Annotated in this window: 59 protein-coding genes (2 of these 59 running past the window's edge); 33 read left to right on the top strand and 26 right to left on the bottom strand. The window is 67.0% G+C overall.

The window, feature by feature from the left end; genetic code table 11:
• A protein-coding gene (locus ACE3TH_RS10450) for a S1/P1 Nuclease (protein ID WP_374599691.1) crosses the window boundary here: on the bottom strand, positions 1-865 show its 5' portion. The gene continues 164 nt to the left of window position 1, outside the view; the window shows 865 of its 1,029 coding nt (coding positions 1-865); the start codon lies at positions 863-865; its stop codon lies off the left edge, out of view.
• Positions 866-1,273: 408 nt separating this feature from the next.
• Between ACE3TH_RS10450 and ACE3TH_RS10445 the strand changes: the two genes are divergently transcribed.
• Positions 1,274-1,903: a 3D domain-containing protein gene (locus ACE3TH_RS10445; protein ID WP_374599690.1), complete on the top strand. Its 630-nt coding sequence runs from the start codon at positions 1,274-1,276 to the stop codon at positions 1,901-1,903.
• Here ACE3TH_RS10445 and ACE3TH_RS10440 read toward each other — a convergent pair.
• On the bottom strand, positions 1,900-2,223 hold the full coding sequence (locus tag ACE3TH_RS10440) for an Mpo1-like protein (protein WP_374599689.1): 324 nt from the start codon (positions 2,221-2,223) through the stop codon (positions 1,900-1,902). The two genes, ACE3TH_RS10445 and ACE3TH_RS10440, sit on opposite strands and share 4 nt — an antisense overlap.
• A gap of 118 nt (positions 2,224-2,341) precedes the next feature.
• On the opposite strand from ACE3TH_RS10440, the gene ACE3TH_RS10435 reads away from it, so the two are divergent.
• Positions 2,342-2,551: a flagellar hook protein FlgE gene (locus tag ACE3TH_RS10435; protein WP_374599688.1), complete on the top strand. Its 210-nt coding sequence runs from the start codon at positions 2,342-2,344 to the stop codon at positions 2,549-2,551.
• A gap of 23 nt (positions 2,552-2,574) precedes the next feature.
• On the opposite strand, the gene ACE3TH_RS10430 is transcribed toward ACE3TH_RS10435, so the two are convergent.
• Positions 2,575-3,561 carry an SDR family oxidoreductase gene (locus tag ACE3TH_RS10430; protein ID WP_374599687.1) on the bottom strand — a complete coding sequence of 329 codons (987 nt, stop codon included), beginning with the start codon at positions 3,559-3,561 and terminating at the stop codon, positions 2,575-2,577.
• Positions 3,562-3,678: 117 nt separating this feature from the next.
• Here ACE3TH_RS10430 and ACE3TH_RS10425 point away from each other — a divergent pair, with 117 nt between their 5' ends.
• Positions 3,679-4,305 carry a DUF4126 domain-containing protein gene (locus ACE3TH_RS10425; protein ID WP_374599686.1) on the top strand — a complete coding sequence of 209 codons (627 nt, stop codon included), beginning with the start codon at positions 3,679-3,681 and terminating at the stop codon, positions 4,303-4,305.
• Here the strand turns inward: ACE3TH_RS10425 and ACE3TH_RS10420 are convergent.
• The 3 genes from ACE3TH_RS10420 to ACE3TH_RS10410 form a co-directional block, all read right to left on the bottom strand.
• Entirely contained in the window at positions 4,302-4,616 is a 315-nt protein-coding gene (locus ACE3TH_RS10420; RefSeq protein WP_374599685.1) for a hypothetical protein, read from the bottom strand. The genes ACE3TH_RS10425 and ACE3TH_RS10420 overlap by 4 nt on opposite strands.
• Before the next feature lie 121 nt (positions 4,617-4,737).
• Positions 4,738-5,739: a tRNA dihydrouridine(20/20a) synthase DusA gene (gene dusA / locus ACE3TH_RS10415; RefSeq protein WP_374599684.1), complete on the bottom strand. Its 1,002-nt coding sequence runs from the start codon at positions 5,737-5,739 to the stop codon at positions 4,738-4,740.
• Positions 5,740-5,791: 52 nt separating this feature from the next.
• Entirely contained in the window at positions 5,792-7,654 is a 1,863-nt protein-coding gene (locus ACE3TH_RS10410) for a monovalent cation:proton antiporter-2 (CPA2) family protein (RefSeq protein ID WP_374599683.1), read from the bottom strand.
• A 149-nt stretch (positions 7,655-7,803) separates the two neighbouring features.
• Between ACE3TH_RS10410 and ACE3TH_RS10405 the strand changes: the two genes are divergently transcribed.
• The 7 genes from ACE3TH_RS10405 to ACE3TH_RS10375 all read left to right on the top strand — a co-directional run bounded on the left by ACE3TH_RS10405 (position 7,804) and on the right by ACE3TH_RS10375 (position 16,770).
• On the top strand, positions 7,804-9,648 hold the full coding sequence (locus tag ACE3TH_RS10405) for a von Willebrand factor type A domain-containing protein (RefSeq protein WP_374599682.1): 1,845 nt from the start codon (positions 7,804-7,806) through the stop codon (positions 9,646-9,648).
• Between the two features lie 72 nt (positions 9,649-9,720).
• Complete coding sequence (locus ACE3TH_RS10400) at positions 9,721-10,272, top strand: TetR/AcrR family transcriptional regulator (protein ID WP_374599681.1); 552 nt, start codon at positions 9,721-9,723, stop codon at positions 10,270-10,272.
• Positions 10,269-11,960: an MFS transporter gene (locus ACE3TH_RS10395; RefSeq protein WP_374599680.1), complete on the top strand. Its 1,692-nt coding sequence runs from the start codon at positions 10,269-10,271 to the stop codon at positions 11,958-11,960. The genes ACE3TH_RS10400 and ACE3TH_RS10395 overlap by 4 nt, the downstream gene beginning before the upstream one ends.
• Positions 11,961-11,973: 13 nt before the next feature.
• Entirely contained in the window at positions 11,974-13,134 is a 1,161-nt protein-coding gene (locus ACE3TH_RS10390; RefSeq protein ID WP_374599679.1) for an HlyD family secretion protein, read from the top strand.
• Positions 13,135-13,180: 46 nt separating this feature from the next.
• A complete protein-coding gene (locus tag ACE3TH_RS10385; protein ID WP_374599678.1) occupies positions 13,181-13,588 on the top strand; it encodes a CBS domain-containing protein in 408 nt (135 codons plus the stop codon).
• 79 nt (positions 13,589-13,667) lie between these two features.
• On the top strand, positions 13,668-14,246 hold the full coding sequence (locus ACE3TH_RS10380) for a hypothetical protein (RefSeq protein WP_374599677.1): 579 nt from the start codon (positions 13,668-13,670) through the stop codon (positions 14,244-14,246).
• Positions 14,247-14,337: 91 nt separating this feature from the next.
• A complete protein-coding gene (locus tag ACE3TH_RS10375) occupies positions 14,338-16,770 on the top strand; it encodes an ATP-binding protein (protein ID WP_374599676.1) in 2,433 nt (810 codons plus the stop codon).
• Between the two features lie 4 nt (positions 16,771-16,774).
• On the opposite strand, the gene ACE3TH_RS10370 is transcribed toward ACE3TH_RS10375, so the two are convergent.
• The 17 genes from ACE3TH_RS10370 to ACE3TH_RS10290 form a co-directional block, all read right to left on the bottom strand.
• On the bottom strand, positions 16,775-17,281 hold the full coding sequence (locus ACE3TH_RS10370) for a periplasmic heavy metal sensor (protein ID WP_374599675.1): 507 nt from the start codon (positions 17,279-17,281) through the stop codon (positions 16,775-16,777).
• Complete coding sequence (locus ACE3TH_RS10365; protein ID WP_374599674.1) at positions 17,278-17,700, bottom strand: hypothetical protein; 423 nt, start codon at positions 17,698-17,700, stop codon at positions 17,278-17,280. Before ACE3TH_RS10365 ends, ACE3TH_RS10370 begins: the two co-directional genes overlap by 4 nt.
• Positions 17,697-18,260: an RNA polymerase sigma factor gene (locus tag ACE3TH_RS10360; protein ID WP_374599673.1), complete on the bottom strand. Its 564-nt coding sequence runs from the start codon at positions 18,258-18,260 to the stop codon at positions 17,697-17,699. Before ACE3TH_RS10360 ends, ACE3TH_RS10365 begins: the two co-directional genes overlap by 4 nt.
• Before the next feature lie 126 nt (positions 18,261-18,386).
• Positions 18,387-18,983, bottom strand: coding sequence for an EF-hand domain-containing protein (locus ACE3TH_RS10355; RefSeq protein WP_374599672.1), 597 nt, complete (start codon positions 18,981-18,983; stop codon positions 18,387-18,389).
• A gap of 69 nt (positions 18,984-19,052) precedes the next feature.
• A complete protein-coding gene (locus ACE3TH_RS10350; RefSeq protein ID WP_374599671.1) occupies positions 19,053-21,947 on the bottom strand; it encodes a bifunctional [glutamine synthetase] adenylyltransferase/[glutamine synthetase]-adenylyl-L-tyrosine phosphorylase in 2,895 nt (964 codons plus the stop codon).
• Positions 21,944-23,374, bottom strand: a complete 1,431-nt coding sequence (locus ACE3TH_RS10345; protein ID WP_374599670.1) for an ATP-binding protein — start codon at positions 23,372-23,374, stop codon at positions 21,944-21,946. The genes ACE3TH_RS10350 and ACE3TH_RS10345 overlap by 4 nt, the downstream gene beginning before the upstream one ends.
• Before the next feature lie 15 nt (positions 23,375-23,389).
• The gene (locus tag ACE3TH_RS10340; RefSeq protein WP_296165403.1) at positions 23,390-24,061 is read right to left on the bottom strand and encodes a response regulator transcription factor; all 672 of its coding nucleotides are present in this window, start codon (positions 24,059-24,061) and stop codon (positions 23,390-23,392) included.
• Positions 24,062-24,149: 88 nt separating this feature from the next.
• Positions 24,150-25,709 carry a trypsin-like peptidase domain-containing protein gene (locus ACE3TH_RS10335; protein WP_374599669.1) on the bottom strand — a complete coding sequence of 520 codons (1,560 nt, stop codon included), beginning with the start codon at positions 25,707-25,709 and terminating at the stop codon, positions 24,150-24,152.
• 110 nt (positions 25,710-25,819) lie between these two features.
• Positions 25,820-26,323, bottom strand: a complete 504-nt coding sequence (locus ACE3TH_RS10330) for a cytochrome c-type biogenesis protein CcmH (protein ID WP_374599668.1) — start codon at positions 26,321-26,323, stop codon at positions 25,820-25,822.
• Positions 26,320-28,320, bottom strand: coding sequence for a heme lyase CcmF/NrfE family subunit (locus ACE3TH_RS10325; protein WP_374599667.1), 2,001 nt, complete (start codon positions 28,318-28,320; stop codon positions 26,320-26,322). The genes ACE3TH_RS10330 and ACE3TH_RS10325 overlap by 4 nt, the downstream gene beginning before the upstream one ends.
• Positions 28,317-28,784, bottom strand: coding sequence for a cytochrome c maturation protein CcmE (gene ccmE, locus ACE3TH_RS10320; RefSeq protein ID WP_374599666.1), 468 nt, complete (start codon positions 28,782-28,784; stop codon positions 28,317-28,319). Before ccmE ends, ACE3TH_RS10325 begins: the two co-directional genes overlap by 4 nt.
• Positions 28,781-29,605 carry a c-type cytochrome biogenesis protein CcmI gene (gene ccmI, locus ACE3TH_RS10315; protein WP_374599665.1) on the bottom strand — a complete coding sequence of 275 codons (825 nt, stop codon included), beginning with the start codon at positions 29,603-29,605 and terminating at the stop codon, positions 28,781-28,783. The genes ccmE and ccmI overlap by 4 nt, the downstream gene beginning before the upstream one ends.
• A gap of 18 nt (positions 29,606-29,623) precedes the next feature.
• Positions 29,624-30,967, bottom strand: a complete 1,344-nt coding sequence (locus tag ACE3TH_RS10310) for a hypothetical protein (RefSeq protein WP_374599664.1) — start codon at positions 30,965-30,967, stop codon at positions 29,624-29,626.
• A 79-nt stretch (positions 30,968-31,046) separates the two neighbouring features.
• On the bottom strand, positions 31,047-32,498 hold the full coding sequence (locus tag ACE3TH_RS10305) for a sensor histidine kinase (protein WP_374599663.1): 1,452 nt from the start codon (positions 32,496-32,498) through the stop codon (positions 31,047-31,049).
• Positions 32,495-33,175 (bottom strand): response regulator transcription factor, encoded by a 681-nt coding sequence (locus ACE3TH_RS10300; RefSeq protein ID WP_374599662.1) that lies wholly within the window; start codon positions 33,173-33,175, stop codon positions 32,495-32,497. Before ACE3TH_RS10300 ends, ACE3TH_RS10305 begins: the two co-directional genes overlap by 4 nt.
• Entirely contained in the window at positions 33,176-33,484 is a 309-nt protein-coding gene (locus ACE3TH_RS10295; protein ID WP_374599661.1) for a PepSY domain-containing protein, read from the bottom strand. It lies immediately after the preceding gene.
• Between the two features lie 172 nt (positions 33,485-33,656).
• On the bottom strand, positions 33,657-33,917 hold the full coding sequence (locus ACE3TH_RS10290) for a hypothetical protein (protein WP_374599660.1): 261 nt from the start codon (positions 33,915-33,917) through the stop codon (positions 33,657-33,659).
• Positions 33,918-34,131: 214 nt separating this feature from the next.
• Here ACE3TH_RS10290 and ACE3TH_RS10285 point away from each other — a divergent pair, with 214 nt between their 5' ends.
• Positions 34,132-34,926: a TonB family protein gene (locus ACE3TH_RS10285; RefSeq protein WP_374599659.1), complete on the top strand. Its 795-nt coding sequence runs from the start codon at positions 34,132-34,134 to the stop codon at positions 34,924-34,926.
• A 99-nt stretch (positions 34,927-35,025) separates the two neighbouring features.
• Here the strand turns inward: ACE3TH_RS10285 and ACE3TH_RS10280 are convergent, their stop codons facing one another.
• Positions 35,026-35,211 (bottom strand): hypothetical protein, encoded by a 186-nt coding sequence (locus ACE3TH_RS10280; RefSeq protein WP_374599658.1) that lies wholly within the window; start codon positions 35,209-35,211, stop codon positions 35,026-35,028.
• A gap of 224 nt (positions 35,212-35,435) precedes the next feature.
• On the opposite strand from ACE3TH_RS10280, the gene ACE3TH_RS10275 reads away from it, so the two are divergent.
• Positions 35,436-35,819 (top strand): hypothetical protein, encoded by a 384-nt coding sequence (locus tag ACE3TH_RS10275; protein ID WP_374599657.1) that lies wholly within the window; start codon positions 35,436-35,438, stop codon positions 35,817-35,819.
• A 62-nt stretch (positions 35,820-35,881) separates the two neighbouring features.
• Here the strand turns inward: ACE3TH_RS10275 and ACE3TH_RS10270 are convergent, their stop codons facing one another.
• Complete coding sequence (locus tag ACE3TH_RS10270) at positions 35,882-37,018, bottom strand: zinc-dependent alcohol dehydrogenase family protein (RefSeq protein ID WP_374599656.1); 1,137 nt, start codon at positions 37,016-37,018, stop codon at positions 35,882-35,884.
• A 138-nt stretch (positions 37,019-37,156) separates the two neighbouring features.
• Here ACE3TH_RS10270 and ACE3TH_RS10265 point away from each other — a divergent pair, with 138 nt between their 5' ends.
• A complete protein-coding gene (locus ACE3TH_RS10265) occupies positions 37,157-37,591 on the top strand; it encodes a thioesterase family protein (protein ID WP_296168436.1) in 435 nt (144 codons plus the stop codon).
• Positions 37,592-37,607: 16 nt separating this feature from the next.
• On the opposite strand, the gene ACE3TH_RS10260 is transcribed toward ACE3TH_RS10265, so the two are convergent.
• Entirely contained in the window at positions 37,608-37,814 is a 207-nt protein-coding gene (locus ACE3TH_RS10260; protein ID WP_292173067.1) for a hypothetical protein, read from the bottom strand.
• Positions 37,815-38,092: 278 nt separating this feature from the next.
• On the opposite strand from ACE3TH_RS10260, the gene ACE3TH_RS10255 reads away from it, so the two are divergent.
• The 20 genes from ACE3TH_RS10255 to ACE3TH_RS10160 all read left to right on the top strand — a co-directional run.
• Positions 38,093-38,866, top strand: a complete 774-nt coding sequence (locus ACE3TH_RS10255) for a YebC/PmpR family DNA-binding transcriptional regulator (protein ID WP_374599655.1) — start codon at positions 38,093-38,095, stop codon at positions 38,864-38,866.
• 77 nt (positions 38,867-38,943) lie between these two features.
• Complete coding sequence (locus ACE3TH_RS10250) at positions 38,944-39,462, top strand: hemerythrin domain-containing protein (protein ID WP_374599654.1); 519 nt, start codon at positions 38,944-38,946, stop codon at positions 39,460-39,462.
• An 81-nt stretch (positions 39,463-39,543) separates the two neighbouring features.
• Positions 39,544-40,317, top strand: coding sequence for a hypothetical protein (locus ACE3TH_RS10245; protein WP_374599653.1), 774 nt, complete (start codon positions 39,544-39,546; stop codon positions 40,315-40,317).
• A 104-nt stretch (positions 40,318-40,421) separates the two neighbouring features.
• On the top strand, positions 40,422-41,090 hold the full coding sequence (locus ACE3TH_RS10240) for an MgtC/SapB family protein (RefSeq protein WP_374599652.1): 669 nt from the start codon (positions 40,422-40,424) through the stop codon (positions 41,088-41,090).
• A gap of 53 nt (positions 41,091-41,143) precedes the next feature.
• Entirely contained in the window at positions 41,144-41,662 is a 519-nt protein-coding gene (gene ruvC, locus ACE3TH_RS10235; protein WP_374599651.1) for a crossover junction endodeoxyribonuclease RuvC, read from the top strand.
• Complete coding sequence (gene ruvA, locus ACE3TH_RS10230; RefSeq protein WP_374599650.1) at positions 41,659-42,276, top strand: Holliday junction branch migration protein RuvA; 618 nt, start codon at positions 41,659-41,661, stop codon at positions 42,274-42,276. The genes ruvC and ruvA overlap by 4 nt, the downstream gene beginning before the upstream one ends.
• On the top strand, positions 42,273-43,307 hold the full coding sequence (ruvB, locus tag ACE3TH_RS10225; RefSeq protein ID WP_374599649.1) for a Holliday junction branch migration DNA helicase RuvB: 1,035 nt from the start codon (positions 42,273-42,275) through the stop codon (positions 43,305-43,307). Before ruvA ends, ruvB begins: the two co-directional genes overlap by 4 nt.
• A gap of 39 nt (positions 43,308-43,346) precedes the next feature.
• A complete protein-coding gene (locus ACE3TH_RS10220) occupies positions 43,347-43,739 on the top strand; it encodes a hypothetical protein (RefSeq protein WP_374599648.1) in 393 nt (130 codons plus the stop codon).
• Positions 43,736-44,206, top strand: coding sequence for a tol-pal system-associated acyl-CoA thioesterase (gene ybgC, locus ACE3TH_RS10215; RefSeq protein ID WP_374599647.1), 471 nt, complete (start codon positions 43,736-43,738; stop codon positions 44,204-44,206). Before ACE3TH_RS10220 ends, ybgC begins: the two co-directional genes overlap by 4 nt.
• Position 44,207: 1 nt before the next feature.
• A complete protein-coding gene (locus ACE3TH_RS10210) occupies positions 44,208-44,657 on the top strand; it encodes a hypothetical protein (protein WP_374599646.1) in 450 nt (149 codons plus the stop codon).
• Between the two features lie 144 nt (positions 44,658-44,801).
• Complete coding sequence (gene tolQ, locus ACE3TH_RS10205) at positions 44,802-45,554, top strand: protein TolQ (RefSeq protein ID WP_374599645.1); 753 nt, start codon at positions 44,802-44,804, stop codon at positions 45,552-45,554.
• A gap of 3 nt (positions 45,555-45,557) precedes the next feature.
• Positions 45,558-46,019, top strand: a complete 462-nt coding sequence (locus ACE3TH_RS10200) for an ExbD/TolR family protein (protein ID WP_292175381.1) — start codon at positions 45,558-45,560, stop codon at positions 46,017-46,019.
• Between the two features lie 6 nt (positions 46,020-46,025).
• Positions 46,026-46,817 (top strand): hypothetical protein, encoded by a 792-nt coding sequence (locus tag ACE3TH_RS10195; protein WP_374599644.1) that lies wholly within the window; start codon positions 46,026-46,028, stop codon positions 46,815-46,817.
• Positions 46,818-46,958: 141 nt separating this feature from the next.
• Positions 46,959-48,329, top strand: a complete 1,371-nt coding sequence (gene tolB, locus ACE3TH_RS10190; RefSeq protein WP_374599643.1) for a Tol-Pal system beta propeller repeat protein TolB — start codon at positions 46,959-46,961, stop codon at positions 48,327-48,329.
• 138 nt (positions 48,330-48,467) lie between these two features.
• Positions 48,468-49,022 (top strand): peptidoglycan-associated lipoprotein Pal, encoded by a 555-nt coding sequence (gene pal / locus ACE3TH_RS10185; protein WP_296168087.1) that lies wholly within the window; start codon positions 48,468-48,470, stop codon positions 49,020-49,022.
• 118 nt (positions 49,023-49,140) lie between these two features.
• On the top strand, positions 49,141-50,004 hold the full coding sequence (locus ACE3TH_RS10180; protein ID WP_374599642.1) for a tol-pal system protein: 864 nt from the start codon (positions 49,141-49,143) through the stop codon (positions 50,002-50,004).
• The gene (gene tilS, locus ACE3TH_RS10175; RefSeq protein WP_374599641.1) at positions 49,995-51,344 is read left to right on the top strand and encodes a tRNA lysidine(34) synthetase TilS; all 1,350 of its coding nucleotides are present in this window, start codon (positions 49,995-49,997) and stop codon (positions 51,342-51,344) included. Before ACE3TH_RS10180 ends, tilS begins: the two co-directional genes overlap by 10 nt.
• 95 nt (positions 51,345-51,439) lie before the next feature.
• Positions 51,440-53,371, top strand: a complete 1,932-nt coding sequence (ftsH, locus tag ACE3TH_RS10170) for an ATP-dependent zinc metalloprotease FtsH (protein WP_374599640.1) — start codon at positions 51,440-51,442, stop codon at positions 53,369-53,371.
• A gap of 107 nt (positions 53,372-53,478) precedes the next feature.
• Entirely contained in the window at positions 53,479-54,141 is a 663-nt protein-coding gene (locus ACE3TH_RS10165) for a DUF1345 domain-containing protein (RefSeq protein ID WP_374599639.1), read from the top strand.
• 281 nt (positions 54,142-54,422) lie between these two features.
• On the top strand, positions 54,423-54,996 hold the 5' end (the start) of the coding sequence (locus ACE3TH_RS10160; RefSeq protein ID WP_374599638.1) for a DEAD/DEAH box helicase. Its footprint extends 941 nt past the window's final position; only the first 574 of its 1,515 coding nucleotides appear in the window; its start codon is at positions 54,423-54,425; the stop codon falls past the right edge of the window.

The following is a 54,996-nucleotide window of genomic DNA, read 5'->3' as shown; positions in this document are numbered from 1 at the left end:
AGGTCGCGCCGCGCGGATCGCCGTCACGGAATCCGCCGTCCTTCTCCAGCCGGTAGAAGGGCGTGACCTCGGCCAGGGTGGTCTTCAGATAGGCCGGGACCCGCGCCTTCATGTCGAACCCGTCGACGCGCGGCGCGGCCATGCCCGCCTCGACCAGATCGAGGCGCGCGACCCGGGCGGTGAAGGCCCCTTCGAACAGGCCGTGGGTCTGGCGCGAGGTGGTGAAGCCCTCGGGGTTGGGCGTGTTCCTGTCCCAGCCGTTGTAGTGGATGGTCGTATGGTGCGGCTGCGAGCCGTCGCCGATGTAGTGGCCCAGCACGCCCATGTCGCGCAGGATCAGGGCCTCGCGCCGGATGCGGTCCTCGCGGTACCAGGCCCGCTTGCCGGGATCGGTCTCGCGCGCCTCTATGGCATTCAGCACGCGCCAGTAGGCGAAGTCGCGGACCAGCTGCTGATAGCCGTCCATGATGGCATAGGGCAGATAGCCGGCCTCATTCACCGAGCTTCCGGCGGCGATCAGGGCGGCGTCATACTGATGCTTCAGCTCCGGCAGGGCGTCGATGGACGGGCCGTCGGCGACCATGATGTGTCCGTCGTCCAGCATGTCGACGAAATGGGCCGTGTCACGCTCGCGGTCGTGCGGCTGGCCTGCGCCTTTCCATCGGTCCGGCTCGCGGGCCAGTTCGCCGACTTCGGCGGCGGCGGCCGGGGTACGCAGGAAGGCCGGCAGATCGTCGGGCAGGGCGCGCACCGCGGCCACCCCGATCAACCGATGGCCGGTGTTGCCCCAGGCGGACACCACGGCGGGCGCGGCCGCGACGGACAGGGCAAAGACCGCGGCGGCGGCGACGACGAAACGCTTCATGGACAGGCTCCGGATATCAGTGCCCTGCCCTTAGCCCATTTTTGGTGCGGGTCGAACCAGGCCTTGATCAGCCATCGCACAGGGCATGGTTATCCACAGCCGAGCGGCGCGTGCAGTTGATCGACCGACACCAAAGCGGCTGTCAGCGATTACAAAACTCAGTCGCGTGAATGTAGAACAAGTGTCTCGATCTTTTGAGCATATCGGTACAGCAAAGTAAGCGAACACTGCGAATACTGCTTAGAGCTCGGGCCGCCATAGTCAGCAGTGACGATCGTGCATCATCGCAGACCTGTGGTTTTCCACGCCTGAATCGGCTCGATGGTCGCACCTGTCGCCTGATGTCCGGTTTTTGCCACAATTAAAAACGACAAGCGCCGGGCCGGACGCGTCGGGACCGGTGATTCCATGAGTATCATCATGCTCGGCTCAGCCGCTGCGTTCGCCCTGCTCTGGGCGATGGCCTTCCCCGTTTCCGGTGAACCGGTGTCCTACGAAGCTGCGGTCGCTGCCGACCGCGCTGAAGCGACAACCGCCTCCACGACCGAAGGTTCCGACAGCGGCAATGCCGAGGCTGCCCTGACCGCCGACCAGATGGCCCATATGCAGGGCGACGCCCGCTGGAGCGCCTCGGCGCGCCTGTATCACGCCGGTGGTGGCGGAGCGACGGGCAACGATTCCCTGGGTTGCCGCCCGATCGCCATGCGCACCGTGGCCGTGGACCCCCGCTACATTCCCCGCCGTACCCGCCTGTTCATCCGCGAGACCGTGGGCATGCGCCTGGCGGATGGCACTATCCACGACGGCTACTGGTATGCGTCGGACATCGGCGGCGGCATCAAGGGTCAGAAGATCGATCTCTACACCGGCCATGGCCGGGGCTCGATGCGCCAGGCCCAGCGCCTGAACATGCGCACCCTGACCATCGCCGACGCAGGCCGCTTCGACGGCTGCCCGCCCTCGTGGGATTCGACCCCCAGCCAATCAACCCAGATGGCTTCGGCGTCGGAGACGGCTTCGGTCGGCGTCGCCGACTAGAATTTCCGGCGGCCGCTGACGGTCTCGAAGAACATCCGCCAGTCGCCCATCAGGCTCCACAGCGGGTATTTGAATGTCGCCGGCCGGTTCTTCTCGAAGAAGAAATGCCCCACCCAGGCAAAGCCATAGCCGATCACCGGCATGGCCAGCAGCCACCAGGCGTTCATCGTCACCAGCGCCAGTATCGCCACCCCGATCACCAGCGCCGACCCGACGACATGGATCCGCCGGCACGTTCGGTTGGAATGCTCGTGGATATAGTAGGGATAGAACTGCGCGAACGAGGCGAAGCGTTCGCCGACGGGGGGCTGGGTGCTCATGCCCTGGAGGGTGCCCACCGGAAGGTTTCGCGGTCAAGCGGGCCGTTCACTATCCTTATCAGCGATCCGCTAAGGGCGATGCAGGCATAGAGGTGCCTTCGCGCACCGGAGCCGCAACATGCAGGCCTTCTCCATCGCCGCCTCGGGCATCGCCGCCGCCACCGCCAGCTTCGACGCCAGCGCGCGGCGCACGGCCATCGCCCCGCTGGACAATCTGGCCGCCGAAAGCATCGAACGCATCCAGGCAGAGGTCGCCCTGAAAGCCAATGCCGCCGTGCTGCGGTCGGCCAGTCAAATGACCGGCACCCTGCTGGATATCCTGGCTTGATTAAACTCTCGCGCTGGGCCTCATCACCCCCCGCCGTATCCTCCGATCAACGGCAGGACCTCGCCGGTGATATAACTCGACATCTGGGGTGAGGCAAGGAAGACATAGGCCGGGGCCATCTCCTCAGGCTGGGCCGGCCGCTTCATCACCGTGTCGCCTCCGAATTGAGCGACTTTGTCGGCCTGCTGATCGGCGGGGTTGAGCGGGGTCCAGACCGGGCCGGGTGCGACCACATTCACGCGGATGCCGCTCGGGGCCAGATGGGTGCCCAGTGACCGGGCGAAGGCATGAATACCGCCCTTCGTCATCGAATAGTCCAGCAGGTTCTTGTTGCCCAGGATGCCGGTGACCGAGCCGGTCATGACGATCGACCCGCCCGCCTTCATATGCGGCACCGCCGCCTTCACCAGGTTGAAGTAGCCATAGAGGTTGGTCTTAAGCGTCCGGTCAAAATGCTCGAAGGTCAGGTCCTCCAGCGCCTCGACATGCTGCTGAAACGCGGCATTGGGCACCACGACATCCAGCCTACCGAATGCATCCAGCGTGGCCTTGACTGCGGCTTCGGAAAAGGCCGGGTCAGAGACATCGCCCTGCAGGACGATGGCCCGGCGGCCTTCGGCCTCCACGGCAACGCGGGTGTCCTCGGCGTCGTTGTCCTCGTCCAGATGGCAGATGGCGACGTCGCAGCCTTCGCGCGCAAACAGGACGGCGACCGCACGGCCGATGCCGGAGTCGCCACCGGTCACGATCGCCGCCATGCCATCGAGTTTGCCCGATCCTTTCCAGAACGGTGCATCGTACATCGGCGGGGGATCGAGCGCGGCTTCGTCACCCGGCTTGGTCTGGTGCTGCTTCGGAAAGGGCGGTTCTGGATAAGGCCGCGCTCCGGCCTGCATGGCCCCGTCGTTCTTATCGTCGGACCCGCTACCGGCCTTTGAGTCGATGCCGGACTGGATGGCACGTTCCTGGTCGGCAATGTTTTCGGCGCGGGGTTCGAAACGATCGGTCATGGTTGGGGCTCTCCTGTTGGCGCATCCGTTCGGGGGTCCCTTGAAAAGACCGTGGAGCGACGCGCCGTTCCCGGCCATCATGCGTTCAACCACACAGATGCGTGAGGAGGACGGGTCATGCCGGGAGTGGATCTGACCGAAGTGGGCGCGGCTGTCGGTCCGCTTCAGACCTGGGTGCTGCCCGCCCTGCTGGGGCTGGGGCTGGCATCCGCGACGGGTCTGCGGACCTTTCTGCCGCTGCTGATGCTGGCCCTGGCGGCCAAGTTCGAGATGTTCGGTATCCGTCTGAATGACCAGATGGGCTGGCTGGGCTCCTGGCCGACGATCTCGGCCTTGGCGATAGCTGCGGTAGCGGAGTTCGCGGGCGACAAGGTTCCGGCGGTGGACCATGCGCTGAACGCCATCGGCTATGTCACGCGACCCATTGCGGGCACCGTGGCGGCAGGAAGCGTCTTCTGGGGTGTCGATCCCGCCACGGCGGCGGTCGCGGGCATCATCGTGGGGGCACCGACGGCCCTGGCCTTCAATGCGGCCCAGACGGGGGTACGGGTCGGATCGACGGCCACAACCGGCGGGCTGGGCAATCCCTTCGTGTCCTTCATCGAGGACATGCTGGCGGTGCTGACGGTGATCGTGGCCTTCCTGGCCCCCGTCATCATCCCGCTGGTGCTGGTGATCCTGGCGATCGTGGTGTTTTGGCTGGCGAAGCGGATCCGCGATCGTCCGGCACGCGCAGGCGTCTAGACCCGGCTGACGATGGCCTTCAGTGTCTCGACCTTGGTGGGCAGGTCAGAGGCCATGCGACCGGCCAGCTCGCGCGCACCGACCGGATAGGCATCGCCGCCCTCTGCGATCTCGCGGGCCAGTTGCGACGCCTGCATGAGCAAGGCCTCCAGCGCCTCGACCTGTTCGACGGCCAGGCTACGGGCCTCCTGCTGGAGCCGTTTGACGCGTTCGGACGTGGTTTCGGGCTGGCGCATCAGATCGTAGATTTCAGCCTCGCCGGGGACGATCCTCAAGGCCGCTTTGGGGTTGGCAGGCGGTGTGTCTGACATGGCTAGGGCTCCAGACTCGGACGTTAACGCGAACGCCGCATCGTCGCCACAATCGCCGAAAGCGTAGCCATAGATGACGCGCACGGCGTGTCGCTCGCGCATCATTAACAGTCGGCCAGTGTCAGGCCGCCTGCCGCCGCTCCTCGGCCTCGCGCACGGCATCCGTCGCGCGGTCCAGAACCTCCAGCCCGGCGTGCGGACCCAAGGCCTCGACCGTCAGGATACGGCGGAAGGCGCGTGCGCCGGGGCGGCCGTGCATCAGGCCGAGCATGTGCCGCGTCATCGACGACAGCGACACACCCTCCTCCAGCCGCGCGGCCAGATAGGGCTTGTAGCGTTCGATGGCGGTGAAGGCGTTCACGTCGGGCGCGTCGGCTCCGTACAGACGGCGGTCGGCCTGACCCAGCAGGCCCGGCTCGTGATAGGCGGCGCGGCCCAGCATGACGCCGTCCAGAGCCACCCCGTCGGTATCGTCCAGATGCGCCTCCGCCTCGTCCAGCGAGGTTATGCCGCCATTGATGCTGATCGACAGATGCGGCCACTCGCGCTTCAGTCGCCGGACCAGTGCGTAATCCAGAGGTGGCACGTCGCGGTTTTCCTTGGGCGACAGCCCCTTCAGCCAGGCCTTGCGGGCATGGACGATGAAGGTATCGATGCCGACGGCGGCGCAGGCGTCGACCGTGGCGAACAGCGATTGCTCCGGATCCTGATCGTCCACGCCGATGCGGCATTTGACGGTGGCAGGGATCGCGACCGCCCCCTTGATGGCGGCCATGCAATCGGCGACCAGCTCCGGCTCGCGCATCAGACACGCCCCGAACCGGCCCGACTGGACCCGGTCGGACGGGCAGCCGACGTTCAGATTGATCTCGTCATAGCCGTACTGTTCACCGATCCGCGCGGCCTGGGCCAGCTGATCCGGGTCCGACCCGCCCAGTTGCAGGGCCACCGGATGCTCGACCGCGTCGAAGCCCAGCAGCCGTTCCTGATCGCCGTGCAGCACGGCGGGGGCGGTGACCATCTCGGTATAGAGCAGGGCCCGGGTCGTGAGAGTGCGATGGAACGCCCGGCAGTGCCGGTCGGTCCAGTCCATCATCGGGGCGATCGAGAGGCGGCGGTTCATGGGAGGCGGCCTCTACACCAGATCACGCCCGCTGGCGAACCCGTGGCCAAGGCTAGACGCCTGCCCGTTCCCGCTCGTCCTCTTCCTCCAGGGCTTCGGCGGCCTCCTCGTTGAGGGCGCGGCCTTCGCGGCGGGGCTTGATGTACGGGGCGGGCTGGGGTGTCACGGCATTGCCACGCATCAGGCCACGTCCGGCGGTGATGCCGCCGGCCAACTGCAGGGTGAACCGTTCCTCGTCGCGGCGACGCACGTCCTCGATGGTCTCGCTGGCTTCGTCCTGACTGAAGCCCAGGTCGATCAGGACCTGATGGCCGAAGACGAGCGCGCTCTCGAAGGTTTCGCGCAACTGATACTCCACCCCCGCCTGGACCAGACGGATGGAATGCCCCCGGTCGAAGGCGCGCACGAACAGCTTCGTCAGCGGAAACTCGGCCTTGACCAGCTCGACGATGCGGTCGGCCACCTCCGGCTTGTCGACGCAGACCAGGATGGTTTCAGCCTGACCCGCGCCCGAAGCCCTCAGCACATCGAGCCGCGCACCGTCGCCGTAATAGACCTTGAAGCCGAAGTTGCCGGCGGCCTGGATCATCTCCACGTCGGAGTCGATGATCGAGACGTCGACGTCGCGCGCAAGCAGCGGCTGCGACACGACTTGGGCAAAGCGGCCGAAGCCGATGATCAAGACGCGCTCGCGCAGGCCGCGGGCGTGATCGACACCCTCGGCCTCGTCGGGCGATAATTCCGGCGCGGGCGGCATCAGGCGGCGCACGATCAGGGTCGTCAGCGGCGTCAGGGCCATGGACAGGATGACCAGAGCGGTGGCGATGGCACTGGAGCGGGCGTCCAGCACCCCGGCGGCCAGGGCGGCGGCATAGAGGACGAAGGCGAACTCACCCCCCTGCGCGAACATGGCGGCGCGTTCGACGGCCTCGCGGTTGGACGCCTTCAGCAAACGCGCCACACCGTAGATGGCCGCGGCCTTGACCACCATGAACAGGGCCAGTCCGCCGACGATGATCGGCCAGTCGGCCAGCACCACGGCCAGGTTCAGCGACATGCCTACGCTGACGAAGAAGATGCCCAGCAACAGACCCCGGAACGGCTCGACGTCGGCCTCCAGCTGATGGCGGAAGCTGGAATCGGACAACAAGACTCCGGCGAGGAAGGCCCCCATGGCCATGGACAGACCGCCCAAGGTCATGATCAGGGCGGCCCCGACGACGACCAGCAGGGCGGCCGCGCTCATGATCTCGCGCCCGCCGTGCCGGGCCAGGAAACGGAAGACCGGGTTCAGCAGATAGCGCCCGGCCACGACGACGGCGACGACGGCCCCGAGACCCAGGGCGATGGTCTGCCACAGCGGCGGACCATCTACTGCCGTACCCATGGTGCTGGCCAGAACGGCGACGATGGCCAGCAACGGCACGATGGCCAAATCTTCCAGCAGCAGAATCGAAACCGCCCGCTGGCCCGCCGGGGTGTTCAGCTCGTTGCGCTCGTCCAGCCCCTGCATGATCACGGCGGTGGATGACAGGACGAAGCCCATGGCGGCGATGAAGGCCACAGGCGCGGGCACGCCAAAGGCCATGGCCGCCAGCGTCAGCAGAAGGCCGCTGAGCCCCACTTGAGCCACGCCCAGGCCGAAGATTTCCCGCCGCAGGTTCCACAGCTTTCCGGGCCGCATCTCCAGCCCGATGATGAACAGGAAGATGACGACACCGAATTCGGCGACGTGCAGCACCGTCTCCGGTTCGGCAAACAGCTTGAACCCGAACGGACCGATGGCCAGGCCCGCCGCCAGATAGCCCAGGACCGAGCCCAGACCCAGTTTGCGGAACAGGGGCACGGCGACCACGCCGGCACCCAGCAGGGCGGCGACCTGCACCAGTTGAACGCCCGTGCTCGCCTCGGCCATCTCAGTCCCCCGTTCGTCAGGTTCCGATAGTGGGGCTTGCGGGCCGAATGCGCCACCCTGACCCAGGACAAAGCTCAGCCATTCCGTCTGCCGGTTTACAGGATGGGGCGGCGAAGCGACCCTGCTCATCGAACCCGGAAGGTCCCGCCATGACGTATCGCCCCCTGACCGCCGCCGTCACCGCCATCATGGCGTTCAGCCTGACCGCGCCCTTGGCACCCCTGCCTGTGACGGTGCAGAGCCGCGCGACGTTCGATCCGGACAAACCCGTCGACGGCACAGTCTCGGCGGCCGCCTGTCGACCCTACGGTTTCGTCCTGCCCGAGGAGCGTGAAGCTGAGCGCCGCATGCAGTCGCGGATGGCCCCGCCACCGCCCGCGCCCCCCATGCCCGCTCCACCCCCACCCCCCGTCGTCATGTCGGCCCACGCGCCCGGCGCGGTGGAAGATGTCGTCGTCACCGGCAGTCGTATCCGGCGATCCGAAGCCGTGGCCGGTGCAGCCGCCTCTGTAGCCTCGCCGGCGCCTCGCCCACTGCCGCCCGGCTTCCCGCCCCGTCCCGCCGACACAGAGCGCTATCCCGACGCCACGCCCAATCCGGTGAAGCGCGTGGCGGACGAGCCGGTCTCGACCTTCTCCATCGACGTCGACACCGCCGCCTATGCCAATGTGCGTCGCTTCATCGATGAGGGGCGTCGCCCGCCGGTCGATGCAGTGCGTATCGAGGAGTTGGTCAACTATTTCGACTATGGCTACGCCCGGCCGCGCTCTGCGGCCGAGCCTTTCGCCATCACCACGGCGGTCGTGCCCTCGCCTTGGTCGCCCGGTCGCCAGATCGTGCACATCGGCCTGCAGGGCTATGAACTGCCCGAGGCGGAACGCCGCCCGCTGAACGTGACCTTCATGGTCGATGTCTCCGGCTCCATGCAGTCGCCGGACAAGCTGGCCCTGGCGCAGAAGTCGATGAACTTGATCATCGACCGGCTGAGGCCGCAGGATCGTGTGGCCATCACCTTTTATGCCTCCGACGTCGGCACCGCCGTCGGGCCCACGCCGGGCGATCAGAAGCTGAAGCTCCGCTGTGCCGTCGCGGCGCTGAACGCGGGCGGCTCGACTGCGGGCGCTCAGGGCATGGTCAACGCCTACCAGCAGGCCGAGGCTGCGTTTGGACCTAACAAGGTCAACCGCATCCTGATGTTCACGGACGGCGACTTCAACGTGGGCCTGACCGACAACCAGCGTCTGGAGGATTATGTCGCCGCCAAGCGGGAGACCGGCATCTATCTGTCGGTCTATGGCTTCGGGCGCGGCAACTATCAGGATGAGCGGATGCAGGCCATCAGCCAGGCCGGCAACGGCACAGCCGCCTATGTCGACGACCTTAACGAGGCGCGCCGCCTGTTTGGTCCGGCCTTCGACAAGGGGGCCTTTCCGATCGCCGACGACGTCAAGATCCAGGTGGAGTTCAACCCCGCCCGTGTCAGTGAGTACCGGCTGATCGGCTATGAGACCCGGCTGCTGAACGAGGAAGACTTCAACAACGACCGCATCGATGCGGGCGAGGTCGGGTCGGGGGCCTCGGTCACCGCCCTGTACGAGATCACGCCCGTCGGCGGCCCCAGCCAGATTCCGGAGCGCCGCTACCCCGCCAACCGTTCGATCGGCGTCGGCGGCGGTGATCCGGACGGCGAGGTCGGCTTTGTCCAGGTGCGGTTCAAGCCGCCGGGTGGGGACACCTCGCGCCTGATCCAGCGTGTGCTTTCCAATAGCGGCAATGCTGCGGGCTCGGCACCGGAGAGCACCCGCTGGGCCTTGGCCGTCGCCGCCTTCGGCCAGAAGCTGCGCGACGATCCCTGGATGGACGCCGGCTATGGCTGGGATGCCGTTCTCAATCAGGCACAGGGTGCGCGCGGCGACGACCCGTATGGAGAGCGGGCGGCCTTTGTTCAGATGGTGCGGGCGGCCGAGAGGCTGCCGGTTCAGATCCGCCCCTGAACACGTCCGACAATCAGGCGTCGCCTGCCTGCCCTTGACGAAGTGGACACCGGTGTCCACTTAAGACCGGTCATGGCCCGCCCCCTCAGAAAAGATGCCGCAGACCGCCGCTCATTGCTGCTGTCTGCGGCCCGGACTGTGTTCGCCGAAGAAGGCATCGATGCTCCTCTGGATCGGATAGCAGAGCGGGCCGGTGTCGGTCGGGCCACGCTCTATCGAAACTTTCCGGGGCGCACGGAAATTGCGCTGGCCGTTCTGCTGGACGACGTGGCCGAACTGGCAGCCCAGTTTGCCGAGCCCGCCGAGCCGGAGGCCTTTGCCAATTTCATTACCGCACTGTCCGAGCGGCTGGTGCGCAACACGGCTCTGGGCGGCGTGGTGCGAGCCTCGCCCACGCCCGACATCCTGACGCCGCTCCGACAGGCCATGGTCGCGGCCGCCCTGCCTGCCCTGAAAGTTTCGCAGGCTGCAGGCACAGTTCGCGCGGACCTGCGCGGCACCGACATCCGTGTGCTGGCGGCCATGCTGGGTGCCGGTCTGCACAATGCCACCCTGGCCGAAAGGAACATCATCGCCGCCCGTACGCTGGAGCTTGTACTGGATGCCGTGAGGTGCCGGTCATGAGCCGTCGCAACTTCAATCTGCCGTGGGCCGAGTATCTCGAGACGCTGAAGCCGCATGAGCGGCCCATGCTGCCCGGTTCGCCTGCCACGCCCGATCATACCCTGCCATACCGACTGGCCTATGCGTCGGTCGGCCTGCTGGTTACAGCCACGGGCAGCATTGGGTCGGCCATGATCACCGCCAATACCCAGCAGCTGGCAGGCGCGCTCGGCGTGTCGGTGGCTGAGGCCGCCTGGCTGCCGGTTGTCTTTGTGATGACCAACGCCTGCATGAACCTGCTGCTGATCAAGTTCCGCATGCAGTATGGGCTGCGGCTGTTCGCCCAGATTTTCCTGACCGCCTATGTATTGATTGGGTTGGGGAACCTGTTCTTCGACGACTATCAGTCGACGATGGTCGTGCGGGCCTTTGCGGGCATGGCATCGGCCGCCCTGTCGTCTCTCGGCATCCTCTACATCATCCAGGCCTTTCCTGCTCCGCACAGGCTCAAGGGACTGGTGCTGGGGATCGGGGCATTCAGCCTTGCCATTCCTTTAGTGCGCATTTTCTCGAACGATCTGATCCAGATATCGGAATGGAAGGGCTTCCACGTCTTCGAACTGGGGCTTTCGCTTCTCTCGCTGGCGGCCGTCTTTGCATTGAAGATGCCGCCGTCTCAGCGCTTGCGCGTGTTCGAAAAGCTGGACTTCGTCACCTTTGCGCTGTTTGCACCCGGCATGGCATTGCTCTGTGCCGTGCTGGGCCTGGGGCGGATCGTCTGGTGGACAGAGGCGTCCTGGATCGGCTGGGCCCTGATCGGATCGATCATGCTGCTGAGCGCGGCCCTTATCATCGAGTACAATCGCAGGACGCCGCTGATCAACCTGAAATGGATGGCCGGGCCGGACATCATCAGGCTGGCTCTGATCATTGTTGGCATCCGCATCGTGTTGTCGGAACAGACGTCCGGTGCCGTGGGCCTGCTCACCCAGATGGGCCTGGGGCCGGATCAGATGCGCGGCCTGTTCGTATTGATCCTGATCGCTACCGCGGCAGGATCGTTGACCAGCGCCCTGACCATGAACCCGACCAAGCTTTACAAGCCGATGGCCATCGCCTTGGGCCTGATCGCCATAGGGGCCTTCATCGACGCGCACTCTACCGTCCTCACCCGACCGGCCCAGTTGTTCTTCAGCCAGTCGCTGATCGCGTTCGCCGCCGCCTTCTTCATCGGGCCGGCCCTGATGAGCGGGATCGTGCAGGTCTTGCAGAAGGGGGCTCAGAATCTCGTCAGCTTCATCGTCATCTTCGGCATAGGTCAGAACGTCGGCGGCCTCATGGGGTCGGCCCTGATCGGCACAGTCGAGACCTGGCGGGAAAAGTTTCACTCCAACCAGCTGTCAGAGAGCATCACGCTGGGTGACCCGGACGTGGTGCTGCGCCTTCAACAGCTGTCTGGTGCCTATGCCCGCGTCATCGGGGATCCAGCCCTGCGAGCCCTTCAAGGCCAACAACTGCTGCAGCAGCAGATCAGTCAGCAGGCCCACGTCCTGGCCTACAACGATGTCTTCCTGATGATCGCCCTGTTCGCCGGCATCGGGTGCCTGTGGGTCACCTTCAACCATTTCAGGCCGCGCTTTGCCGCACGCCGTGCCGCCCGAAAGGTGGATGCCGCTCAGGCGTCCGCCGCCGCAACTGCCATCGATTGAACGAACCTTTCCCATGACCGACACAACGTCTTCAGCCCCCTCGCCAGCATCACCCACTCCGGTCGGCACCGCGCCCGCCCAGAGCCCGCCGGCCTCACCTGGCGCAGCAGGCCACGCCGCATCCCCCAGTACGCCGCCGGGCAAACGCATCCTGGTTTCCGTACTTTTGGGACTGGCCGCGATCGTCGGAGTTCTGCTGGTGCTCTGGGCCTGGCACTTGCCGCCCTTCACCTCGGGCGTACAGCATACCGACAATGCCTATGTCCGCGGTCAGGTGACGGTGATCGCCCCGCAGGTCACAGGCTATGTCACCGAGGTAAAGGTGCAGGACTTCCAGACGGTGAGCGAGGGCCAGGTGCTGGCCACCATCGACGACCGCATCTATCGCCAGAAGCTGGAACAAGCTCAGGCCGCGCTGCATTCGGCGCAGGCCTCGCTCGCCAACTCGGCCCAGACCCAGACGTCCGCTCGCGGCTCCGTCGCCCAGACCCGCGCTTCCATTGCCGGAGCACAGGCCAGTGTGGCCAAGGCCCAGGCGGATCACGAGCGGGCGCGCACGCTGTTTGCCGGTGGCTGGGTTGCCCAGGCTCAGGTCGATGTGACCCGAACAGCGCTTCAGGCCGCGCAGGCGCAACTGGCGGCCGCCCGTGCGCAGGAGGGTATCGCCGAAACCGGCGTAACCTCCGCCGTGGTCAGTCGCGGATCTCTGGAAGCGGCCGTGGAGAACGCCCAGGCGCAAGTGCACTTGGCCGAAATCGATCTGGCCAACACCCGCATTGTCGCTCCACGTGCCGGTCGGCTGGGCGAAATCAGTGTGCGTCAGGGCCAGCAGGTGGCCGTCGGCACCCAGTTGATGGCACTGGTGCCGGACCGCGTCTGGGTAGTCGCCAACTACAAGGAGAACCAACTGCGCGACATCCGCGTGGGTCAGCCCGTGGAACTGTCGGTCGACGCCCTGGGTGGCCGCACCTTGACCGGACGCGTGGAACAGATCGCCCCGGCAACGGGATCAGAGTTCAGCGTCATCCGTCCCGACAATGCCACCGGCAACTTCACCAAGGTGGCCCAGCGCGTGCCCGTCCGCATCGCCCTGGACCCCGGGCAGGACGGCCTGGATCGGCTGAGGCCCGGCCTGTCGGTCGTGGCCCGTGTAGATACTCGCGCGGAACCCTGATCCAGGGCGCGGGTTTTCCAGCCATCGCAATCCGAGGAGAGCCCCGATGAAAGTCCGTGACGTGATGAGCAAGGACGTCCAGGTCGCCCGTCCGAGCGACACCCTGCAGGAGGTTGCCCGGCGAATGAAGGACGGCAATTTCGGCTTCATGCCCGTGGCCGACGGCGATCAGTTGATCGGCACCATCACCGACCGCGACATCGTGGTGCGCGGCCTGGCCTCTGGAGCGGAGACGGCCTCTACAGTCCTCGAATGCCTATCGCGCGACCCAATGACGGCGCGGGCGGACGACGATCTGAAGACCGTGCTGGACGCCATGGCCAGCCGTCAGATCCGCCGCCTGCCGGTGCTGGACAGGAACGGACGCCTGGTCGGGGTGGTGTCGCTGGGCGACCTGTCGACCCGGGTCAAGGAGCGGTATGCGGGCGAGGCGCTGGAGTCGATTTCGCGCTGAAGATTGTCGTCTTAACCTTTTTGCGGAACCGTGTGTTCACGGCTGAACGCCACCCTGCGTGTTCAACAGGGGTGAGATCATGGCGCTCGCACAGTTTCAAAAGGGCCAGACCGTCTGGGTGAAGTGCGTCGGAGCCTGGGCCGAGATCGAAAAGGTCAAGCCGGTCTGGGCCAAGGGTTTCTCCGAGCCAATCCGCGTCACCTATGAGGTCGGGCTGGGACGCGAGTTCCAGGCCAATGAGCTTTTTGTGCCGACGGAGGATGCGTCGTCGGCCGACATGGGTCTTTGGCGGCTAATGCGGGTCCGCAACAAGTGGCAGCAACTTGAAGACTGTGCCCATCATCCCTTTCCCGGCACCTACCCAGTAGTGGTCACCGACCGCATGGATTGGGGCGGCTGGCGCGTGCCCGGCGCGGAATATGACCGTGACCCGGACCATATCGAGTTCCAGGCACGACTGATCGCGGCGGCCCCCAAGTTGATGGTCATCGCCTCGCAACTGGTCGAAGCCGTCGATCATGACCCTGACGATGCGCCTCCCGAAATGGTGCAACTCGCCCGTCAGGCGCGCAGCCTGCTGCAGTCGATTACCGACGTGCTGGCCCGCCCGAAGGTCAAGCCGGCGCGGCGCGAGTCTTCTGAGTCACACGCCGCCTGAAAGCGTTGAGGATCTGTAAACCAGTCCTCGACACGAATCCGCGACGCAGCCTAGATTCCGGCTCTGGTGATTTGGGCTGGGGGATCAACGCTTGCGGAGCACAGAGCGCCGCATAACCGCCGAGGGGCGTCGGGCGACCGACCGTCGTGACGGTGCGCCCGCCTGGTTGCGGGTCGGGATACTGGCTCTCGTGCTGGTCATCGCCTTGGGTATGCTGCTGTTCACGCGTGAAGTCGCCCAGCCCGGCGTGGAGACTGACAATCTGCGTCTGGAGGCGGTGGACCGCGAGGCGCGAATCCTGGCGCTGGAGGTCGAGCGCCTGATCGCGCCGGTCCAGGCCGCCAGCCGGGCCGCGATCCGCTCCGGCCTGTCAGACGCCCAGATCGTCGCCCAGGCCCGCGTGGCGGCTCCCGACGCCAGCTTCGCGATCGTCGCGCTGTCCGGTCGCGTCGGGGCCACCACAGGAGATCGTGCCGAGGCCTTCGCCGTATCGGACATCAGCCCCGCCTTGGCCAGCGACCGCAAGCACCTGCTGATATCCCGTGAAATGGCGGATGGCCGCCGGCTGGTCGGCCGCGTTCCCCTGCCGTCTTTGCAGCCGCGCGACGGGGCGCAACTGTGGCTGCTGTCCGGGCCGACGACGATCGTGAAGACGTCGGCGCAGGATCTGAACAGTCTGGGTCTGGCCGTCCGACCGATACGCGCGGACGGCCAGGCCGATCAGCTTGAAATCAATGCCAGAAGCGTGCGCCGCATGGCGCTTCCGATTGCAGATACCGACCTGATCGCGGTGGCCACGACCCGCACGGCCACCGGATCGCTGGGGTGGCTGAACGAGGGCTGGATCTTCATCATCCCCGCCGGATTGGGGCTGGCCGTCATCGGCCTGGTCCTTCTGGTCGAGCGCAAGCAGCAGGGCATCAGCAAGGCCTGGGCGGCGTCGGAACAGCGGTTCCGCGGTGCGGTCGAGGCGGCGCGTTGCGGCGTCTGGGAATGGGATACCGAAGCAGAGATCATCACCATCTCGGACTTCATGGCCGGTTTGATGGGGCTCGAAGAGGGCGGCTCCCTGCCCGTCAAGACGGTGCTGGCCCAGATTCATCACACGTATCACGACGCTGTGTTGCACGCCCTGCAACAGGCCCAGATGTTCGGGACCTTCGAGGTCAGCTTTCCCGTGCCCGACGCCAAGGGCAAGGCGCGCTGGATCGACGCCCGAGGCCAGGCGCGCGGCGAACGCGGGGAGACGGGCTTCACCAGCGTGCTGGGTATCGCCCTGGACACGACCGAGGCCCGGCGTTCGAAGGCTCAGGCCCAGGCGGCGGAGATGCGCCTGCGCGACGGTATCGAAAGCGTGTCCGATGCTTTCGTCCTGTTCGACAAGGGCGGCCGGCTGATCCTATGGAACCAGGCGTTTCAGGATGCCTTCGCCTATGGCGAAGGCGTGCTGCGACGCGGTGCGTTCAAACAGGATCTGAACCAGATCGCCGCCCTGGCCATCAAGTCGGACCAGCCCGCCACCGGCGGCCGCGAGGGTGCGCGAGAGATTGAGCTGAACGACGGGCGCTGGCTGCAACTGATCGAGCGCCAGACATCGGACGGTGGCTCAGTCGTGACCGCGGCTGACATCACCGCCATCAAGCTAAAGGAGGCCGAGCGTCAGCGGGCGACGGACGCCTTGCACACCACCATCACCGAGCTCGAAGACCGCGAGGACAAGCTGCGCTTGTTGGCCCGCAAGTACGAAGTCGCCATGACCCGCGCCGAGGCTGCCAACCAGGCCAAGTCCGAGTTCCTGGCCAATATGAGCCACGAGCTGCGTACGCCGCTGAACGCCATCAACGGCTTCTCCGAGATCATGGCCAACGAGATGTTCGGGCCTCTGGGGCATGCCAAATACAAGGGTTATGCCGCCGACATCCTGAAGTCAGGCCAGCACCTGCTGAGCCTGATCAACGACGTTCTGGACATGGCCAAGATCGAGGCCGGCAAGGTCACCCTGCACTATGAGCGGGTGTCGCTGAAGGAGGTTGCGACCGATGCGGCCCTGCTGATGCGCGGCAAGATCGAGGAGGCTGGCCTGAAGCTGATCATCGACGCGCTCGACCTGCCGACCATCGAGGCGGATCAGCGGGCGCTGAAGCAGGTCATGCTGAACCTGATCTCCAACGCCGTGAAGTTCACGCCCGAAGGTGGCGACATCGTCGTGGCGGTGTCGCAACTGGACGACGAGCGTTTGCGCGTGGCGGTCACCGACACGGGCATAGGCATCGCCGCCAAGGACTTGAGCCGACTGGCCCAGCCCTTCGAACAGGTCGAAGGCCAGCATTCCAAGACCACGCAAGGCACCGGCCTGGGCCTGGCCCTGACCAAGTCACTGATCGAACTGCACGGCGGCAAGCTGGTCATGCAGAGCGAGCCGGGGCGCGGCACGACCGTCAGCTTCGATGTTCCGATCAAACGGCCTGTGGCGGCAGGCACATCCGCACAGGCAGCCTCACCAGCCCAAGCCCGCGCCGCTTGAAACCTTAGCTGGTTGGAGCCGCGACCGGACGGTCCCCGGCGGGAGCGCCAGGTCGGGTCCGGTCCCGTCGCTTTTTCAGGATCTCGGCCAGCACCACGCGGTCCTGCCCTTCGACCGTGGCCAGCAGGGCGACCGTGTCGCGTTCCATGCGTGCACGACCGCGCTGATCCGCAGCCCGCGACTCGGCCAGCAGGGCCGTGAGCCGCTCCGGATCGAAATCCTTTGTGGCGGCCATGGCGATGGCCTCCCGACGACGATCGCGGGCCATCTCGAAGTCGGGACGCGCCGCCAAGGCCGATGCGCGCATGGCGGCACGGACACGCGGGCGCTCTTCTGGCGAAAGGCGGTCAAACAGACGTTGGGGCGAGCCTTCGCGCGGAGCCCGCGTCTGGGCCTCGACTTGCTGGGCGATCCGCGCCTGCGAAACATACAGCGTCGCGCCCGCGCCGAGCGCGAACAGGTTCAGCGCCACAGACACGCCCAGGGCAATCTTCAGCCCGCGCGACGTCATCCCAAGACCTCCGTGTCGTCCACGCCGACCAGCATGGATTGATACAGCACGGCATCGGCCTGGGCATTGGCCGTAAACTGATCGGTCAGAACTACGCCAGCCACCACGCCGGCGCAGGCTGCGGCCGCCCAACCCGCGCCCATGGCCAGGCCCAGCCGGTTCCGCCAGGTCTTGCGACCCTGACGCACAGCGGCCGCCGCTATCACGCGATCCCGCAATGCCGCCGACGGCTGTAGCGGGCGGGAGGCGAACAGAAGGGCGTCCAGGCCATCCGCGTCGGCCAAGGCCTGTCCGACGAGCTCCGGATGCCGGGCTGCGAACGCTTCTGCCGTCGCACGCTCGGCCTCGGGCCAGCGTCGGCGGTCTGCGCCATAGGCTTCGGTCAGGGCGATGAATCGCGCCGGGGTCATGGTCGTCATGCTCCTTCGGCTCCCGGCCGGATGTCGGCCAGGGCCAGTCTCAGTGCCCGCCGCCCACGCGACAGCAGGCTTTCCAGCGCGTCCACGCTGATGGTCATCAAGGCGGCGGCCTCGATATTGGTCAGCTCCTGATAATGGCACAGCACGATGGCCTCGCGCTGGCGGTCGGGCAAGCCAGCGAGGGCCGCCTCGACCCGCGCCCCGGTCGCCGCCGCCATCAGGCCACGATCCGGGGCCGGGCCCTCGTCGACGCGTTCCGGCAGAGTATCCGTCGCGACCTCGCGCCGCCGGCGTAGCCGGTCGTAGCAGAGGTTCAAGCCGACTCGGTGCAGCCAGGTGTCGAACCTGGCCTGTCCCGGCGTCCAGCGCGGTGCCTGTTTCCAGGCCCTGAGCATCGCCTCCTGCGCCACGTCTTCGGCCTCGGCGGCATCGCCCAGCATGCGGTGGGCGAGCGCCAGCATGCGCGGCAGCTTGCGCGCCACCAGCGCCTGAATGGCCGCCGGATCGCCCTGACCCACGCGGCGCACCAGATCTTCATCGGGGTCGGCGGTCAGCGCCAATCCGGCCTCATCGGTTCGCTCCCGCCAGACCGCTGTTCTGGACCAGAATCCTGATCCGGGTCGAGCCGAAACACGCGCCGGGGCGGCGAGTTGCATCACAGCGCGGATCGCCGCCCCGGCCACGGCTTACTCGGCCATCGGCGCGGCGGCCGGCGCAGGCGCGGCCTGCCGCGCGGCACGACGCTCGGTCATGCGGGCCCGGCGCTCGCCCCTAACCGCCTGGCGTTCGGCGGCGGTGACGACGCCGTTGCCATCGGCATCCATACGGGCAAAGGCCTGCTCGGCCTTGGTGCGGGCTTCGGCGATCACCACCGGACCACGGTCGGCCATCCGCGCAGCGCGCTCGCCACTGCGACCGTCCCGCGGACCACGCATCCCGGCGCGCTCTGAACGCGAGCCGCGGCCCGCGCGAGCTTCGCGGAGGGCATCAAACTCCGCCCGGCTGATGGACCCGTCGCCGTTGGCGTCCATGCGATCAAAACGGCTGTCCGAACGCTCAGCTCGCTTGGCCCGACGCGCGGCCTGATGCTCCTCGGCCGTGACGGTGCCGTCATTGTTGGCATCGGCCGCGGTCAGGCGTGCGATGCGAGCATCGACAAAGGCCGCCCGGGTCATCTCGGCCTGGGGTCGTGCGGGGCGATTGGCCTGCTGCGCCATGACGCCTCCGGCCAAGGCGGCAAAGGTCACGGCGACCATGCCACCGATCACGATTGTCTTCGTCATTCCGGTCATCTCCTGAAACCGCCGCAGCGGTCGGGTCGCCCTGTCAGGAGATCAAACGCGGCAGTGTCGTCATTCCGTCGCGACGGGTGGGAGCGCACGATCGAAGGCCTCGCGTGCCTGCTGCCGGACTTGCGCCAACCGTTCGGTCAGAGCCTCGAAATGCGGGCATCCCGCCGCGTCCGCCAGACGGCGACGCAGGCCGGCGGGTTCCTGCGACGGGTCCGGGCGTTCGTCGAAGGCGGCACTCAGCAGCTGGCTCAACCCCTGCTGCAACCGCCAGGCCTCGGCCAGGGCCGGGTCGCCGGACAGGGCTTTCAGTGTCGAGACGGTCAGCGCCTCGCCCTTCGCCGCTGCCGCCAGTTGCCTCACCTGAGCTACGAATTCCGCATCGACCTGACCGCCGGGTGCCAGCTTCAGGTCCCACGCCCCCTGCCCCGGGCGCTCGCGGCTCATCAGATCGCGCATGCGGCGGGCGTCGGCGGCGACATCCACGCCAGGACGGGGCCGTCGCAGGATGTCGCCCAGGGCCTGGGTCACTCGCTCTCCGAACTCAGCATCGCTGGCCCAGACAACACGGGCGCGGGTCAGGGCCATGAACTCCCATGTGTCGGCCTCTTCCGCATAGTAGTCGATCAGGGCCGATAGCCTGAGCGAGACCGGCCCCTTGGCTGCGCCGGGCCGCAGCCGCATGTCGACCTCGTACAGCCCGCCCTCTGCCGTATGCGCCGACAGGGCTGCGATCAGTCGCTGGGTGAACCGGGATTGGAAGACGCCCGCGGCCCATCCCTTGGCGTCGGACACGGCCTCGTCCGGGGCGTCGTAGACGGTCATCAGATCCAGGTCGGAACTGGCCGTCATCTCGCGCGAACCGGCCTTGCCCAAAGCGACGACGGCGACGACGCCACCCGGCAGGCGTCCGCCCTGACGCTGCGTCTCGGTCATGGCAACGGGGGCCAGGGCCGTGATGACGGCATCGGCCAGGGCGGCGTGGGCGCGGCCCGCCTCCTCAGGATCGATGCGACCGGTCAGCACCTGGACGCCGATGCGGAACATCTGGTCGCGGTGCAGGCGGCGCACGGCGTTCATGGCCGCCTCGAAATCGTCTGCGGCGCGGGCCTCCTCGGCCATCTGGTCGAACAGGCCGGTGTTGACGCCCAGCGTCGTCTGGAACCGCGCATCCAGCATACTGTCGAGCGCTGCGGGGTAACGCCCCAGCGTCCGCGCCAGCCGGGGCGCAAAGGCCAGCAGTCCCAGCACCAGATCGAACAGCTTCGGCTGGGCCAGGAACAGCGCCTGGACCTGAACGCCGCTGTTCAGGCCCGAGAAGAAGACGGCGAACCGCCGAAAGGCGGGGTCAACGGCACCCGGGTCGTCCTGAAACAGGTCCGCCAACTGGGTCAGCAGGCGCGGGGCCAGACGGGTGAACAGTTCGCGTCCCCGGGCACTGCGGGTCGCGGGGATGCGGCCGTGGTGCCAGCTGCGGATCGTGTCGGCGACGCTGGCGGGCTCGGCAAACCCCATCCGGCCCAGAGTGGCCAAGGTCTCCGGATCGTTCTCCACCCCGGTGAAGACCAACGAGCCATAGGAGGACGACAGTTCCTCCTCGCCTTCGAACAGCTCGCCATAGCGGGTGTTGACCCGGACCAGCAGGGTCTCGACGTCGGCGTCGAAGGTGGCCAGATCGCCCTCTCCGGCCAGGGCCGCGACCATGGACCGGCGTACCGGGTCGATCGGCAAGCTGTGAGTCTGTTCGTCGTCCAGCATCTGGACCCGGTGTTCCAGCCCGCGCAGGCGGACATAGGCCGCGGTCAATTCGGCGCAGACCTCGGCGCTCACATGGCGCGCGTCACGCAGGCGGGCCAGGGCATCTACCGTGCGCGGACTGCGCAGGGCGGGGTCGCGCCCGCCCAGGATCAGTTGCTGGGTCTGGGCGAAGAATTCGATCTCGCGGATGCCGCCACGCCCCAGCTTCAGATTGGCCCCGGCGGCCTCCAGGCCCTCGCCGGTCTTGTGGACGTGGATCTGGCGCTTGATCGACTGGATGTCGAGGATGGCGGGATAGTCGAGGCTGCGCCGCCAGATGAAGGGCACCAGCGCCTTCAGAAACGCCTGCCCTGCCCCGATGTCGCCCAGCATGGCGCGCGACTTGATGAAGGCGGCCCGCTCCCAGTTCTGGCCGACGCCCTCGTAATATGACAGGGCAAACGGTGTGGCGACGACCGGCGGGGTCGAGGACGGATCGGGCCGCAGCCGCAGATCGACGCGGAACACATAGCCGTCCCCCGTCCGCTCCTGCATCAGGGTCGCCAGGGCCGCAGCCATGCGGTCGACGAACCGCTGCGGCTCCACCCCCTCGGCCAGGGCGGGGATCAGGGCGTCGGGGTCCCAGAACAGGCTGATGTCGATGTCGGAGGAATAGTTGAGCTCGAACGCGCCATGCTTGCCCATGGCCAGGCCGAACAGGCCGGGCACGGGTCCGCGTGAATCGTCGGGCGGCGAGACCAGCTTGCCGCGCTCACGCTGATCCTGCGCCACCGCGCGCAGAGCCGCCTGCGTCGAGGCATCGGCAAACCGGCTGAGTGCGCCCGTCACCTGATCCAGGTCCCAGACCCCGCCGAGGTCGCACAGGGCGGTCAGCAGATGAAGTTCGCCCTTGAGACGCCGCAGGGGCGCACGAACCTCGTCCGCCCCGTCGGTCAGGGCGTCGGTGCGGGCCAGAAGGGCGTCGAGCGCCTGATCGGGCGCGCTCTCCAGCAAACTCCGCAGGGTCTCCGGCCATTTCCGGGACAGACCGAACAGATAGGGAGCAGCCGCAAAGACCGGAGCGAGAGCAGGCCAGGCGGTCTCGAGCGTCGCGGCCCAGCCGCCTTCCTTCGCAGCCTCCGACAACCGCTCATGCGCACGCCCGGCGGCCTCGGCACTGACCACCGGTCCGCACGCATGCAGGCTGTCCGCCAGCCTCATCCGCCCGCCGCCGGAACCACCAGGGCCACCCGCAGGCCGGGGCCAAAGCCGTTATAGACGCCAGGGCCTTCGTCCAGCTGGATGCGCCCGCCGTGCGCCTCCATGACAGCGGCGACCAATGACAGGCCGAGGCCCGACCCCGCCTCGGTGCGGCTGTTGTCCAGGCGCACGAAGCGTTCGGTGACGCGGTCGCGGTCGGCCTCCGGCACGCCCGGCCCGGTGTCGGTGACCGAAAACTCGATCTCGCCGGACGAGCGCCGTCGTGCCCTCAGCATCACGGCGCCGCCGGTCGGCGTGTATTTGATGGCATTGTCGATGATGTTGGCCAGGGCCTGGGCTAGGAAGGGCTGGTTGGCCTCGATCATGAGGCCGCGCTCGATCTCGGCCGAAAACTCCAGCCCCTTGTCCTCGCTGGCCGGTTCGTACAGCTCGGCCATGTCGGCGGCCAGGTCGGCGGCGTCGAACAGTTTCGGGTCCGGCGTATGGCCCGCCGCTGCCTGCAGGCGGGCGATGGCCAGCACGGTGTTGAAGGTCTTCAGCAGGCTGTCCGCTTCGTCCAGGGCCAGCTGGACCGCGTCGACGCCGTCGATCTTGCCCGCCTCGGCATCCATAAGGGCGACCTCCAGCTTGGCCCGCATGCGCGTCAGGGGCGAGCGCAGGTCGTGGGCGATGGCGTCGCCGGCATGCCGGATGGAGGCCATCGACCCCTCCAGCCGGTCCAGCATGGTGTTCAGCCCCTGGCCCAGCTCGTCCAGTTCGTCGCCGTTCGGACGCACGACGGCCCGCACCTTCAGATCGCCCTCCTGCACGCCTGTGACTACCGTCTGGAGCCGCCGCATCGACCGCTCCAGATTACGGCTGATCAACAGACCACCCGCCAGACCCAGCAGCAGGACGATCCCCATCGCGCCCCACAGGGCCTGGGTCAGGCGCGCCAGATAGGCCTCCGTGTCGCCCATCGACTGGCCGACGAACAGGATTTCACCGCCCGACAGCCGCACCTGAACCCCCAGCGATTCCGGCCGCGTCACCCGCCCGCTGGCGTCGGTGTCGGTATAGCGGAAGGTGTCCCACGTCGGTGTCGCCCCGCCGTCGCCCGTGCCGCGCGGCACGATGTCGATGGGCGTCTCGGTCAGGCTGCCGGTTATCAACGCCCCTTGCGGGTCCATCAGCATGTACAGATACGAGCCGCCCGTAATCGTGCGGTCCACCAGGGCGGCGTTCAGCGCATCCAGCCCGCGCAGCCGGTAGATGTCGGTCAGCACCGTCAGCTCGCGCGTCACTTCGTCCTGGGTCCGGGCCCGCGCCTCGGACGCCGAGGCGACATAGACCCAAGCCAGGATCGCAGCCGCCGCCGCCGCGAACAGGGCGAGGAACAGCAGCGTCAGCCGGAAGGGCGTGCGGCGAAGGAGGGAAGGAAGTTTCATCAGACGCTGCGGCGCTTACGCCTCCAGCCGATACCCCGCCCCACGCACTGTCTGCAGCATGGCGTGGTCGAAGCCCTTGTCGATCTTGGCGCGCAGGCGGCTGATGTGGACGTCGATGACGTTGGTCTGGGGGTCGAAATGGTATTCCCAGACCTTCTCCAGCAGCATGGTGCGGGTCACCGACTGGCCGGCGTGACGCATCAGGAACTCCAGCAGCTGGAACTCGCGCGGCTGCAGGTCGATCTCCTTGCCGGCGCGGTGCACCTCGCGGCTGATCAGGTTCATCTCCAGGTCGCCGACCTTCAGCATGGTGGCGACGCTGCCCGTTTCGCGGCGACGCGACAGGGCCTCGACCCGCGCGATCAGTTCGGAAAAGGCATAGGGTTTGACCAGATAGTCGTCGGCCCCGGCCTTCAGGCCCGTGACGCGGTCGTCGACCTCGCCCAGGGCCGACAGGAACAGGACCGGGGTCTGGTCGCCGTCCTTGCGCAGGGTCTCGACCATGCCGATCCCGTCCAGGCGCGGCATCATCCGGTCGACGACATAGACGTCATAGCCGCCCTTCTGCGCCTCCAGCAGGCCGAAGGCCCCGTCTACGGCATGGGTCGGCTCGTGCCCCGCCTCGGTCAGGCCCCGAACCATGGCGGTCGCGGCCTCGGCATCGTCCTCGACGACCAGAATGCGCATGATGAAGCCCCTCCGAAAACAGATTCGCCGCCGATGTTAGCGCATCGGCGGCGAACCCGTGAGTTAAGGCTTGGACAGACTTCGTGCGTCAGTCGTTCGAGAGTGGCAGGACGATCTGACCCGGCCCCTGTTGGCTGCGCAGGAGCAGGAAGATGCCCGGCCGGTTCGACGCACGCACGCCTTCGACGGCGGCCGCAAGCTCGGCGGGAGTGGTCACGACCTTGTTGTCCGCGCGAGTAATGACAATGCCGGCACGCAAGCCTTCCTGAGCCGCAGCCGAGCCTCTGGCGACGTCGGCGATGACGACGCCGTTGACCGTATCAGGCACCTGATAACGCTGGCGCAGCGTGGGCGTGAGCGCGGCCACGGTCATGCCCTCGACGACCTGACCAGCTGCCGCTGGCGGCTGACCGGGCGCAGTTGCGCCGCCTGAATCCGAGTTCATGGCGAGTAGTTCGGTCTCTGACGGACGAGTGCCGGCGCGAACATTCAGCGTCTGGCGACGGCCGTCGCGGATGATCTCCAGTCGGATATTCTCGCCGGGGCTGACGCGCGCCACTTCACGCGTCGCCTCGGTGCTGCCGTCGACAACGGTGCCATTGACGCTGACCATATAGTCACCGACGCGAAGGCCGGCTTCGGCCGCGGGCGCGCCGGGCGTCACATCAGCGACATAGGCCCCCTTGAAATCAGCGGGCAGGCCCAGAGCGCGCCATTCCGTCCGGCTCAATGTCTGCAGCGTCGCGCCCAGATAGCCGCGCGCGATCGTCTCGCCGCGCATCAGGCGATCCGTGGTGGGCTTGGCGACCGAGGCGGGGATGGCAAAGCCGATGCCGACCGAGCCCCCGTTCATGCCGGGCGAGATGATCGCCGAATTCACGCCGATCACACGACCGTAGATATCGAAGGTCGGTCCGCCGGAATTGCCGGTGTTGATGGCCGCGTCGATCTGGATGTAGTCGGTATAGGGGGTGCGGCGGTCCAGGCTGCCGCGACCCAGGGCCGAAACGATACCCGCCGTGGCCGTGCCTCCCAGGCCGAACGGATTGCCGACGGCGACGACCCAGTCGCCCACGCGCGGCTGGGCAGACTCTTCGAAGGTGACGAAAGGATAGTCGGAGCCATCCACCTTGATGACGGCCAGATCGGTCGCCTCGTCGCGGCCGACGACGGTCGCCTCGATCTCGCGACCGTCGGCCAGCTTGACCGTGATCTCGGTCGCATCCTCGACCACGTGGTTGTTGGTCACGATGAAACCATCGGCGGAGATGAAGAAGCCCGAGCCGGCCCCGCGACCGCGCACGCCACCGTCTTCATCCGGTTGGGCATTGGGGTTGGGAATGGCGAAGGGCAGCCCCGGAATCTGGACCAGGCTGTCGGCGGCCGTAGCTTCACGCCGCGTCTCGACCTCGATCTGCACCACGGCGGGCGAGACCTGGGCGAAGATGTCGGCGAAGCTGAGGGGGGCACCCTGCGGCGGGGCGAAGGCGACGCCATTGGCCCCGGCACTGGCATTGAGCCGGCCCGAGACGCCCGCAACGGGCCCGGCCTCTGCCGTCGGCCAGTCGATCACCCCGCCTGCGGTCGCGGCGGCGGCGAAAAACAGGCCCGCGACGGCCCCCAGCATGAACTCCTTACGCTTCATCATCGACAGCCTTGTCTTCCCTTAGGCGAACGCGGATGCGCCCGCTCAGTGTTCAGTCAGAAGCGACAGCCTAACCGACTGTCCGCATGGAGCAATCCTGCTTCCATGAAACGCTAGTCGTTGGACGGCTTTGCGTCAGGATCGCGGCGAACGGCCTCCTGCTTCAAAATATCACTGAGGCGCGCGTCCTCTTCCGGTGTGAGAGCCGCGACCTCGACCGGATGCCGCCTACCACGCCACAGGATCAGCGCCCCCGCCGCCAGCATCAGGATCAGCGGACCAAACCACAAGAGCCAGGTCCCGCCCCGCACCGGCGGCTTGAACAGGACGAAGTCTCCATAGCGCCGCACAAGATCCTGGCGAATCTGCTGGTCGCTGGCCCCATCGGCGATCTGGTCGCGCACAAGGCCGCGCATGTCGCCGGCGATGCCGGCCGGGCTGTCGGCAATGGCCTCATGCTGACAGACGACGCAGCGGATGTCATCGAACAGGGCTTGGGCGCGGGCTTCCTGGGCGGCGTCCGGCAAGGGCCGGTCGGGTGCTGGCGGCGGCTCCTGTGCCAAGGCGGGTGCGGCGAATGCGAAGCACATCGCGCCAATGAGCAGAATCCGCTTCACGCCTTCACCGCCTTCGTCGGTGTGCGCCGCCGGCTGACCCCGACCCTCAGCCGCCGGTCGAACAATGACAGCGCGCCCCCCAGGGCCATGATCGTCGGCCCGAGGAAGATCAGCCGCGCCCAAGGATTCCACCAGACGCGCACATTCCAGGCGGCGGCTCCATCGGACGCCCGCGCCCGCTCCCCCAGCACCACATAGACATCGTCCAGACCCCGGAAATCCAGCCCGACCTCGGTCGTCGTCTGCCCTCCCGCCGGGAAGAAGCGCCGTTCGGCGGTGACAGTCGAGGGCGAACGGCCGTCGGCGCGGTCGACCGTCAGACGCCCTTGCTCGGCCAGATAGTTGGGGCCTTCGACCACCTGCACCGCATCCAGACGCACGATCCAAGGCCCAGCCTCGATGGACTGGCCGATGGCCAGGGGGCGCGCGGCCTCCAGCCGGTATCCCGTCTCGACCACCGCCCCCAAGACGAAGACGCCCAGACCCGCATGGGCCAAGGTCATGCCCCAGGCTCCCAGCGGCAGGCCACGCGCGCGCCGCCAAGTCTCGGCCACGGATACGCGGAACAGCCGCACCCGCTCGGCCCATTCCGCCAGACTGCCCAGGATCAGCCAGCCACCCAGGCCGATGCCGAGTGCCGACAGGGCCTTCTTCGGCTCGAACGCCATCCAGCCCGCGAGCGCGACCAACAGCGCCAGCCCTGCCGCCACGATCAGCCGCTGGCCCACGCCCTTCAGATCGCCTCGCTTCCACGCCAGCAGGGGCCCGGCGGGCAGGATCAGGAAGGCCACGGCCATCAGGGGCGTGAAGGTCAGGGCGAAATAAGGCGGCCCAACCGAAATGGTCGCGCCGGACATCGCCTCCAGCAGCAGGGGGTATAGCGTGCCGAGCAGCACCGTCGCCGCCGCCGCTGTCAGGAACAAGTTGTTCAGCACCAGCGCACCCTCGCGGCTGACCGGCGCAAACAGTCCGCCCCCCTTCAGCCGGGGCGCGCGCCATGCGAACAGGGCAAAGGCCAGCCCGGCCGTGACGCCCAGAATGGCCAGCAGCATCAGGCCGCGTTGAGGGTCCACCGCGAACGCATGCACGCTGGTCAGCACGCCCGACCGCACCAAGAACGCCCCCAGCATGGAGAAGGTGAAGGCCAATAGCGCCAGGAAGGTCGTCCATCCGGCCAAGGCTCCGCGCCGTTCGGTCACCACGGCGCTGTGCAGCAGGGCGGCGGCCGCCAGCCAGGGCATGAAGCTGGCATTCTCGACCGGGTCCCAGAACCACCAGCCGCCCCAACCCAGTTCGTAATAGGCCCAGAAGCTGCCCAGCCCGATGCCGACGGTCAGGAAGGCCCAGCTGGCCAGGGCCCAGGGCCGCACCCAGCGGCCCCACGCAGGCCAGAAGCTGGAGTTGGGCCGGCCCTCGATCAGGGCCGCGACCGCCAGCGAGAAACAGACCGACAGCCCGACATAGCCCGCATAGAGCAGCGGCGGGTGGAAGGCCAAGGCCGGGTCCTGCAAGAGTGGATTCAGCGATGCGCCCTGGAACGGGGCCGGGTTCAGTCGCGCGAACGGGTTGGAGGTGAAGACGGCAAAGGCGATGAACATCACCCCCAGCGCGCCCTGGGTGGCGACGGCCGTGGCCTTCAGTCCAAACGGCAGGCCGCGCGCCCGCGCCAGCACCGCCCCAAACCCGGTCAGGACCAGACACCACAGCACCAGCGAGCCTTCATGGCTGCCCCAAGCTCCGGCGACCTTGTAGAGCATCGGCTTGTCGGTGTGGCTGTTGGCCGCGACATTGGAGACCGAAAAGTCCGAGATCACGAAGGCGAAGATCAGGACGGCGAAGGCCAGAGCCACCGTCAGCGCACTAGCCAGGGCCGCACCCTCGGCCGCACCGGCCAGCACAGGACTGCGCCGCAGCCGCCCGGCGACGGCGAAACCCGTCTGCAGCACTGACAGCACGAGCGCCAGGATGAGGGCGAAGGCCCCAAGCTCTATAATCACGGCTGGCTAGCCTCAGCGGGCCGCCATTCGCCGGTCTCCTTCAGGCGGTCGGAGACCTCGCGCGGCATGTAGTTCTCGTCGTGCTTGGCCAGGACCTGGGTGGCGCGGAACGTGCGGTCGGGCAGAAACGCCCCCTGCGCCACGATCCCCTGCCCTTCGCGGAACAGGTCAGGCAGGTCGCCGCGATAGACGACGCGCGTGGTGGCGACATTGTCGGTGACGGCAAAGGTCACCTCGCCGGGCCCGGGATTGGACACGCTGCCCGCCTCGACCAGCCCGCCCAGACGCACGACACGACCCGCCGGGGCCTTTTCCACCGTCGCCTCGGAAGGTGAGAAGAAGAAGGTGACGCTGTCGCGCATGGCATACAGCGACAAGCCGACGGCGAGGGCCAGAATGGGCGCGACCGCCGCCACGACCCACAGCCTGCGACGCGCCTTAGGCGATTTTGGTAACCAGCTCATCGTGCAGAGCCCTCTGCGGGCAGGCGACGTTCCAGATCGGTCCGGCGTGGATCGGCCGGGTCCAGCGCGGCGATCAGCGGCAGCCACATCTGGCGCACCAAAGCAACGTCGCCCCGCGTCAGCGCCGCCTCGCCGAGGAAATAACGGGCCCCCAGCTGGTCTTGATCGCGACTCAGCGATTCCCGGAACGCGGCTTCCGCATCGGCACCGACGATGCCGCCATTGGCCCGCACCAGGCTTTCACCCAGACGTGCCCACGCCTGGGCGTCGTTTGCATCCAGTTCCAGCGCGCGTCGGAAAGCCGAGGCGGCCGCCAGTGGGTCATTGGCCTCGAACCGCGCCGCGCCAAGCATCAGCAGGGCCTGGCGGTCATCCGGTCGGTCACGCACGACGCGGGCGACGACGGCGGCGATCTGTGGTGCCTCCAGCGTCTCGGGCGAGGTCGCCCATTCGTCGACCCGGCTCTCGAACCCCTGGTCCGGTAGACCCGGCGTGGCGATCAGAAAATACAGCCCCAGCGTCGACGCGACGGCCAGCCCGATGCCGCCCAGCACCCAGGTCCGGTCCTGCCGCCCGGCCACGACAGGTGCGGTCTGCCGCTCCGCCGACAGGATACGTCGTCCGGCCTCAGCCCGCGCAGCGGTCCAGCCCGCCGCGTCCAGCAGGCCACGATCCTTCAGTCGATCCAGTTCGGACAGTTCGACGGCGGCCGCCAGCGTCTCGGCCTCGCCCGCCACATCGGCCCCTCGCCGCGCGGCGCTGAGCACCAGCAGGCCCGCAAGCGCAGCAACCAGCGCCGTCATGATCCAGAAAACCGTCATTGTGCGCCGTTTAGCCGATCAGGCGGCGTCGGACGAGGCCTTCTCGGCAGGTGCGACGCCGTCAGCCACCGCGACCCGCCGCCGCACGGATCGCGCCACATCATTCGCCTCGATCAGGGCCAGCCAGGTCGCGGCGCGCTTGATCTGTTTCAGGGCGCGCGGCCTGTCCTCGACCTCGCCGGCATTGACCAGGGTCAGGGCCTCGTCGGCATAATCGGTGAGCCGCTCGGTCAGGCCCTCGACCAGCCGCTGGCGCTCGGCCTCGCAGCCGAAGACGGGTGCCGTCTTGCGCAGCGCCGCCACGAATTTCAGCAGGGGACCGGCAGCGTCCGGACCCGGCGTCGTCTCCACATCCAGCCGGGGTGTGCGACGCGTCATCCGCCCGGCCAGCGGCGTCCGGGTCATGGGCAGGCCAGCCTCGACTGCCGTCTCGGTCGCCCTGATCAGATTGGACAGGGTCCCGCCGACCGACTGGCGGGTCTTGCGCATGACCTGCCCCCATTCGCTGTAGGGTTCGGGATCCAGCACGACATCCACCTCGGCCAGGACAGTGGCGCACCAGTCCAGATCGGCCACGAGGGCCTCCAGCCCGGCCATGTCGCGGCCGGGACGAAAGGCGTTGATCCGCCCGGCCCGCGCCTGCATCGCCGCCATCAGGCGGTCGACGAAGATGCCGAACTCCGACCCGCTCATCAGAGAAGCCGAGGCCGCCGCGCCTGAAACATGGGGCAGCAGGCGCAGCACCAGCACCGCATCGTCCATGTGCGCGAACAGAATGTCGATCAGCGCGCGCGGCCCCTCCGGACTGACGGCTTCCGCATCGCGCAGCACCAGCCGAAGCGCGGCCAGTTCCTGATCGTCCGGTCGCTTCAGCCAGGCCTCCAGTCCGGTCACCGCCCGCCGCGCCACGGGCAGCAGGTCCAGACACAGGATGAGGTTTTCCAGCGGCTCGACATAGGCGTTGGGCCACAGGTCGTCGGCCCGGTTGCGCGCCGCATTGGCCGCCGCCATCCCTAGCCGCTCGGCGACCAGCGCGGCCTCCGCCTCGCCCCCGTCCAGCCGCGTCAGAAGTTCGGGCTCAGACGCGCGCGCCATGGCCCAAAGCCGCTCCAGCACCACCGGTGGAAAGGTCAGGGCCTGCACCCCATCCGGGCGCGGCCGGAACATCGGCATCAGGGGGCCCAGCACGCGGCGCTTGCGGTTACGCTCGCGCAGTTCAACGCCGATCATGACGGCCAGCGCCTCTGCCGTCTGGCCGGGCATGGCTCCGACGGCTGTTGCGACCTTGCTGAGGCGCACGTCGTTCAGCCCCGACATCAGGGACCGCAAGCCTTCGCGCTGGGCATTCGTCAGCCCGGACATACTGTAATCCCGAGAGCCAGGGTCGGTGCAACCTGTGCCGTTCTGACCCGGTCGGGTTAAAATTCACTGTCGAGACGGGTCACAGTTCGGCGCTGGGCAGCTCCAGCAAAACCTTCAGCCCGCCCATATCGCTGTCGCCCAGGGTGATCCGGCCGCCATAGGCCCGGGTCAGCTCGACCACGATCGACAGGCCCAGGCCCGAGCCCGGCGTGGTCTCGTCCATGCGTGCGCCGCGTTCCAAGGCCGCCTCGCGCTGATCGGCGGGCAGGCCGGGGCCGTCATCCTCGACCACCACCACCATCTGGCCCAGGCCGGTCGGACCGGCCGAGACGCGGACCCGACGCTTCGACCATTTGGAGGCGTTCTCCATCAGATTGCCCAGGATTTCCTGCAGGTCCTGTCGCTCGCCGCGGAAGGCGAGGTCGTCGGGTGCACGCCAGTCGATCTCGACACCCTTCTCTTCGAACACCCGCTCCAGCATGACCGCCATCTCGTCCAGCACGTCGCCGATGGGGGTGCGTTCGCCCAGGCTCTGGGCGCGGGCGGCGGCGCGGGCGCGGCGCAAATGATGCTCGACCTGGGCCTTCATGATCTCGGACTGTTTGCGCACCAGATCGGGCAGCGCCCCGGACTGGCTGCCCGCCTCGGCCAGCATGACCGACAGCGGCGTCTTCAGCGCATGGGCCAGATTGCCGACATGGGTGCGCTGGCGCTCCACTGTCTCCTGATTGGCGTCCAGCAGGCGGTTGACCTGTTCGGCCAGGGGCTGGATCTCGACGGGATAGTGCTGGACGATCCGCGCCGCGCGACCCTTGCGCACATCGGCGATCTCGTTGCGTAGCCCAAACAGGGGGCGCAGGCCGATCTGGACCTGAAGGAAGACCGCCGCGACCAGACCCAGGCCCAGGATCAGCAGGGCGATCCAGGTGACGCGGGCGAACTGGCGCGTGTCGGCATCCACGTCGGAGCGATCGATAGCGGCGATGAAGACGACCGGCCGCGTGCGACCCGGCAATTCCTTCATGCTGGCCGCGACGCGCAGGGGCTCGCCCTTGGGCCCGATGTCGTCATAGCTGATGACCTGACCCCTGGCGTCCGCCAGCCGGTCCGGCAGTTCGGCTGGCACGGTCAGCTCACCGACCGGCAGGGAGGCCGAGCGCGACAGGAAATGTACCTCGCCGTTGGGCCGGACCTCGGCCACGACCCAGTATTTTCCGGACAGCAGACGCTGGGTCCGGGCATCGCCAATGGGGCGGGTCACGACGCTGAAATCGGTAGCGTTGGTCGCCACCACCGTCTCGTCGATGGTATCCAGCAGGGTGGCGCCCAGTCGCCGCAGGGCCGATTCCTGGAACTGGGACGTCAGGACATAGCCGGTCAGGACCAGGGCCACGACAATCCAGGCCGAAGCCAGCCAGATCAGACGGCGCGTCAGCGACCGCCCGGGGCGCCCGAAATAGCGGCCCCAGGTCCGGGGTTCGGCAACCGGCTCCGACGTCGGTTCAGCCCCCTGATCGACGGCTGGGCTCACGCCGTTTCGGACTCACCCGCCAGCGGCGTCAGGCGATAGCCTAGACCGCGCACCGTCTCGATCCGGTCGGAGCCGATCTTCTTGCGCAGACGACCGACGAAGACCTCGATCGTGTTGGAATCGCGGTCGAAATCCTGATCGTACAGGTGCTCGACCAGCTCGGTGCGGCTGATGACCCGGCCCTGATGCATCATCATGTAGTGCAGCAGGCGGTACTCCAGCGAGGTCAGGCGCAGGGGCTCGCCATTGACCGTGGCACGGGCCGCGCGCGGATCGAGCCGCAGGCCACCGCAGGACAGGGTCGCAGACGCGATCCCGGCCGAGCGACGCAGCAGGGCACGCAGCCGGGCCAGCAGCTCCTCGGTATGGAAGGGCTTGGTCAGATAGTCGTCGGCCCCGGCGTCGAAACCCGAGACCTTGTCCGACCAGGCCCCGCGCGCCGTCAGGATCAGCACCGGCGTCGTCTTGCCGTCGCGCCGCCAGCGTTCCAGCACGGAAACGCCGTCGATCTTGGGCAAGCCCAGGTCCAGTACGACCACGTCGTAGGGTTCGGTGTCGCCCAGGAAGTGCGCCTCCTCGCCATCGGCGGCGTGATCGACGGCGTAGCCGGCGTCGCCCAGGGCGGTCTTCAGCTGACGCGACAGATCGACGTCGTCTTCAACCAGCAGAACACGCATTCAGCCTCCTCCCGCGCGGCCCGTGCGGGCGTCGACGCTGATATCGAAAATCCGCCCCTCGGGGCTCTCGAAGCGAAACACATAGGTGCCGCCTCCGGATGCCATGGTGCCGACAAAACGGGCGCCGCGCGCCCGGCTGCGCGCTATCGAAAGGGCCTCCCCCGCGCTGATAGACGGCCGCTCGCGGTCGCGGTCCTGCGATTGCTCGCGATCGGGCCCGCGCCCGCGCCCACGATCCTGCGCCGACGCCTCCGACAGAGGGGCCCAGGCCATGAGGGCGGCAGCAGCGATGACGAAGATCCGTGACATGACGGTGTGATTAGGCCCCAGGCTCTGAACGATGGCTGAACAGCCAGTCTAGACAGATTTCACCGTTTGCGCCGGTCTTTTGCGCGGGTCGCCGTCGTAAGGGTCAGCACAGCTTGCGTTCGCCCCGAAGCAGACGCTCCGAAGCTCTGCTATGGGTGGGAAACAGACATGCTCATTCGGTTGAAGGATCAGCCGCTCGTAGCTGTAGAAGGCCGTCAAAACCAATAGGCGCGGGGGCGGATGAAGACCATTTCGCTCCGTTTTCAATCCAACGAAGTCGCAATGCTTGATGGCTCAAACTGGCATCATCATAGCCGAACTGGGTCCCGCAGGAGGGGCAGATTTCTTGATACCAATTGTTCTGCCCGTCCTCAAAGGGCGGCAGCTTCGCATCATGGAATCCACAGACCGGACAGGTGAACCCGAGTTTCATGAGCCGATCTTCTGCTAACCCTTCAATGGCTGCAATGGGTCGGAAGCGGACGCAGGCTTGGAAATGAAAAGCGGACATCACTTTTCAAGGGCCGCAGCTTTATAGGGCAAAGCCTCGGCTCCGGCAGCCAGCGTGACTAACCCGCTTTGGAGGTTTGGATTACGGCGCTAAGAAGGAAAGCGTCCGGCCTAATGGTCGTCTGGGAGAAAGTCTGATGTTCCTTGCATCATTGCTTCTGAGTTTGGTTGTGCTGCAGGACCCGCAGGCTCGAACTGTGGTGGAATACACTGTCTTTGAACCGATCGAAATGACGCCAGAGCAGGAGCACGCCGTGTCTTTGGTAATGACACTTGGAGCCACGGCAGGTCGGTGCGCTGACGGACTACCGGCAGAGACCCGCCAGCTCTTCGACGGCGGTTACCAAGATGTGGAAAACCCCGAGCCCGGCACCAGCCGCCCCAATTTGGCGGACTTGGCTTTTTTGCAGGCCTATGGTCGAGCTGCAGCGGGCTCGTCTCGCCGGATGACGAACAGCGACTGCGCTGCGGAGCTCACCGATGGGCGCCTCCTTATTGAGGGTCACCGTTCAGACATTGACAGTCTGGTCACAATGCCCGGTCTTGAGACAAATCGGCCATGGGAGCGCATAGCCCAAGATGCAGTGAGCTCCGGAGCCGCACCGCGTCGACGAGCGGCTTTGGCTAACCCTGCAGTACCACGTGCTTTCGGCGCTCAGCAGACCGCCCCTCAATGGGCTGCAACTCCGCGAGTATCCTTCCCGGCAAAAGCGCGAGGAGCAATGACGGACGGCTCGGCACGGATAGACTGCATCGTTACGACAAGGGGCCGGGCGCGGGATTGCCGCGTCATCTCCGAGTCCGTCGAGGGGTACGGATTTGGCCAAGAGGCGCTCGCAGCGGAGGGAAGTTTTCGTTTCCGCCCAAGTACGGTTGGTGGTGAACCGGTGGAGGCGCGAGGGACTTTCACCATCCGATTCAGAGCTCAGTGACCCGCGAGTCATCACTGGCTCCAACCTGTCGACCACCAAGGTCCGCTTTGGGTCGTGTCTCGTCATTGGCTGGACGGCGGATATCGGACGTAGGGCAGATCACTTGGGCCGATACAGATCGACCTCGACCTGGGAGTGAGAGCACTTGTCGATCTCATCGAGATAGACGCCACCGCTATCGTAGCAGGAATCGACCGTCAGCCAGTCGTGAGCCACAAATCGCCCCACGGCTAAGGCCACAACGGCAAAAGCGACACCTGCCGCAACCTTCGTGCGCGTTCTCATCGCGAAGCAACTGGCCCCGACCGTTCCAGCGAGTCAACGTCTGCTATGGGTCGGAAGCAGACATTGCGTTCAACCCCGGCAGCCGCCACGCCCTCCCTTTCCCCGATTTCATCTGCATGAATGAAACCTGACCCGGCGCGTTCAGATGGCGCTCAGCCGGGGGATGGTTTTCTCCATCTCAACGCCGCCACCCCGGTCGGCGTGAAGCATCAAGGAGAAGACCGATGATGATGAAGAAGGCTCTCATTCCCGCCCTGGCCCTGGTGGCCGCTTCCGTCGCGGTCCCGGCTGCGGCCCAGTCCTATGGCTACGGCCCGGCGCGCGGCCACGGCTATGTGCAGGTCCAGCATCACGGCGGCTGGCAGCAGATCGCCCAGCGCAAGTATAATCTGGACCGCCGCATCGACCAGGGCGAGCGCAATCGCTCGCTGAGCCGCCGCGAGGCCAACCGTCTGCGTGGCGAACTGATCGCCCTGGTCAATCTGGAGCGCAACTATCTGCGCGGTGGCCTGAGCGTGCGCGAGCGCAACGATCTGGACCGTCGCTATGACCGTCTGTCGCAACAGGTCCGCTGGGAGCGCCGCGACAACGACAACCGCCGCTACTAAACCCTGAGCCATTCCTCAGGCGTTCGAGGGGCGCGATCCGAAAGGGTCGCGCCCCCTTTTCTCTATGCGTCGAAGGTCACGACCGTGCGTACCGCCTGCCCGTCCGCCAGTCGGTCAAAGGCGGCGTTGATGTCGTCCAGCGCCACCCGCCCCGTCATCAGCCTGTCGACCGGCAGACGCCCCTCGCGAAACAGGGCGACATAGCGGGGGATGTCGCGGGCGGGCACGCAGGTGCCGATATAGCTGCCCTTCAGCGTCCGCTCCTCGGCGACCAGCGACACCACATTGACCGCCAGGGCCGCATCGGGCGGCGGCAGTCCGGCGGTCACGGTCGTGCCGCCCCGCCGCGTCATTCGCCAGGCGCTGTTCAGCGCCTGCACCGACCCGGCCATCTCGAACACATAGTCCGCCCCGCCATGGGTCAGGGCGCGGACCTGCTCCACCGCATCGGCATCGGCGGCATTCACCGTCTGCACCGCGCCCAGACTGCGGGCCAGGGCCAGCTTGTCCTCAGACAGATCGACGGCTACGACAGGCGACGCCCCGCTGGCCAGGGCACCCAGCACACTGGCCAGGCCAATCCCACCCAGGCCGACGACAGCGACCGATTGCCCGGCCCGCATCCCCGCCGTATTCACCACCGCCCCGACCCCGGTCAGCACCGCGCAGCCGAACAGGGCCGCCTGCTCGAAAGGCAGGGCCGGATGGATCTTCACCAGCGACCGGCGCGATACCACCGCCCGCTCGGCAAAGGCGGAACAGCCCAGGTGGTGGTTCAGCGCCGTCTGATCGGCGTGCAGCCGCCGCCCACCGCCCAGCAGCTCGCCCTTGCCATTCGCCGCCGCCCCCGGCTCGCACAGGGCCGGCCGCCCCTCGGCGCACGGATGGCAGTGGCCGCAGGACGGCATGAAGACCATGACGACGTGATCGCCAATAGCCAGGTCGGTGACGCCCTCGCCCAGCGCCTCCACCACCCCCGCCGCCTCATGCCCCAGGGCCATGGGCAGGGGGCGGGGCCGGTCGCCGTTGATGACGCTGAGGTCCGAATGGCACAGGCCCGCCGCCTTGATCGCGACCAGCACCTCGTCCCGGCCCGGCGGGTCGAGCGTCACCGTCTCGACGCTCAGCGGACGGCTGTCGGCATAGGGGCGTGCGGCACCGACAGTGCGGAGGACCGCTGCGCGGGTCTGAATGGTCATGGGCCCTCCCTGGTATGCGCCGGAACCAGCGCCTTCGTGATCGAGACCCTATCGATAGGCGCTTGACGCGGCGTCGTCCAAGCGGGAGCGTCGCGGTCGAAGAGCGACGGTTCGCGTCGCCGAGGGAGAAGACGTCCGATGCCGAAGAGAGATGAAGGGCCCCTGGCCGAACGCGCGACCTACAAGGCCTTTCACATGGTCTCGACCCGCTGGGCCGACAACGACCAGTATGGTCACATCAACAATGCCAAATTCTATGAGTTCGTGGACTCGGCCGTGAACTCGCATCTGCTGATCGCCGACGCCCTGACGGAATCGATCGGCCTGGTGGTGGATTCCGGCTGTCGCTACACCTCGTCTCTAAAGTTTCCGGACGTGATCGAGGTGGGGATCAAGGTCGATCACGTCGGCACGTCCAGCGTGACCTACGGCTTTGCCGTCTTCCGTCGTGGGGCCAGCGTGCCGGCCGCCATCGGCCATTTCGTGCACGTCTATGTCGACGCCGAGACCCGACGGCCCAAGCCCCTGCCCGAGCGTCTGCGGGCGGTGGTGGAGAATCTGAAGGCCGACTGACACGCAGCCCGTCGGCCTAGTCGTCCAGCTGACCGGTCAGGAAAAGAATGCCGACGGCGGTCAGGGCCCCCAAGGCGAAGGCCCCAAGGATCGAGCCGGCGGCGACGGCGGCCGGCACGGTTACGGGACGCGCCTCGTACCATTCGACGATGTCGGGGCCACGCTCGTTGAAGTCGTCTTCGTCGTAGAGCTTGGAATTGTAGATGACGTCTTCGGCGGTCATGTCGTTTCCCTTGGCCCCGTCAGCTGCGGTCTTCACCGCCTTCTAGGGGAATAATACCATCAAACCGTTACGGTTCCTGCATCGTGACAGCCTTCGCATCATCCGCTAGATGCGCGCAACCGAGACATGCGGCTGATCACCGTAGCCTCAATCCAGATAGACCAACGGACATCGCGCTCAAGCAGCGAGCGACCGCGTCGCGAGCATTGGCGCCCAACCCGCGCTCAAACAGCGAGGCTCCGCGAGCCGAGCGTTAGCGCAAAGAAGAGACCTCCAAAATGGCCGGCCATTCCAAGTTCAAGAACATCATGCACCGAAAGGGGCGCGCCGACGCCCAGCGCTCCAAGCTGTTCTCGAAGCTGTCTCGCGACATCACCGTGGCGGCCAAATCGGGCCTGCCCGACCCGGCGATGAACCCGCGCCTGCGCCTTGCCGTGAATAACGCCAAGGCCGAAAGTCTGCCCAAGGACGTGATTCAGCGCGCCATCAACAAGGCCTCGGCCGGCGACGTCGATACGATGGAAGAAGTCCGCTACGAGGGTCGCGGCCCCGGTGGCGTCGGCATCATCGTCGAAGCCCTGACCGACAACCGCAACCGCGCCGCCTCCAACATCGGCACCGCCTTCAAGAAGAACGGCGGGGCGCTGAGTGAGATGAACTCGGTCGCCTTCATGTGGGACAAGGTCGGCCAGATCCGCTACCCCGCCGAGGCCGGCACCGAGGACGCGGTCATGGAAGCCGCCATCGAGGCGGGCGCACAGGACGTCGAGAGCGACCTGGTCAAGCCCGACATCTACGAGGACGCGCCTGGCCACACCATCTGGACCGCCTTCGAGGACCTGAATGACGTGGCCGAAGCCATGTCCAAGGTCCTGGGCGACCCCAAGTCCACCGCAATCGTCTGGAAGCCGCAATCCGAGGTCCAGGTCACCGGCGAGGCGGTCGGCACCCTGATGAAACTGCTCGACGCCCTGGACGCCGAGGACGATGTGCAGAACGTCTTCTCGAATGAAGACATCTCCGACGAGGACCTGGCGAAATACGCGAGCTGAGGCTTGCGAGTCGTTAGCGCGGAACCGGTGGCGGCCGCGGCGATTATGCGGCTTCAAGCCTTGCCGGAGCCAACCTCATGGACATCACCCAGCTGATCCTCGACGACCATGCGGAGCAGCGCCGCCTGTTCGCCATCATCGAACAGATCGATCCGAAGGACACCGACGCCCTCACTGCGGTGTGGGGCCGTTTGTCGGCGTTTCTGGATGTCCATGCAGAGGCCGAGGAACGGTTTTTCTATCCGCAGCTGATGAAGATCGGCGAAGGGGCCAACGATGCCGAGGATGGCACCGTCGCGGGCGAGACCGAGGACGCCATCGAGGACCACAACAAACTGCGCGACGCGGTTAAGGCCGTCGAGGGCCACAAGGTCGGCTCGCCCGGCTGGTTCGAGGCAGTGGGCCAGGCCAATGTCGTCAACTCCAAGCATATGGGCGAAGAAGAGCGGCAGGGCCTGACGGACTTCCGTCTCAATGCCGATCTGGCGATGCGCCATGACCTGGCGGTCAAATTCGCCGCCTTCGAGGCCGAGCACATCACCGGAATCAAGCCGGTGAACAAGGATCCGGACGCCTACGTCGAAAGGCACGGCTGATCTCGCTCGGACCCCGCCCCCTTGCCTACGATCCGCAGCTTGTCAGTATAGCGATCAGGACACCGGGCCGGGGACGAGGGATTGGCACACCACGACTATCAACCGCTGAACGCGGGCGGCCCGACGGTGCCCGATCGCCGCATGATGGCGACAGCCGCCGCCAGTGGGGCCGCCCTGATCCTGGTTGGCACAGCGAGCATCCTCTACCTTTCGGATGCTTACCGAGAAGCCGAGCCCTACAGGGCAGAGCAGGCCCGTCTGGCCGAAGAACGCCGGGTAATGGCAGATCTTGCTGCCGCAGAGCGCGAGCGGCAACTGACGGCGCCCATACCGGGCCAAACCTTGGATATTTCGGTTCCCGACGTCGGCCGCGAACAGATTGGGCAGCCTTCCCGCGCAACGCCAGGGCCTGATCGATCGTCGCGCTGGATGCCACTCGAATGGGCCGTTGCGCCACAATATCAGGTTCGCCCGGATCAGTTGCGTGGTGACTTCGAGCGTGTGTCTTCACGACTGACCTGCGTCGCAGCACCCGACGGGCGGCTAAGCCAATGCCGTGGGATCGATACGCCTGCAGGGTCTGGATTGTCCGCAGTCCTCGCTCCGCAACTGGCCGAGGCGCGGGTGGTGCCGAGCCGGGTTGACGGTCAGGCTGTAGCGACCACGATCAGTCTGACAGTGTCTTTTGAGCTTGAGCGCCGACCGGCACCCCAGGCGCCCGCGCGTGTTGAGCTTCCATCTGCACAGGACAATCCGTTCATGCCCAGGAACGAGCCCACGGCGGAAGAGTCGCTCTTGCCGCCCGTCATCCCGGATGTGCCCATGGCGACGTCACCTGTGGCTCCCGCAGATTGATGGTGATCGTCAGAGTCTGACTACGTTTTTCTCCGTGGACGGAACCTCGCGAATCCCGGCGTCGTTGGCCACCGATGATCTGGAATGACCTGCCTGGCTTCACCTTGCCTCTTCTTGCCGCTGTTCTGGCCGGCGGCCTGATCGGTTTTGAACGCGAATGGCGCGGCCGGGCCGCAGGGTTCCGAACGCACATTCTGGTCTGTCTCGCATCCGCTCTCCTGATGGAGGCGGCAGTCATGCAGGGTCTGTGGCGGTTCATGCCCCTGCCCGACGCCGAGATCATCAGCGACCCGGCCCGGATGGCGCACGGCGTCCTGACCGGCATCGGCTTTCTGTGCGCAGGCGTGATTTTTCGCAGCGGCTTTTCGATCCACGGCCTGACCACGGCGGCGTCGCTCTGGATCACGTCAGCGATCGGCCTTTTGTTCGGGGCGGGGCTTTATGGTTTGGGGGCGGTAGGTACCCTGCTGACGGCGATCATCCTGATAGGGCTACGTCTTGTCAGCGGACGTCTGCCCCAGACGACCGTCGTGGATGCCACCGTGGCTTGGCGACGAGAGACACCCGAGGTCGAGGCGGCCGTCAGACAAGCCCTTTCCGGCCTTCATCGCGTGGACAGATCCGATCATCATGTGCTTCTGGACGGTGGTCAGACCGTGCGCTGGGGCTTCCGCCTGACCAAGGCGACTCCGGACGACGTCCACGATCTTGCCGGTCGACTGAGAGCCATAGATGGGATCATTGCCTATGATCTCGATCCGCGCGACGACTAGAACGACGTCACGGTCATTGTTCGCTAACCGTCTTTGCGGCATGACTGGAACGAATGACGAACGCGCTGATTCAGAATGGAACGCGAATCCTGGGCCTGGACCCCGGCCTGCGCCGCACCGGCTGGGGCGTGGTGGTAGTCGAGGGGTCGCGGCTGCGCTGGATCGCGCATGGGGTGGTCGCCCCGCCTGAGGCTGCGCCCTTCAGCGAGCGGCTGCTGTTCCTGCTGGAGGCCGTGTCCGACATCTGCGCCGCCCATGCCTGTGACGAGGCGGCGATCGAGGAGGTCTTCGTCAACATGAACCCGGCCTCGACCCTGAAGCTGGGCCATGCCCGCGCCGCCGTCATGCTGGCCCCCGCGCGATGCGGTCTGTCGGTCTCGGAATATTCGCCCAATCTGATCAAGAAGGCCGTCGTCGGGGCGGGCCATGCCGACAAGGGCCAGATCGCCTTTATGATCAAACGCCTGTTGCCCGCCGCCGGTGAGGTGAAAGCTGACGCCGCCGACGCCCTGGCCGTCGCCATCACCCATGCCCAGCTGCGCAAGCGGGCCCTGCTGGCGGTGGCCTCATGATCGGGCGTCTGCGCGGAATGCTGGCCGAGGTGGAGCAGGATCACTGCCTGATCGACTGCGCTGGAGTCGGCTATGTCGTGGCCTGCGGAGCGCGTACACTGCAACGCCTGCCTGCGCCCGGCGACGAAGCGACGCTTCATATCGAGCATGTCTGGAACGCCGAGAGCGGCCCCCGCCTTTACGGTTTTCTGACCCGCGATGAACGTCGCGCATTCACCACCCTGACCGGCATTCAGGGCGTAGGGCCCAAGGCGGCCTTGTCGGTGCTGGACGTCCTGCCGCCCGGCGAATTGGCCGGGGCCGTCGCGCGTGAGGACAAGGCGGCGGTCGCCCGTGCCAATGGCGTCGGACCCAAACTGGCCCTGCGTATCGTCACCGAGTTGAAGGGTAAGCCACTGGGCGAGGTCAGCTTCACGCCGAGCGCGCCGGGGATGCATGCCGAAGCGCTGGCTCCGTTGCCGAGCGTCACCGGCGAGGCGGTGTCTGCCCTGCTGGGTCTGGGCGTCGCCGAGATCAATGCCCGCCGCGCCGTCGATCAGGCCTTGATCCGGCTGGGTGAGGAGGCGGAATTGTCCGCCGTCATCCGCGCGGCCTTGCAGGAGTTGGGCCGGTGACCGACGACCGCATCATCTCGCCCGAGTCCGCCCCCGGCGAGGCCTATGACCGCGCCCTTCGGCCACAGGTCCTGTCGGAGTTCGTCGGACAAGAGGCGGCCAAGGGCAATCTGAAGGTCTTCATCGACGCCGCGCGCGGCCGCGCCGAGGCGCTGGACCACGTGCTGCTGTTCGGCCCTCCGGGTCTGGGCAAGACCACGCTGGCCCAGATCGTGGCGCGCGAGTTGGGCGTCGGCTTTCGCGCCACTTCCGGACCCATTCTGGCCAAGGCGGGCGATCTGGCGGCGATCCTGACCAATCTGGAACCGCGCGACGTCCTGTTCATCGACGAGATCCACCGCCTGGCCCCGGCTGTCGAAGAGATCCTGTATCCCGCCATGGAGGACCATGTGCTGGACCTGATCATCGGCGAAGGGCCGTCGGCGCGGTCGGTGCGGATCGACCTGGCCCCCTTTACCCTGGTAGGGGCCACCACACGCGCGGGCCTGCTGGCCACGCCCCTGCGTGACCGGTTCGGCATCCCCCTGCGGCTGGAGTTCTATACGCCCGACGAACTGGTCCGCGTGATCACCGGCGCGGCCCGCAAGATGGGCGCCCCCATCGACCCGGAAGGCGCGCGCGAGATTGCCTCCCGCGCCCGTGGCACGCCACGCGTGGCCGGACGACTGCTGCGGCGCGTCCGCGACTTTGCCAGCGCAGAGGGGGCACCGACCATATCGAAGCTGGTCGCCGCCCGCGCCCTGTCGCGGCTGGAGATCGACGAGGTCGGGCTGGACGCCAATGACCGCCGCTTCCTGAAGGCCCTGATCGAGAACTATGGCGGCGGCCCCGTCGGCATGGACACCTTGGCCGCCGCCATCGCAGAAGCCCGCGACGCCGTGGAGGATGTGATCGAGCCCTATCTGCTGCAGCAAGGTTTCATCCAGCGCACCCCGCGCGGCCGCATGGCCTGCGCCAAGGCCTATGCCCATCTGGGCCTGACTGAGCCGCCGGCACCTCCGAAAGCCCCTGACCTGTTCGGCGGAAAATAGCCGGGCCGTGACGGCTTCACCTTCGCCGCGAACCCCGGCATGCTTGAACGCATGGCGCGTCGGGTCATCAGAACGGATCGGCTGATCGTGGTGCTGGGCATCGCGGTGCTGGTGCTGGGCGGACTGGCGGCCTGGATCTTCGTTCAGAACGGGGCCCTGACACCGCAGGAGCCGGATCGGCAGGCCCGCGCCCTGACCCAGCTGCGCGAGCATCTGGGTCGCACGGCCGAGCTGCGCTACACCGAGCAGGGCGATGGTCTGGCGCTGTGCGGCTATGCCGGACGACGCGGCGAGCCGGAGGTCGTGGCCTTCGTCTCGCGGCCGCAGCGCATCCTGCTGGACAACGACCCCCTGCCCAAGGAGTTCGCGGCCATGGTGCGCGCCGATTGCCCAGGCTTCATGGAGCGCCGTCCCGTGCAGGCCGTGCCATGATCGACACCCCAACGGCAGGACGGTTCGAGGGGCGCGAGCATCGCCTTCCCGTCCGCGTCTATTATGAAGACACCGACTTCACCGGCCTGGTCTATCACGCCAACTATGTCCGCTATTTCGAGCGGGGCCGGTCCGACGCCCTACGGATGATGGGCATCGGCCATGCCGAACTGCTGGACGGCGACCGGCCCCTGGCCTTCGTCGTGTCGAAGATGGGTCTGACGTTTCACAAACCCGCCCGCATCGACGACGCGCTGATCGTGCGCACCCACTACGAAGCCGTGAAGGGGCCCCGTCTGCTGATCAATCAGGCCGTCACGCGCGGCGACGAGGTCCTGTGCAGGGCCGAGGTCGAGGTCGTCTGCATCCACATGGACGGCCGCCCGCGCCGCCCGACGCAAGCCCTGAAAGACAAGGTCGGCCCCTGGCTGGCCACCCCTCACATCCTGATCGAAGCGGAGACCTGACATGGCCCAGACGACCCCCACCATGACCGAGCGCCAGGGCTGGACCTTCCTGATCACCGTCGTCCTGCTGGCCGTGCTGCTGTTCGGCGGCGGCCTGGTCGGCTGTCCGTACTACAAGGTCTGGGAACGCAAGATGGCCGGTCAGGCCGAACTGCAATATCAGCAGGGAGCCCGCCAGGCCCTGATCGCCCAGGCCAAGGCCGAGGACGAGGCCGCCATCAGCCGGGCCGAGGCCGCGACCCGCCGGGTGCGCGGCTGGGCCGATGCCGCCAAGCGCGGCTGCGAGGATCTGGGTCGCCCCAACGATGTCACCTGCGAGAACCAGTTGCTGCGCGACGCCGCCACATATTCCATCGCCAAGGAAGGCCATGAGGGCGTGATCATCAGTGTGGGTGCGCCCGTATCGGTGGCGGTGCAGCCGAACGCGCCTGCGCCACAGCGCTCCGAATAGGCCGCTCACGCAACCGTCAGACGCCGACCGAGTGACGCCGGGGCCACACCCGGCTAGACCCGCGCCACACCGCCACACAACCGCCACCTCCATCCGGTGCACAGGGATGGAGCCCATGCACGAATTGCGACCGAGGACGCCTGAATGACCATCGCCGCCGAAGCCACGTCCATGCTGAACCCGATCGAGATGTTCATGGCCGCCGACTGGGTCGTGAAGGCCGTCATGATCGGCCTGATCGTGGCCTCGCTGTGGTCCTGGGCGGTCATCATCGACAAGGCGATGAAGTTCAGCGGCCTGAACAGCCGGGCCAGGGCCTTCGAGGCCGAGGTCGGCTCGGGCCGGTCGCTGGAGGATATCGCGGCCCAGGCCGGGACCAATCCCGAACACCCCCTGCCCCGCATGCTGGTCATCGCCCTGGCCGACTGGCGCGAGACGCGGACGCGTGGTCTGCTGAACGAGCACCAGGGCAAGCTGCTGGTCTCGCGCATCGACCGGGCGCTGGACAGTCTGATCGCGCGGGAAGGCCAGAAGGTCGAGAACGGGCTGGGCGTGCTGTCGGTAGTCGCCACCTCCTCGCCCTTCGTCGGCCTGTTCGGCACGGTCTGGGGCATCATGAATGCGTTCGGGGCCATCGCGGCCTCGGGCAACACCAATCTGGCCACTGTCGCCCCGGCGATCTCGGAGGCTCTGTTCGCCACGGCCCTGGGCCTGGCCGCGGCCATCCCGGCCTATATCGCCTACAACAAGTTCTCGATCGACGCGGGCAAGTTCACCGGCCGTCTGGAGAGCTTTGCCGACGATCTTCAGGCCGCCGTCGCGCGCCGCCTGAGCGGCCCGGCGCCCAGTACGCCCGCCAGCCGTCCCTACGACGATACCGCCCGCCGGGAGTATTGAGCCATGGCCATGGGTGGAGCAGCCGGGGGCGGAGGTCGCGGACGCGGTCGTCGCCGTGCCCGCAAACAGCCGCTGAGCGAGATCAACGTCACGCCCCTGGTGGACGTCATGCTGGTGCTGCTGATCATCTTCATGGTCTCGGCCCCGCTGCTGACCGTCGGCGTACCGCTGGAACTGCCCAAGACCGAGGCCGGGGCCGTCGATGCCAGCGACGAGCCGGTCACCGTCTCGATCAAGGAAGACGGCGAAATCTTCGTCGGCGAAGGCGGCGTCAGCTGGGACGATCTGGTCCTGCGCGTGGCCCAGGAAGGCGGCGAGGGTGCGCGCGAACGCCCCGTCTTCGTCCGCGCCGACGGCCGCGCCCCCTATCAGGCGGTTGCCCGCGTCATGGCGCGCCTGTCGTCCGAAGGCTTCACCAAGCTGAACCTGATCACCGACACCGCCGCCTCGGCTGAGGAGGGCTGACGCGCGATGCAACGGCCCGCGCCTGCTCTGATCGCCTCGGTCCTGCTGCATGCGGGCGTGATCGGCATCGCCGTCCTGGCCAGCAGCCTGGGCTGGGTGAAGGCCCCTCTGCCGACCGTCACCGCCGTGCCCGTGTCGATCGTCTCGGACGTGGTGATCGAGGCCGGGCCCGCCGACAATCCCAGCGAGGAACTGGTCACCGAGGACGCTACTACCGCCCCGGTCGAAGTGCCGCCGGAGCCGGCGCCGGTCGTCGAGCCGACCCCACCGGCTCCACGCCCCACGCCCGCCCCGACCCGGCCCGCCCCTACGCCGCGCCCACAGCCCACACCGCCGCGCGCCCAGCCCACCCCACGCCCCCCGGCCCAGCGTCCGGCGACCCCGCCCCGCAACCAGCCCGCGCTCGATCTGGACGCCCTGTCCGGCCCGCCCCGCACAGCCACCGCGCCCGGTAACCGGCCCCGTACTGGTCAGCAGGGTAGAGGAACCGCACCGCAGGCGGTCGGCCCCCAGATCACGGCCATCTTCAATCAGGTCTATCCGAACTGGACCCTGCCCTGCGATATCCCGGGCGCGCGTGATTTGCGCATCCAGATGGATGTGACGATCGACGCGCGCGGCCGGATCACGGACGGGCCGGACCTGATTGGTGCCCGCAGCGACCCGGTCTGGCGTGCCGCAGCCGACGCGGCTGTCCGGGCCATCCGTCAGACCGCACCGTTCGATGTCCCGGACGACTTCCCTGGCGGAGCCTTCCGCCCGACCTTCAATACCGAACGTGCATGCCGGAACCGGTGAGGACGGGTCACGTTTCCGCCACCGGGGTGACAGCACAGCTTGGCTGTCCCAAAGTCGCCCCAATCCCGGCCATGGTGGCGTCGTGCGTCCTCGACGGCCCGGCCGACCGATACGTCCACCCAACTGCGGGAGCTTGAATTCATGCGTCTGAACAGACTTCTGGCCGGCGTCGCCATCGTCGCCTTGGCCACCAGTGCCGCCACCGCACAGACGCCCCAGACCCCTCCCCCGACCGGCGGACCTGTCGAGGTCGAGATCGACCAGGGCGTCCTGCGCCCGCTCCAGATCGCCGTGGTCAACTTCAATGGTCCGAACGGCTCGGATGTCGGCAACGTGATCCGCGAGGACCTGCGTCGCACCGGCTATTTCCAGCCGCTGGACCCTAACAGCTTTATCGAGACCGGCCTGACGCTGGCCAATGCGCCGAACTTTCCGCAGTGGACCTCCATTGGGGCGCAGGCCGTGCTGTACGGCGCGGTGACGCCTCGCCCCGATGGTCGCAACGACTTCGGCTTTCGCCTGTACGATCCCTATCGTCAGTGCCAACTGGTCTCCTATCAGTTCACCGCCACGCCCGAGCAATGGCGCCGGATCGGGCACAAGATCGCGGACCTGATCTATCAGCGCATGACCGGCGAGACCGGCCTGTTCGACAGCCGCGTACTGTTCGTCTCCGAAAGCGGAACCCAGCTGAACCGCTTGTCGCGCCTGACAATCTCGGATCAGGACGGGTTCAATCCGCAGTATCTGACGGATGGGTCCGAGATCATCATGTCGCCGCGCTTCTCGCTGCATGACCCGAACGAGGTCACCTATGTGGCGCTCGGCAAGGACTACAGCCGTATTTATCTGTACAACCTCAGCACGGGCCGGCGTGAAAGCCTGGGCGAGTTCGATGGTCAGGTCCTGGCCCCGCGCTTCTCCAACGACGGCTCCAAGATCGCCTTCTCGATTATCCGGGGGGGCAATACCGACATCTACGTCATGGATCTGTCCAGCCGTCAGGTGCGGCGCCTGACCAGCGATCCGGGCATCGATACCTCGCCGACCTTCAACCCCGACGGCAGCCAGATCGCCTTCACCTCCGACCGGTCTGGCAGCGCGCGTATCTATGTGATGCGCGCGGACGGCTCGGGCCAGCGGGCCGTCGCCCGCGGCGGTGGCCTTTATACCGCCCCGAACTGGAGCCCCCGCGGCGACCTTATCGCCTTCACCAAACAGAGCGGCGGACGCTTTTCGACCGGGGTCATGAACGCCGACGGCTCAGGCGAGCGCATCCTGTCGTCCAGCTATTTCGAGGAAGGCCCGTCCTGGGCCCCCAATGGCCGCTACATCATGTTCGCGCGCCAGAGCCCGGGTGGCGATACTCGCCTGTGGACCGTGGACCTGTCGGGCCGCGTGATCTCGCAGTCCGGCTACACCGGTCGGGGCAGCAGCCCGGCCTGGTCGCCCCTGCTGGATGAGCAGCCGGCCAACCTCGGTGGTCGCGGCGCGGACGCCTGTCCGGCCTGACCCCTTCAAATCAGGAACCGGCGGGAGCCTAATCGTTCAAACCCGCGTTACCCCGGTTCCCCATGACACGAACCGGCCCTATTCGGTTCATACAGCCAAGCTGAGCCCTCGGCCCGAAGACTTAGGAGACGTCCCATGATGAAGACCTCGAACCTGATGCGTATCGCCGCCGTCGGCGTCGCCGTGACCGCCATCGCCGCCTGCACCCCGCGCCGCCCCGTCGATACCGGTGCCGGCAACGAAGTCCCGCCCGCCAACAACCCCGTCTATCCCGGCACCGGCACCGGCAATGTGGACGGCGGCAACCTGGGTGCCCCGGCCGCCGGTTCGGAACAGGATTTCGTCGTCAATGTCGGCGACCGCATCTATTTCGACCTGGACAGCTACGAAGTCCGCTCTGACGCCATGCCGCGCCTGGATGCCCAGGCCGCCTGGCTGCAGCGCTATCCGCAGGTGACGGTCCGCATCGAGGGCAATGCCGACGAACGCGGCACCGCCGAATACAACCTGGCCCTGGGTGCCCGCCGTGCGGAATCGATCCGCACCTATCTGATCCAGCGCGGCATCCCCGCCGGTCGCATCGACACCATCAGCTTCGGCAAGGAGCGCCCGATCGCCGCCGGCTCGACCGAGGACGCCTTTGCCCGCAACCGCAACGGCCACACGGCCATCGTCTCGGGCGCGATGCGCTGACCTGATGACGTTTAGGTGATTGCGAAAAAGGCATCGGCTCCGGTCGGTGCCTTTTTTGTTGCCGCCGGTAGTCCGCGCCAGCCTTGCAGACGCCGCAAATCGGTGGGACGACAGGGGCATGAAGCGCGCTGACCTTTTCCGCCCCCGCAATGCCGTCCTGACCGTGCTCGGCCTGGTCCTGATCGCCGGTACGACCACCGTGGTGGCCCAGACAGCACCTCTTCCGGCCGTGCAGTGGGACAACCGCCGTCTGGAGCAACTGGACCGAAACGTCCGCCGTCTGGAGCGGGCGGTAACCCAGCGCAATGCCGCCGGTCAGCCGGTATTGGTCGAACCGGACCCGGAGGTTGTCGCCCTGCAAGGTCAGGTCGCCATCATGGACCGCCGCCTGCGCGATCTTGAGGCCACCGTCCAGCGCGTCAACGGCGATCTGGAGCGCCTCAGCTTCCAGCTGGACGAGAGCCAGCGCGACAACGCCGCCCTCGGCACCCGCTTGCGGGATGCCGAAGGTCGCCTGCGCACGATGGAGACCGCTGCACAGGCTGCCGCCGCCGAGCGCCAAGCCCAGGCCGAACAGGCCGCCGCCTCTCCGACCGGAAGCGCCGCCAGCGATCTGGCGGCCGCCCGCACCCTGGTGACCGTCAACCGCCAGGGCGGGCTGGAGGCGCTGGAGCGGGTCATCGCCAACTGGCCCAACACCGCCGAAAGCCGCGAGGCCGAATGGCGCATCGGTGACGCGGTGCGTGCGGCGGGCGACCAGGGTGCGGCCGTCTCCGCCTATGCCCGCGCCCTGCGTGGCTGGCCCACCGACGCCTGGGCCGGAGAGGTCACGCTGAAGCTGGCGCGAGGGCTGGCCGCGACCCAGCGTCCGGCAGAGGCCTGCGCGGCGCTTGGTGAATTCACCCGCCGCTACAATGCCCGCGCGTCACAGGACCTTCGGGCCGTGGCGGCGCGGGTGCGGTCCGACGCGGAGTGCCCCTGACCCCGCCTGCCGACGGGCGCCACGCCTTCGCCCGCGTGCTTGATCGCCTGAGCGCCAGGCTTCGGTCCGACACCAACGCCCCGCTGGCCCTCGGCCTGTCGGGCGGCAGCGATTCCCTGGCCCTGCTGAAACTGGCCTCGGCCTGGGCGCAAACCAACGATCGTCGCATCCTGGCTCTGACGGTCGATCACGCACTCAATCCCGACAGCGCCCGCTGGACTGCCTTCGCTCGCGACGCCGCCCTGGCCGTTGGAGCCGACTGGCAAGGCCTGAGGTGGCAGGGGCCGAAGCCGGTCACCGGCTTGCCTGCCGCCGCCCGCCGCGCACGCCATGCCCTGCTGGCCGAGGCGGCCCGCGCGGCCGGAGCGCGCGTCATCCTGCTGGGCCATACTGCCGACGATGTCGCCGAGGCCGACTGGATGCGGGCGGAAGGCTCGACAATGGGGCGCGTGCGCGAATGGTCGCCGTCGCCTGTCTGGCCTGAAGGGCGCGGGCTGATGCTGCTGCGGCCCTTGCTGGACATCCGGCGGCAGGCCTTGCGCGACTGGCTGGCGGCTCAGGGGGCAGCCTGGATCGACGATCCGGGAAACGACGATGTTAGATACGCAAGAAGTCGTGCGAGGACTTCCCTCCTCCGTTTGCGTGAAGGTGGGCCGCCAAGCGGGTCGGATGCGGGTCGGCTATGTGCGTCGGCGCAGGCCGTCGCTCCGTATAACAATATGACTTCGCCGACTTCAGGCCATCGTTCCTCACCCTTTCGCCTTGCCGATCGCTACGCTCCCGAAGGCTCAAGCCCTCTCCCACTGGGAGAAGGTTTCCTGATCTTCGGCCGCACCCTCTCTAGGCCAACGCTCGCCGCCGCCCTGGTTTGCGCCGGTGGCTCCGACCGTATGCCGCGCGGCGACCGTCTCACCGCCCTCATCGCGCGCCTCGCTACCACCGACACCTTCACCGCCTCTCTCTGCGGCGCGCGCCTTCACGCAGCCTCCGACCATATCCTCATCCACCGCGAGGCCGGGGAGTTCAACCGCCGCCCGCCGCCTGATCTGCCCCTGACCCCCGCCGTCGAGGCTGTCTGGGACGGGCGCTGGGCCGTCAAAGTCGATGAGTCCGGCTGGACCGTTACCGCCGCCGCAGGACGCTTGGCCGCCCTGTCCAAAGCCGACCGTGCGGTGCTGAAGTCTCTCCCGCCAGCCGTACGGCCCACTCGACCTGTGCTGATCCGGAACGATCGTGATGCCCCGGTTCTTGCAGGCACCACAGGTCAGGCGCGGTCCCTGGTCGAACAGAGACTGGCGCTGGCACTGGACGCAGTGACGCATGAGCGCCATCTGTCCTGAGCGAGACATGGCGCTGGGGCTAGGAAACGCCTATTTCCGGTGCTGACATCACAGACTGACGGGACAGACTGGCGTCCCAAGGGATCGAGACGAGAATGAATCTGCGCAATTTCGCCATCTGGGGCGTGATCATCCTGGGCGCGCTGACGCTGTTCATGGCCTTTGGCGGCGGGGGCAACACGCCCATGCCGGGCCAAAAGGCCGCGCCCCGTCCAGAGCCTATCACCTACAGCCAGTTGGTCGCCTACCGGAATGGCAACCAGATTGCCGGTGTCGAGGTCAAGGGCGAGATGATGACCGGCAAGTTGAAGGATGGAAAGACCTTCACCACGACCACCACGCTGCCGAACAGCGACCTGATCGAAAGCATTCAGGCGACGGGTGCGCAAGTCGATATCAAATCTACCCGGACCTCCATTTGGCTGAACGTCTTGATCGGGGCTCTGCCGATCCTTCTGATCATCGGCTTTTACTTCCTGATCATGCGCCAGATGCAGGGCGGAGCCCGGGGCGCGATGGGCTTTGGCAAGTCCAAGGCCAAGCTGCTAACCGAGCACAAGGGCCGCAAGACGTTCGAGGACGTCGCCGGCGTCGACGAGGCCAAGGAAGAACTGACCGAAGTCGTCGACTTCCTGAAGGACCCCGGCAAGTTCCAGCGCCTGGGCGGCAAGATTCCCAAGGGCGCGCTGCTGGTCGGCCCTCCCGGCACCGGCAAGACGTTGCTGGCCCGCGCCGTGGCCGGTGAGGCTGGCGTGCCCTTCTTCTCCATCTCCGGCTCGGACTTCGTCGAAATGTTCGTCGGCGTCGGTGCCAGCCGCGTGCGCGACATGTTCGAACAGGCCAAGAAGAATGCGCCTTGCATCATCTTCATCGACGAGATCGACGCCGTCGGTCGTCACCGGGGTGCAGGCCTGGGCGGCGGCAATGACGAGCGCGAGCAGACGCTGAACCAACTGCTGGTCGAGATGGACGGCTTCGAATCCAACGAGGGCATCATCCTGATCGCCGCGACCAACCGTCCCGATGTTCTGGACCCGGCCCTGCTGCGTCCCGGCCGCTTCGATCGTCAGGTCGTGGTGCCCAATCCCGATGTCTCGGGCCGCGAGAAGATCCTGCGCGTCCACATGAAGGATGTGCCCCTGGCCGCCGACGTCGCGGTCAAGACCATCGCGCGCGGAACCCCTGGCTTCTCCGGGGCGGACCTGGCCAATCTGGTCAATGAGGCGGCCCTGATGGCGGCGCGCAAGGACCGTCGCATGGTCACGCACCGCGACTTCGAGGACGCCAAGGACAAGGTCATGATGGGTGCCGAGCGCAAGTCCATGGCCATGAACGAGGAAGAGCGTCGCCTGACCGCCTATCACGAGGCCGGCCACGCCATCGTCGCCATGAACGTCAAGATGGCCGACCCCGTTCACAAGGCGACCATCGTCCCGCGCGGCCAGGCCCTGGGCATGGTCATGCAGTTGCCGGAAGGCGACCGCTATTCAATGAAGTATCAGCAGATGGTCGATCGCATCGCCATCATGGCCGGTGGCCGCGTGGCCGAGGAACTGATCTTCGGCAAGGAGAACATCACCTCCGGTGCCTCCTCCGACATCCAGCAGGCGACCAAGCTGGCCAAGCGGATGGTGACGCAGTGGGGCTTCTCCGACGTGCTGGGCACCGTGGCCTATGGCGAGAACGAGCAGGAGGTCTTTTTGGGCCACTCGGTCGCGCGCAGCCAGAACATCAGTGAGGAGACCGCCCGCATCATCGACGCCGAGGTCAAGAAGCTGGTGACCTCCGGCTGGGACGAAGCCCGCAGGATCCTCAAGAAGAAGGCCGCCGACCACGAGAAGCTGTCGCAGGCGCTGCTGGAGTACGAGACCCTGTCCGGCGAGGAGATCAAGGATCTGATCGAGAAGGGCCTGGCCCCCAATCGTGACGAAAACAACTTCCCCAACGCCGGGCCTTCGGTCTCCGTGCCGATCACCCCGGTCTCGGACGGCGTCACCGTCGAGGTCGAACAGCCGACCGTCCACTAGCACGCGACGCATCAAGCGTACGAAGGCCCTCGGAGCGATCCGGGGGCCTTCTGTTCGCGGCCAGCTTCGGCTCTTGCCTCCGCTCGGCAACGGCGCATCATCCCGTCATGAAATTCTCTGCCTATCTCCGTCTGCATTGGCCGCTGCTGATGCTTGTCGGCGTAGCGGCCTCCAGCCTGCTGTGGCCGGTGGGCGGGGGATGGCTGTCGCGGCTGGCGCTGGGCTGGGATGTCGGGGTTGGGCTTTATCTGTTGGAAAGCGCGATGCGTCTGGCGAGTAGCAAAACGGTGGCCAACATTCGTGACCGCGCCGACGCCATCGACGAAGCCGGACCGGCCGTCCTGCCCCTGGCCCTGATCGCTGCGGTGGCCAGTATCGTCGTGGTGATCGGCGAGGCGGTGCGGGTCGCATCGGGTGGGGGATCGACAGGCACGGCGGCTGTGCTGGCCCTGGTGACCGTGGCCCTGTCGTGGACTTTCGTGCACGTCATATTCGCCTTCCACTATGCCCACATCTTCTATGCGTCGGGGGCGGATGGAGGCGATCGTAGGGGGCTGATCTTTCCTGGCGACGATGCGGAGCCCGATTACTGGGACTTCCTGCATTTCTCGCTGATCATCGGCGTCGCGGCCCAGACGGCGGACGTGCAGATTGCAGACAAGAGTTTGCGTCGTACGGCGACAATGCACAGCGTGACGGCCTTCGTGTTCAACACCATCGTTGTGGCTTTGACTGTCAACCTGGCCGTGGGACTTCTGGGCGGAAACTGAGCCTCGCCTTGACTTGGCCGTATTGAACGTCCATTTGCGCTGCGTCGCACAAGAGCGATATCCGGTGCGCTCCAGCGCGTGTGGGTCTTCACAATATCCGAAGACCTGACTGTAGCAGCGGCCGGCCCTCAAGATTCATTCGCTGCCCGGACACGCGGGGCGGCGCCCGACCACCCCGGCGGTCTCGATTTCGAGGCTCTATCGGGACTGGCGGTGCGCAGCCTATTCGGCGTTGAGCCATGGCTGATGCGCGTCGCCGTATACGCGAAAGACATAGCTTCATGAGCAACAAGACATTCGACAGCTTCGGTCTGAACCCGGCCCTGATGCAGGCGCTGACCAGCGAAGGCTATACCACCCCCACCCCCATTCAGGCCCAGGCCATTCCGGACGTGATGGCCGGCAAGGACCTGCTGGGTATCGCCCAGACGGGTACCGGCAAGACAGCGGCCTTTGCCCTGCCGATCCTGCACCGTCTGGCCGCCAATCGCGTGGCTCCTGTGCCGCGCACCACGCGATGCCTGGTGCTGAGCCCGACGCGCGAGCTGGCCACCCAGATCGGCGACAGCTTCAAGGCCTATGGCAGGCATCTGGGCTTCCGCGTCGCCGTGATCTTTGGCGGCGTGAAGTACGGGGCGCAGGAACGCGCCCTGCAACAGGGTCTGGACATCCTGGTGGCCGCGCCCGGCCGCCTGCTGGATCACATCCAGCAGAAGAACCTGGACCTGTCGACGTGCGAAATCTTCGTGCTGGACGAAGCCGACCAGATGCTGGACCTCGGCTTCATCAAGCCGATCCGTCAGATCGTCAGCCGCATCCCGGCCAAGCGCCAGAACCTGTTCTTCTCGGCCACCA

It is taken from the genome of Brevundimonas sp. (genome assembly GCF_041919755.1).
GTDB lineage: Bacteria > Pseudomonadota > Alphaproteobacteria > Caulobacterales > Caulobacteraceae > Brevundimonas.
This window is presented reverse-complemented; position numbering and strand designations above follow the sequence as displayed.

What these genes read in the sequence shown, in the direction of transcription:
- ACE3TH_RS10445 (WP_374599690.1), top strand. Translation starts at nt 1,274, where the DNA reads ATGAGTATCATCATGCTCGGCTCAGCCGCTGCGTTCGCCCTGCTCTGG.
- ACE3TH_RS10440 (WP_374599689.1), bottom strand. Translation starts at nt 2,223, where the DNA reads ATGAGCACCCAGCCCCCCGTCGGCGAACGCTTCGCCTCGTTCGCGCAG.
- ACE3TH_RS10435 (WP_374599688.1), top strand. Translation starts at nt 2,342, where the DNA reads ATGCAGGCCTTCTCCATCGCCGCCTCGGGCATCGCCGCCGCCACCGCC.
- ACE3TH_RS10430 (WP_374599687.1), bottom strand. Translation starts at nt 3,561, where the DNA reads ATGACCGATCGTTTCGAACCCCGCGCCGAAAACATTGCCGACCAGGAA.
- ACE3TH_RS10425 (WP_374599686.1), top strand. Translation starts at nt 3,679, where the DNA reads ATGCCGGGAGTGGATCTGACCGAAGTGGGCGCGGCTGTCGGTCCGCTT.
- ACE3TH_RS10420 (WP_374599685.1), bottom strand. Translation starts at nt 4,616, where the DNA reads ATGTCAGACACACCGCCTGCCAACCCCAAAGCGGCCTTGAGGATCGTC.
- dusA (WP_374599684.1), bottom strand. Translation starts at nt 5,739, where the DNA reads ATGAACCGCCGCCTCTCGATCGCCCCGATGATGGACTGGACCGACCGG.
- ACE3TH_RS10410 (WP_374599683.1), bottom strand. Translation starts at nt 7,654, where the DNA reads ATGGCCGAGGCGAGCACGGGCGTTCAACTGGTGCAGGTCGCCGCCCTG.
- ACE3TH_RS10405 (WP_374599682.1), top strand. Translation starts at nt 7,804, where the DNA reads ATGACGTATCGCCCCCTGACCGCCGCCGTCACCGCCATCATGGCGTTC.
- ACE3TH_RS10400 (WP_374599681.1), top strand. Translation starts at nt 9,721, where the DNA reads ATGGCCCGCCCCCTCAGAAAAGATGCCGCAGACCGCCGCTCATTGCTG.
- ACE3TH_RS10395 (WP_374599680.1), top strand. Translation starts at nt 10,269, where the DNA reads ATGAGCCGTCGCAACTTCAATCTGCCGTGGGCCGAGTATCTCGAGACG.
- ACE3TH_RS10390 (WP_374599679.1), top strand. Translation starts at nt 11,974, where the DNA reads ATGACCGACACAACGTCTTCAGCCCCCTCGCCAGCATCACCCACTCCG.
- ACE3TH_RS10385 (WP_374599678.1), top strand. Translation starts at nt 13,181, where the DNA reads ATGAAAGTCCGTGACGTGATGAGCAAGGACGTCCAGGTCGCCCGTCCG.
- ACE3TH_RS10380 (WP_374599677.1), top strand. Translation starts at nt 13,668, where the DNA reads ATGGCGCTCGCACAGTTTCAAAAGGGCCAGACCGTCTGGGTGAAGTGC.
- ACE3TH_RS10370 (WP_374599675.1), bottom strand. Translation starts at nt 17,281, where the DNA reads ATGACGTCGCGCGGGCTGAAGATTGCCCTGGGCGTGTCTGTGGCGCTG.
- ACE3TH_RS10365 (WP_374599674.1), bottom strand. Translation starts at nt 17,700, where the DNA reads ATGACGACCATGACCCCGGCGCGATTCATCGCCCTGACCGAAGCCTAT.
- ACE3TH_RS10355 (WP_374599672.1), bottom strand. Translation starts at nt 18,983, where the DNA reads ATGACGAAGACAATCGTGATCGGTGGCATGGTCGCCGTGACCTTTGCC.
- ACE3TH_RS10350 (WP_374599671.1), bottom strand. Translation starts at nt 21,947, where the DNA reads ATGAGGCTGGCGGACAGCCTGCATGCGTGCGGACCGGTGGTCAGTGCC.
- ACE3TH_RS10345 (WP_374599670.1), bottom strand. Translation starts at nt 23,374, where the DNA reads ATGAAACTTCCTTCCCTCCTTCGCCGCACGCCCTTCCGGCTGACGCTG.
- ACE3TH_RS10340 (WP_296165403.1), bottom strand. Translation starts at nt 24,061, where the DNA reads ATGCGCATTCTGGTCGTCGAGGACGATGCCGAGGCCGCGACCGCCATG.
- ACE3TH_RS10335 (WP_374599669.1), bottom strand. Translation starts at nt 25,709, where the DNA reads ATGATGAAGCGTAAGGAGTTCATGCTGGGGGCCGTCGCGGGCCTGTTT.
- ccmE (WP_374599666.1), bottom strand. Translation starts at nt 28,784, where the DNA reads ATGAGCTGGTTACCAAAATCGCCTAAGGCGCGTCGCAGGCTGTGGGTC.
- ccmI (WP_374599665.1), bottom strand. Translation starts at nt 29,605, where the DNA reads ATGACGGTTTTCTGGATCATGACGGCGCTGGTTGCTGCGCTTGCGGGC.
- ACE3TH_RS10310 (WP_374599664.1), bottom strand. Translation starts at nt 30,967, where the DNA reads ATGTCCGGGCTGACGAATGCCCAGCGCGAAGGCTTGCGGTCCCTGATG.
- ACE3TH_RS10300 (WP_374599662.1), bottom strand. Translation starts at nt 33,175, where the DNA reads ATGCGTGTTCTGCTGGTTGAAGACGACGTCGATCTGTCGCGTCAGCTG.
- ACE3TH_RS10295 (WP_374599661.1), bottom strand. Translation starts at nt 33,484, where the DNA reads ATGTCACGGATCTTCGTCATCGCTGCTGCCGCCCTCATGGCCTGGGCC.
- ACE3TH_RS10290 (WP_374599660.1), bottom strand. Translation starts at nt 33,917, where the DNA reads ATGAAACTCGGGTTCACCTGTCCGGTCTGTGGATTCCATGATGCGAAG.
- ACE3TH_RS10285 (WP_374599659.1), top strand. Translation starts at nt 34,132, where the DNA reads ATGTTCCTTGCATCATTGCTTCTGAGTTTGGTTGTGCTGCAGGACCCG.
- ACE3TH_RS10280 (WP_374599658.1), bottom strand. Translation starts at nt 35,211, where the DNA reads ATGAGAACGCGCACGAAGGTTGCGGCAGGTGTCGCTTTTGCCGTTGTG.
- ACE3TH_RS10275 (WP_374599657.1), top strand. Translation starts at nt 35,436, where the DNA reads ATGATGATGAAGAAGGCTCTCATTCCCGCCCTGGCCCTGGTGGCCGCT.
- ACE3TH_RS10270 (WP_374599656.1), bottom strand. Translation starts at nt 37,018, where the DNA reads ATGACCATTCAGACCCGCGCAGCGGTCCTCCGCACTGTCGGTGCCGCA.
- ACE3TH_RS10265 (WP_296168436.1), top strand. Translation starts at nt 37,157, where the DNA reads ATGCCGAAGAGAGATGAAGGGCCCCTGGCCGAACGCGCGACCTACAAG.
- ACE3TH_RS10260 (WP_292173067.1), bottom strand. Translation starts at nt 37,814, where the DNA reads ATGACCGCCGAAGACGTCATCTACAATTCCAAGCTCTACGACGAAGAC.
- ACE3TH_RS10255 (WP_374599655.1), top strand. Translation starts at nt 38,093, where the DNA reads ATGGCCGGCCATTCCAAGTTCAAGAACATCATGCACCGAAAGGGGCGC.
- ACE3TH_RS10250 (WP_374599654.1), top strand. Translation starts at nt 38,944, where the DNA reads ATGGACATCACCCAGCTGATCCTCGACGACCATGCGGAGCAGCGCCGC.
- ruvC (WP_374599651.1), top strand. Translation starts at nt 41,144, where the DNA reads ATGACGAACGCGCTGATTCAGAATGGAACGCGAATCCTGGGCCTGGAC.
- ruvA (WP_374599650.1), top strand. Translation starts at nt 41,659, where the DNA reads ATGATCGGGCGTCTGCGCGGAATGCTGGCCGAGGTGGAGCAGGATCAC.
- ACE3TH_RS10220 (WP_374599648.1), top strand. Translation starts at nt 43,347, where the DNA reads ATGCTTGAACGCATGGCGCGTCGGGTCATCAGAACGGATCGGCTGATC.
- ybgC (WP_374599647.1), top strand. Translation starts at nt 43,736, where the DNA reads ATGATCGACACCCCAACGGCAGGACGGTTCGAGGGGCGCGAGCATCGC.
- ACE3TH_RS10210 (WP_374599646.1), top strand. Translation starts at nt 44,208, where the DNA reads ATGGCCCAGACGACCCCCACCATGACCGAGCGCCAGGGCTGGACCTTC.
- tolQ (WP_374599645.1), top strand. Translation starts at nt 44,802, where the DNA reads ATGACCATCGCCGCCGAAGCCACGTCCATGCTGAACCCGATCGAGATG.
- ACE3TH_RS10200 (WP_292175381.1), top strand. Translation starts at nt 45,558, where the DNA reads ATGGCCATGGGTGGAGCAGCCGGGGGCGGAGGTCGCGGACGCGGTCGT.
- ACE3TH_RS10195 (WP_374599644.1), top strand. Translation starts at nt 46,026, where the DNA reads ATGCAACGGCCCGCGCCTGCTCTGATCGCCTCGGTCCTGCTGCATGCG.
- tolB (WP_374599643.1), top strand. Translation starts at nt 46,959, where the DNA reads ATGCGTCTGAACAGACTTCTGGCCGGCGTCGCCATCGTCGCCTTGGCC.
- pal (WP_296168087.1), top strand. Translation starts at nt 48,468, where the DNA reads ATGAAGACCTCGAACCTGATGCGTATCGCCGCCGTCGGCGTCGCCGTG.
- ACE3TH_RS10180 (WP_374599642.1), top strand. Translation starts at nt 49,141, where the DNA reads ATGAAGCGCGCTGACCTTTTCCGCCCCCGCAATGCCGTCCTGACCGTG.
- ftsH (WP_374599640.1), top strand. Translation starts at nt 51,440, where the DNA reads ATGAATCTGCGCAATTTCGCCATCTGGGGCGTGATCATCCTGGGCGCG.
- ACE3TH_RS10165 (WP_374599639.1), top strand. Translation starts at nt 53,479, where the DNA reads ATGAAATTCTCTGCCTATCTCCGTCTGCATTGGCCGCTGCTGATGCTT.